Raw genomic sequence first — 57,671 nt, 5'->3', positions numbered from 1 at the left:
TTATGAGAAAGTAAGATTGATAAGAGTTTCTGTAAGAAAATTCTTATCGTTACTATCACAACTTTAAAAAGTAGGTCCCAATCACATTGGAATATTGGGACCTACGTTAATCAATTGCTGTTCTGGTTATTTCGATGGATTGCCCAACATTTTACGCGCTTGCTCGCCGCCAACACCACGGTTAACGGAGACTCTTCTACCTTTCTTTAAGCCCACTTCGTAGTCTTCGGTTAGGTTTTTCATCGCTTCTTTCAGTTGCTTCTTGAAGGTTTCGCGGTCAATGTTTTGGAATTCTTTATCAATATAATCATTGATTTTGTTGGCCGACTCTTCGTCTGGGGAAATGACTGGAAGTTTCTCTATCGCGCCCTCTACCCAACCAGATACAAATGAGTTCACGCGGCGAGTCACCTCTTGAGAAGAGGTGCCCGTACCTGCGAAGCTGTTTCGGAATTGTCCGGTACTTTCGTTCATCTCGCGATAAATAATATCGAAAGCAAATGCAGCAAAAATCGCGCGATCTGCTTCACCGATAAACTCGACACGTTTGAGCCCTTTGTGATTCAACAACACCGCTTCAACACCGAATTTAGTGTTAATGCCGCGAATCACTCGCAATATGGTAGAACTGATATTCGCTGGTAGTAGGTGGGAAGATTGTGTTTTCCCCATTCTGATAAACTCAATATCGTCTTTATCCAGACCATATTTGAGCATGAGGCGATGTGCCATTTTGATAGCATTGGCAGCCTCATTAACATTAGCGGAATTGCCCAGTTCTAAGCACTTGGCGATTTTTTTCAGAGCTTTTTGTTTATCCATCGACAACCAGTAACGAAAGCAGAAAATTTATGAAGTCAGACATATTACCTTTTTTGACATAAAAACGAAATACAAGGTGGGAGTGAAGGTGGTTTATGGACATAAAAAGAAGCCCCGCGGAAGGCGAGGCTAGGCGTTTTAGTTCGTCATAATCAGTATGAAGTCGTACTTGTGTCTAAGAAGCCATTCTTCATTAAGATTAGTTGGAATTACAACCCGAGCTGGTTGAGTAAATCATCGGCGTCATCGTTCGAACTCGACGATTTAGATTCTTTCTCAGCCATATTTTTACGTGTTGCTTCTAAAATATCGTCTGGATTTTCGTCTTCTGCGATTTCAAACTCTTCTAGTTGGATGAACTCAGTTTTGTCCATTGCCAACTCTAGGTAGAAAATGTTGTTATTTTCGGTGGAGAACGTCACTCGGCGAGCTTGAGGGCGGTCAAGGTTGGTGTCAACTTGTAAGATGACTTGCTTATTCAGCGCCATCATTTTTGGCTGGTTTTGTGTGATGTTCGTTTGCAGCTCTTTACGAATTTTATTGGTGAAATCTCCAACCAGTTGGTTCATTAGCTCACCCAGAACATCTCCCACCTCGTCAGAAGTATGAGATATTGCCAGTTCTTCTTCTGGCATACCCATATTACGCATGTAGTTGGTGTAGATCTCTAATGCGGCTTTTGCCGTAAAATTAATTACGACCAGCCCGGTAAACCCGCCATCAAACAGAACAAAACAGCCAAAATCTGGCTTGAGGCTAGTCTTGTGGATTTTTTGCACCATTGCAGAGTAATTTACTTGAGAAGATGTCGCCGAAGTTAGGACGCCAGAAACAGACTGGCAAAGTTTGAGAAGGATATCTTCAGTGGTCACAATTTTATTTTTTTTCATTCTGAAAACTCATCTAGAAACGCGATTCGTTCCCCAATGTAAGGCATCAAGCGTGAAAAAATAAAGCATAAGTTTAATTATTGTATCGAGATTCTGATTTGCTCGTCTTTTTAAATGTTGTAAAGTGACGAAATTCAAAGAATATTACTTCACTTACTCTTTTGTGGTGTTTTGTTTCGTTGAACGCCAACTTGTATGAGAAGTGAGCAAATAATTACATAACCCGCAGCTGATCGGATTCAGCGTCGTAGGGGCAGGAAGCAAATGTTACCAAGATTACACTCGCAAACTGATGTCGATCCTCTTGTTCTTAGTTTTCTGAAAGAGCTTGAGCACGCCGGATTCACTGGTGATATCGAAAGCCAATATTCAAGCCGACTAGCGGTTGCCACTGACAACAGTGTTTACCAGCAACTTCCTCAGTCTGTCGTTCATCCCAAAACGACAGAAGATGTTTCTCTCCTCGGGAAACTGAGCAATAAAGAAAAGTACGAACGAATTACCTTTTCACCTCGTGGTGGCGGCACAGGGACCAATGGTCAGTCGCTAACCAAAGGTATTGTGGTGGATATGTCTCGCCACATGAACAAAGTACTTGAGGTTAATGAGAAAGAAGGCTGGGTTCGTGTACAAACCGGGGTAGTGAAAGATCAGTTAAATGATGCGGTTCGCCCTTACGGTTACTTCTTCTCTCCGGATTTATCAACCAGTAACCGTGCCACGATTGGCGGTATGGTCAACACTGATGCTTCTGGTCAAGGCTCTCTGAAATACGGAAAAACATCCGATCATGTTTTGTCGCTACAAGCGGTGTTTGCTGATGGCTCAGTTTTAGAATCAGATCTGTCCAAAGGCTACCCAAAAGAAGGCGAGTTTGCTGCCAAGGCGCTACGAGTTACGGAATCCGTATGTCGTGAAAAACGCCAGCAGATCGTGGATAAATTTCCTCCTCTCAACCGCTTCCTAACGGGCTATGACTTAAAGAACGCGCTAGATGAAGACGATGATCGTTTCGATATCACACGAGTACTGTGTGGCGCGGAAGGTTCATTGGCATTTATTACCGAAGCGAAGCTAAACCTGACGCCAATTCCGAAAGCACGTACTTTGGTTAACGTTAAATACAACAGTTTTGACTCTGCGCTGCGTAATGCACCGTTTATGGTCGAAGCGAAAGCGCTATCTGTAGAAACCGTTGACTCGAAAGTGCTTAATCTCGCGAAGCAAGATATCGTCTGGCACACCGTGAGTGATTTGCTTACCGATGTTCCAAATAAAGAGATGCTTGGCATCAATATGGTGGAATACGCAGGTCAGGACGAAGAAGAGGTTGCTGCGCAGGTTACAGCGTTGACCGCCAAGCTCGATACCATGTTGGAAACAGAAGAAGCGGGCATCATCGGCTACCAGGTTTGTAACGATGTAGCGAGCATTGGGCGTATTTACAACATGCGTAAAAAAGCGGTGGGTTTGTTAGGCGCAGCAAAAGGTCGTGCTAAACCGGTCGCATTCGCTGAGGATACCTGTGTGCCACCAGAAAACCTGGCAGACTTCATTGTAGAGTTTCGAGAGCTGTTAGACAGCAAGTCTCTGAATTACGGCATGTTTGGCCACGTCGATGCCGGGGTGCTTCACGTACGTCCTGCGTTGGATTTGTGTGACCCGCACCAAGAAGCATTGATGCACGAAGTTTCTGATGAAGTGGTTAAGCTGGTGGCGAAATACGGCGGTTTGATGTGGGGTGAGCATGGCAAAGGTTTCCGCTCAGAATATGGCCCTGAGTTTTTCGGCGACGAGTTGTTTACTGAGCTGAGACGTGTGAAAGCGGCATTCGATCCACACAACAAAATGAACCCGGGCAAAATCTGTACGCCGCTTGATAGCGATGCAGAGTTGGTAAAAGTAACCGACACCAAACGTGGTTACTATGACCGCCAAATTGACGTACAAGTGCGTGACAGCTTTAAGCAAGCGATGGAATGTAACGGTAACGGTTTGTGTTTTAACTACGATACCAGCTCACCGATGTGTCCATCGATGAAAGTGACGGCCGATCGTCGTCACTCGCCAAAAGGGCGTGCTGGCTTGGTTCGCGAGTGGTTGCGTCAGCTTACTGAGCAAGGCATTGATATTCTTGACTTAGAAAAGCAAACACTAGAAAACAAAACATCAATCAAAACCATGATTGACCGCGTACGTCATTCTATCAATCGTCGTCACGAGTATGACTTCTCCCACGAAGTGTATGAAGCGATGAATGGTTGTTTAGCGTGTAAAGCGTGTGCGAGCCAGTGTCCGATTAAAGTCGATGTTCCGAGCTTCCGCTCACGGTTTTTAAACATTTATCACTCTCGTTACCAACGTCCAGCAAAAGATTATCTGGTTGCGAACATAGAGACTATGCTGCCGATGATGGCGAAAGCGCCAGGTGTCGTAAACGGTGTTTTGAAGCAGTCGTGGGTCAAGAGCTTAACGGCTTCAACAGTTGGGTATGTCGATGCGCCGTTGTTATCAGTACCTACATTGAAACAGCGAGTAGAGTCGCTGACAACGCCTTATGATCTGCAAGCGCTCAGCGGTTTGTCTTCGTCTGAAAAGAGCAAGCATGTTTTAATTGTTCAAGACCCATTCACTAGCTACTACGACGCCGATGTTGTAGAAGACTTCGTTAAATTATTGAAAAAGCTGGGTATGCATCCGGTGCTTCTGCCATTTAAGCCGAATGGTAAAGCACAACACATTAAAGGCTTTCTACGTCAGTTTAAGGATACAGCAGCTGATACCGCGAAGTTCTTGGCGATGGTAGCGGATTTGGATATTCCATTAGTTGGTGTCGACCCTGCATTGGTGCTGTGTTATCGAGATGAATACGCTGAAGTACTTGGCAGTAAGCGAGGTGATTTCGATGTACTAACGGCCCACGAATGGCTTTACCCAAGACTAGAAGCGTTTGAAAGCGGAGAGCATAAGGCGCAGGAACCTTGGTATCTGTTTGCGCACTGTACTGAAAAAACCAAAATGCCGAATGCGGAAAAAGAGTGGGGCGCTATTTTTGCTCACTTTGGTGCGGTTTTAAATTCGGTACCGGTTGGTTGTTGTGGTATGGCGGGTACGTTTGGTCACGAGGTCGATAAGTTGTCGATGTCGAAAGACATTTACAATTTAAGCTGGAAGCCAAGCTTAGATAAGTTAGATAACGAGAGATGTTTGATTACTGGCTACTCTTGCCGCAGCCAAGTGAAACGCTTTGAAGGAACAAAGCCCAAACATCCCGTTCAGGCGCTGTTAACTTTGATATAATCACATCAAATTAAGCCCAGTTTTACTGGGCTTTTTTAGAAGTCACATACAACAATTTCAAAGGATATGAATCTTGAGAAAACTTGAACTCAAAGTCCCACCTGTTGCGGTGTTTTTGTTGGTCATACTACTCATGTATGGACTGACAGTTCTGGTGCCGAGCCTGAATATTAGCGTGCCCTTTGTCGAGGTTGTGGTTGGCGGGTTAACTTTGCTCTCTGGTTATATGGGCATTGCTGGTGTGTATGAATTCCATAAAGTAAAAACGACGGTTAACCCTGTAAAGCCTGACACGGCCTCTTCCGTGGTGAGAACTGGCGTATTTTCTTTTTCGCGCAATCCGATGTATATGGCGCTACTGCTTCTAATCATTGCAATTGGTTTGTGGTGGCAGCACTTGAGTGTGGTGCTTTGTAGCGTTGTATTTGTCAGTTATATGAATCGATTTCAAATCAAGCCAGAGGAACGTGTTCTAGAGCGATTGTTTGGTGAAGAGTATGTGGATTATAAAAACCACGTCCGCCGCTGGATCTAAGCATTGCGTTTAGTTTTATTTGGATGAGACATAAAAAGAAAGCCCAACGATCGACGTTGGGCTTTCTTTTAGTAAACACGTTTTTTGAGCGCGTCTGATAGGGCAGTCGATTAGGCTGCCTTAACGAACTTTGCTAGGAATGCATCCTTACGTTCATTGAAACGGCGTACAAGATCGTCAACCGCTTCTTGGTCATATGGCTTCAAGCCGCTTGCAACCATGCGCTTGATGCCTTTGCCAACGACTTCACCGTCTTCTTTGAACGCAAAGTTTAAGGTGACTACCCCACGTTTACCTTCCACGTCGAATGTTGCGCCAGTGAAATCCACTTCTGGATGTGTAAGGTCTAAGCGTGAAAATTCAACTTCCATGCTTTCATAAATAACTAATGGACGTTGGCAGTTGATCATCATTTGCTTCTCTTCCATAAGAGGAACCATGATGTGAGGGAAGTTCATGCCAGAGAATTGCACGTAATTTGTTACGACATGCTCAATAAATGCGGGATCGTGATTAGTCTCACCTTCACGGGACATGTGTAAGTATTCTTTACCTGCCTCGTCAACAACGGCGCTTTCTTTTTCACACTTATTTTCAATATGAAGTGCTACACCATCGTTTACCATGCCAGAGAAGTTAAAACGCATCTTTTGGCTGACGCCTTCTTTACTAAGAAGCACAGCGAAAAGTAAGTCCCCAGGGACACAAAAGCGTTTGTTGTCTTCATCGTGGATTGGGTTGTAGTCACCTGCGACACGTTTTGCAAAGTGGCTTGCTTGTTCGCGAGTGAACTGAAACTGGTGATTAGTGTTTGAAAAATAAGGTGTTAGAAACATAATTTTTACGTAGTAACCAAAACTGTGTGGGATTATATGCGAATATCTGCGTAGCAATGGTCCATCCAGTGAAAACTTCACCGTATCCTAACAATAAGACACTATTTCGGCGGATAAATCGTTAAAAACGCATACTTTAGCAACGCTTTTATTTGTGAAAGCAATAAACAGCGACTTTATTACGTCGGCTATTTTTAAAAGTATAGCAATAACAATATGCAAGTGTTCATAAAGATCGCTGGGAATACGTTTAATGAGGAGATAAAAAAGCTCCACGCGAAACGTGGAGCCTTCAAATTATCATCCGGTTTTTAGATTAAGTGCTGGTAATGCTGGATTACTGAACACTTGGTAACAGACTCTCTGGCATGAGCGTGTTGTGAATAGCCAGCTTAAGCAGAGTATTGGCCTGTTCAATGTCCGGCGCAAAGTAGCGATCTTTATCGTAGAACGATACTTTTTCACGCAACATTTGTTTGGCAATCTCGATACGCTCAGAGGACTTGTTTGGTGCTCTAAAGTCTAGGCCTTGTGCTGCTGATAGGTATTCGACCGCTAGAATACCGCGAGTGTTTTCTCCCATTTCTTTCAATCTGCGAGCCGCGAAGGTTGCCATTGAAACGTGATCTTCTTGGTTTGCTGATGTTGGCAAGCTGTCTACTGACGCTGGGTGAGCGAGCGTTTTGTTTTCGCTTGCTAGCGCAGCAGAGGTGACTTGGGCAATCATGAAACCAGAGTTCACACCACCATTATCGACTAAGAACGGTGGTAATTTTGATAATGCGCTATCGATAAGCAATGCCATACGACGTTCAGACAGGCTGCCGATCTCAGCAATCGCCAGTGCTAGGTTGTCAGCTGCCATTGCAACAGGCTCAGCGTGGAAGTTGCCGCCAGAGATGATGTCGTCATCTTCAGCAAACACCAACGGGTTATCTGATACGGAGTTTGCTTCTACTTGCAATACTTCTGCAGCGTTGCGGATTTGCTGCAAACACGCCCCCATTACTTGAGGCTGACAGCGCAACGAATACGGGTCTTGCACTTTTTCACAGTTAGTATGCGAATCACCAATGTCACTTGATGTATCCAATAGATGACGGTAGGCCAGTGCTGCGTCCATTTGGCTGCGATGACCACGTACACGATGAATGCGCGGATCGAATGGACGTCGGCTGCCGAGAGCGGCTTCTACAGACATTGCGCCACATACTGTAGCCGAAGCGAAAAGATCTTCCGCGATAAACAGACCTTCTAATGCGAACGCTGTTGATGCCTGGGTACCATTTAGCAGCGCTAAACCTTCTTTCGGCGCCAGAGTAATGGGTTCTAGACCTGCGATTTTTAACGCTTCTTGCCCAGAAATGATGTTACCGTTGTGACGAGCTTGTCCTTCACCTAGTAATACTGTGCTCATATGGGCCAGAGGAGCTAAGTCACCTGATGCGCCAACAGAGCCCTTTTTAGGAACGCAAGGGTAAACTTGTGCGTTAACTAGATCGGTCAGCATATTAATGACTTTTAGGCGAATACCAGAAAAACCACGAGACAGACTATTGATTTTCAATACCATCATCAGACGAACCGTTTCGTCTGACATAAACTCACCGATACCTGCCGCATGAGAAAGAACGATACTGCGTTGCAGTGTTTCTAAATCTTCTGGTGCTATTCGTGTGTTTGCCAATAGACCAAAACCAGTGTTAATTCCGTAAACCGTTCGATCTTCCGCGATGACACGATCCACGACTTGCGTGCTTTCTTCAATGGCCGGAATGGCTTCAGGATCCAAAGTAAGGTTGACTGGTGAACGGCTCACTTGGCGTAGTTCGTTTAAGCTAATATGACCTGGCTTTAGCGTTAAATTTAACATCTCTTTCATCCTTACTTGAGCTTCTTCAGTTCTTCGTTGAGCATTGGCAAATCTAGCCCTTGATCTGCTGCACATTGTTTAGCAATATCGTATCCCGCATCAGCATGACGCATCACGCCTGTTGCTGGGTCGTTATGCAGCACGCGGGCAATACGTTTTGAGGCATCTTCACTGCCGTCACAGCAGATAACCATACCTGAGTGTTGCGAGAAGCCCATACCTACGCCGCCACCGTGGTGCAGTGAAACCCAAGTTGCACCGCCCGCCGTGTTGAGTAGCGCGTTTAATAGTGGCCAGTCTGATACGGCGTCAGAACCGTCCATCATGCCTTCTGTTTCTCGGTTCGGGCTTGCTACGGAGCCAGAGTCTAAGTGGTCACGACCAATGACAACGGGCGCCTTAAGTTCGCCATTTTTCACCATTTCATTGAATGCTTGACCAAGACGCTCACGATCTTTAAGACCAACCCAGCAAATACGTGCAGGTAAACCTTGGAACTGAATGCGCTCGCGCGCCATATCTAGCCAGTTATGTAAGTGCGGATTATCTGGAATTAGCTCTTTTACTTTTTGGTCGGTTTTATAGATGTCCTCAGGATCGCCAGAGAGAGCAGCCCAACGGAAAGGACCGATACCTTCGCAGAATAGAGGGCGAATGTAGGCTGGAACAAAGCCAGGGAAATCAAATGCGTTTTCTACGCCTTCTTCCAGAGCCATTTGGCGGATGTTGTTACCGTAGTCGAGTGTTGCGGCGCCGCGATTTTGCAGTTCTAACATGGCTTGAACTTGCACTGCCATGGATTTTTTCGCTGCTTTAACAACCATTGCTTCATCTTGCAAACGCATTTCTGCAGCGTGAGACATGCTCCAGCCTTGTGGTAAGTAGCCATTGAGCGGGTCGTGTGCAGATGTTTGGTCTGTTACTACATCAGGCGTGATATTACGTTCTACCAACTCAGAGAAAACGTCTGCTGCATTACCCAGTAGACCAACCGATACTGGTGTGTCCGATTCTTTGATGATAGCAAGCGCTTCATCCAAAGATGTCGCTTTCTTATCGACATAGCCTGTACGTAAGCGGTAATCGATACGCGATTCATCACACTCTACCGCAATCATGGAGAAGCCTGCCATCGTACCAGCGAGAGGTTGAGCACCACCCATACCACCAAGACCGCCCGTCAGAATCCATCGGCCTTTTGCTTCGCCGTCAAAATGCTTTTTCGCAACAGATACGAATGTTTCGTATGTGCCTTGGACGATGCCTTGTGAGCCAATGTATATCCAGCTGCCAGCGGTCATTTGGCCGTACATCATCAAGCCTTGTTTATCGAGCTCGTTGAAGTGTTCCCAGTTTGCCCAATGAGGAACGAGGTTTGAGTTTGCGATAAGCACGCGTGGGGCGTTTTTATGGGTAGGGAAAACACCAACAGGCTTGCCTGATTGAACTAAAAGCGTTTGGTCATCTTCGAGTCTTTCAAGTACTTCAACAATCTTGTCGTAACATTCCCAGTTTCGTGCCGCACGGCCAATGCCGCCATATACAACCAGCGAATGTGGATGTTCTGCAACATCAGGATCGAGGTTGTTCATCAGCATACGAAGAGGGGCTTCGGTTAGCCAAGATTTTGCGCGCAGTTTATCTCCGTGAGGTGCACGAATTGTTCTGCTTGTATCAAGTCGTGGATCTTGTCCCTGGCGCTGTGTCATTTCAGACTCCTTTAGTTTCTCGTGATGACCAAGTACTTGCTTGGTCGTAATAATAAGTGGCATCTAGGATGCGTTATGGTTTGTGTTGCTTTTCCGCCATCGCGTTGGCGATATCCCAACACAAACGGGCAGCTAAGCGTGCAGTTTGACTATCGACGTCATAATTAGGGTTGTATTCGGCGATATCAGCCAGCATGAGCTTATTTTTGTAATGAAGAATTCGATCTAAAAATGGTGCAATTGTGTCGTAACTTACTCCTCGAGCCGCAGGGGCGCTGACCCCAGGTGCGGTTGCCGCAGGAAATACATCCAGATCAATGGTCAAATAGAGGTAGTCACAGTCGTCAATAAAGTGTTGAAGCTGGGTTAAGTGATAACTGTGGTTTAGGTAGCAAAGCTGATTGTCTTCTACATACCAAACATTTAACGCATCTGCTTTTTCAAACAGCGCTTTAGTGTTGCTGCTGCGGCTTACGCCAATGCAAGCGTAATGAAAGTCCCAATCGTTACGTTGGCAAAAATGATGAATTTGGTTGAAGGGGGTGCCAGAGCTTGGTTTGATGTCGGCGATGCTGCTCTCGAATGCGCGTAAATCGAAATGCGCATCGAAATTGATAATACCGATTTTAGGCTTCTTTTCTGGATGGTGCGCTTTAAAATACTCCGCTAAGCCGGAAAACGAGGCCCACGCAATCTCATGCCCACCACCTAACACGATGACTGGCGTATGAGGTAGTGCGCTTGAAATGGTTGCCGCACATAGAGATTGACTCTCTTCCAGTAAGTCGTCTTCGCATACCACGGTACCTAAGTCATATAGTGGGACGTCTTGGTGCCATGCTAAATTAGCGAGCGCTCGTCGGATTAAGTCTGGCGCTTTTTTCGCGCCAATGCGTCCTTTGTTTCTCGCTACGCCAGCATCCGTAGCAAAACCCAGTAATGAGACGCCACTTGCAACGGCCCCCAACTCATCTGCTTTCTGGCGTTGAACCACGTGATGAATTCGCTGACCAAGTTTGCCGTCCTCGGCATCATGACGGCCTTGCCAATGAAATAGGGGAGAATGTAGGTCGAATTGAGACATATTATTGGCCTCCGTGTGAAATGTATTCACCATTTACTATACGACCTACTAGACGTTTTGCTCCGACTTGATAGCTTAAATCTGCAGGACTTTCGATATCCCAGATAGAGAAGTCCGCATCAAACCCTACTTTGATGGTGCCACGTGAGTTTTGATAACCCAGAGCTTTGGCTGCATGTTGCGTTACACCACGCAGTGCTTCTTGCGGCGTAAGGCGAAATAGTGTGCACGCCATATTCAGCATGAGTGTGAGATCAGAAAACGGTGATGTACCTGGGTTGACGTCCGTAGCAATTGCCATCGGCACGTTATGCTCTCTCAACAACTCAATCGGTGGTAACTGAGTTTCTCTTAGAAAATAAAAAGCGCCAGGCAGTAGAGTGGCGACAGTGTTTGAGCGAGCAAGTGCTTTAACACCTTGCTCATCTAAAAACTCGATGTGATCCGCTGACAAACCGTTGTATTGAGCAGTGAGGGCTGTACCACCGAGATTCGAAAGTTGCTCTGTATGCCCTTTAACCTTTAAGCCGTGGCGTTTTGCAGCTATAAACACTTTTTCTGTTTGTTCAAGATTGAAGCCAATCGATTCACAAAAAACATCGACACTCGTGGCTAACTCTTCCTTTGCGACGACAGGGATTATGTCCTGACAAATGTGCTCAATATAATCATCTGCACGGCCTTGGAACTCTGGCGGAATGGCGTGAGCGGCGAGAAGTGTAGTGGTGATTTTAACTTTACGCTCTTGTTCAAGCATTTTGGCTGCACGGAGCATTTTTACTTCATCATTCAGTGTCAATCCGTAGCCTGATTTCACTTCGACAGAAGTGACGCCGCTCGCGAGTAGCCCGTCTAAACGTGGCAACGCTAACTCAACTAATTGCGCTTCGGTTGCTGAACGCGTCGCATGCACCGTTGAAAGTATCCCACCGCCTTGTTTGGAAATTTCTTGATATGGCACGCCGTTTAAGCGCATTTCAAATTCGTTGGCACGATTGCCCGCGTAAATAAGATGAGTGTGGCAGTCGATCAAACCTGGCAGAACTAACTTGCCTTGAAGGTCGATACTCTGAGCGTAATGTTGGGCAGACAGCAGAGACTCAGTTTGCGGTTCGTCTTCACCAATTGCACAGGTGCTGATCGCAACGATTTTTCCAGATTGAATGCCAATACGAGCAGGAGACGTTGGCAGATAACCGCGCTCTCCCGGTTGCATGGTGACCAGACGTGCATTTTCAATCAGCAAATCCATGTTTGTGTCCCTGTGTTTATTTGTATCATTAAATGTATATACAAATAAATAGAGCAAAATAAGAACACTGACAAGATTGATGTTGCTAAAATGTGATCAAAACGTAGATCTATAGGACCAATCTTGTCATTAAATGAGCACTTTTGAGCTCAGCTTATATTTGTTACCAGGGTGATAAAGTAGGGCGGTACTGACTAACTTATCTTGGCTCCACGTTCTGCGATTCAAGAGAAGGCAAGGCTCATTGGCTTGCATTTTTAAGTCTTGCTTAATACGGCCGTCAGGCACAATTGCCTCTACGGTATGTTCAATAGCGCTGAGTGGGCAATTATCTGACAGGTATTGATTCGGAGTGATTTGTGTGAAGTCTTGATTTAAATAACTCGGGGCATATTGGCTGTTAACCCAGCGGAGTTCCAATTGAATAGGCGTTTGGTCTTCATAGTGAATGATTTCACTGTAAAACACCGTTGTGCCAAGCATGACGCCGAGTTTTGTCGCAATGCTGTCATCTGCTTTTATGGCAACTTGTTTGAGCACTTTACTGCTATATTGTCGCCCTCGGTCGCTGACTTCTTCGGCAATGTTTCGAATGTCTAACAGAGGAGATTCTGACTTTTCACCAGGATCACACACAAACGTACCTAAGCGTGGGCGACGTTGTAATCGGCCCTCATTAACTAAGTCCCGAATTGCTTTGTTCACTGTCATTCTACTGACACCAAATTGCTCGGTAAGCTCAATCTCTGTGGCGATACGATGACCAACTATCCACTCTCCAGCATCAATTTTATCGAGGATAAATTGTTTGATTTGAATGTAGAGTGGTGCAGACATAATGATTCCCTTTTATTTGACTATACAAATACTGCTTAATTTAGGTACAAATTGCAAACATTTCTCGACGAATGCACCACTTAGTGACAGAACAATCCTATTGTGGGGCTGAATGATTCTTGCTGTTGAGCATTATTTGGATTGATGATGGAATTCGAACATTTTCTTGTGGTCTATTGCTTGCAGAGTATAAAACAATTGTGTAAACAAACGATTATGAGAAGAAAAGTCGCTAAAAAGGAAAAACATGTTTAAAAAATTGAAAGCATCACTGGGGATCGGTTCTGCAAAAGTAGATACGATTTTAGACGAAATGAGCGTGTTTCAAGGAGCGACGCTGAAAGGGCATGTTCATATCAAAGGCGGAGACGTTGAACAACAAATTGATGTTATTACTATTAAATTGAACACAGAGATGAAAGTCGAAGTGGATGATAGCGTAAGTTACCAAACGTTCACTATTGATCAGCTGAAGGCGGTAGACCCCTTTGTGATTCAACCTAATGAAGAGAAGCAGATTCCGTTTGAGCTAAAACTGCATGATGAAACGCCAATTACTGCGGTTAGCGCACTTAAGAATCAATGCCATGTTTGGGTTGAAACGACGTTAGATATTGATTTTGCGATTGACCCGCGTGACCGTGACTATATTGAAGTGAAACCACTACCAGTAGCATCTCGAGTTATTCAAGCGATCGAGCAAGCTGGCTTCACTATGGTTAAAGCCGATGTTGAAAAAGGCTTTTTGCGCGGTGGCTCGTTTGCTTCTCGCTCTGGAATTTATCAAGAGCTAGAGTTCCGAAATAACGGCTTTATCTCATCAAAAGAAATTGAGCTTTCTTTTATTCTGGAAGGGCAGGTCATGCATTGTTTGGCGGAGGTTGACCGTTCGCTCAGCTTGGCTGGGGACCAATATCGCTCGTTTACGTTGCCGATCAATGCAACTGATGCTCAAGTCGCTGCCGCGGTTGCACCAACGCTAAATCTATAGTTCTCATCAACTTGATGAGAATATGTACCGATATCCTATTGTGAAAGCGATATCGGTACTGTTATCCATGTTTCGTGCGTTCTCTACGGCTAAAAACTCAAGCGCGGAGTTTTCCATTAGATATCGATAGCCTAATACCAGTTCATTAGAGGCATCAGCAAACTCTGCGGGTCCTTCTGTTGAGCCTTGATACCAATGGTATTCAAACATCAGGTGGTGGTGATCTTCCAATGCATAACGGTACCCAGCTGCAACGGCAATCGTATTATGCCGATAGGGTAGATCCAGCAAGGCGCGATCATCTGAGCGAAAAGTCATGCCAACCATCGAGTAAAATGCATGGGCGTCACTCAAATAACTGTAATTTATTTGGAAGCCTTGCTCGAAATTACTGCCTTGAAAAGTCCCGTGAGCAACATCATTAAAATATAAGCTGCCACCAATAGATAGGCCGTGATGTTCATTCTGAAACACTTGATATTGCAAATAAGTAGATAAGTTGTTGGCAAGCGTTTGTCCTTCGAAGTCGTCTTCTAGCACATCATATTGCGGCATTGAAATGTGAAAACGATCTCTGTCTACTTTGTCTCGGCCATTCTGTCCGATACCGAAAAGGTTATGGAAGCTTTTCGTCAGTCCATCTAAATGGTTATCAGCGGCAAAAACCCACCGATAATTGAGTTCCCATTGCCAACTGCTATTGATTTGCCACTTGCTGCCAATTTCGATTTGGTTGTGGTAATAATCCAGTGCGTATTCATCAGTATGAGCCCAAACACTGGCCACGGTTCCTGAGCCATAGATTTCGACAAAATCAGAGGGAAGGCTATGCCCTGAGCGCAGTATATTGGTATGGCTAACCACTTGCATCGGAGATTGTGCGTAAGAACGTAGCGGCCCATATAGGTCATTTGATGCCATGGCTGGTACACAGCATATCGAAGTGCTTAGAAGCTCCATAAAGCGCGATTTGAAATAGATCATGATGAACACCTACATGCAAACTACTCAATAAAACAACTATATACCTAAATTGCACTTTGAGGTGGAACTAGGTGTGCTGGGTCCTGTGTTGGTTAATATGTATTAGGAACTATTATACCAGTTGTGTATTCAAGTTCTATTGGGAGGGGATAACTCCGTTTACAAATGATGTGAGCCCTTAAGAAGAATCATCAGATTGTTGCCACGAGTTGTTGCCACGAGGGTTGAGGTTAAGTTCTTATGATAAAACAAAATCGCGCTTTGCAATCTAAATGTGAGCTAGGTACAATCCCACTTTCGATAACGGTCCGGTATTCGTGTTACCGAGAGGCCTTTATTGACTCTCAACTATTTTCAACAAATAGCTTCTAATTTGAATAACATGTGTTGCTTGGTGTGCAACACCACTGTAAAGGACATAGCATGCCTATTATTACTCTTCCTGACGGCAGTCAGCGTCAATTTGACAACCCAGTTTCTACTATGGAAGTTGCGCAATCGATCGGTCCTGGTCTTGCAAAAGCAACGATCGCTGGTCGTGTAAACGGTAACCGCGTTGATGCGTGTGACCTAATTGAAGAAGACGCAAGCCTTGAAATCATCACAGTAAAAGATGAAGTAGACGGTTTAGAAATCGTTCGTCACTCTTGTGCTCACCTTCTTGGTCACGCTCTTAAGCAGCTTTACCCACAAGCTAAAATGGCGATTGGTCCAACCATCGACAACGGCTTCTACTACGATATCGACCTAGATGAGTCTCTAACGCAAGAAGATCTTGAAATGATTGAAAAGCGTATGAAAGAGCTAGCGAAAACCAAGTACGAAGTTGTTAAGAAAAAAGTAAGCTGGCAGGAAGCGCGTGATACGTTTGAATCACGTGGCGAACCATACAAAGTGGAAATCCTAGACGAAAACGTATCTCGTGATGATCGTCCAGGTCTTTACCACCATGAAGAATACATCGACATGTGTCGTGGTCCTCACGTTCCTAACATGAGCTTCTGTCAACACTTCACTCTATTGAATGTGGCAGGTGCTTACTGGCGTGGTAACAGCGACAACAAAATGCTTCAACGTATCTACGGTACGGCTTTCCACGACAAGAAAGCACTGAAAGCACATCTAACTCGCCTAGAAGAAGCAGCGAAGCGTGACCACCGTAAGATTGGTAAGCAACTAGACCTATTCCACATGCAGCAAGAAGCACCGGGTATGGTGTTCTGGCATCACAATGGTTGGTCTATCTTCCGTGATCTAGAAGTATTTATCCGCGCTAAGCTAGATGAGTACGGTTACCAAGAAGTAAAAGGTCCGCTAATGATGGACCGTGTTCTTTGGGAACGCTCTGGCCACTGGGATAAATACGCTGATGCAATGTTCACAACTTCTTCTGAGAACCGTGAATACGCGATTAAGCCAATGAACTGTCCAGGTCACGTACAGATCTTCAACCAAGGTCTAAAATCGTACCGTGATCTACCATTACGTATGGCAGAGTTCGGCTCATGTCACCGTAACGAACCATCTGGTGCACTACACGGCATTATGCGTGTACGTGGCTTTACTCAGGATGATGCTCACATTTTCTGTACTGAGAGCCAAATCCAAGAAGAAGTAACAAACTGCATCAAGATGGTGTACGATACGTACCAAACGTTTGGTTTCGACAACATCGTAGTGAAACTGTCTACTCGTCCAGAGAAACGTGTAGGTTCAGATGAAATCTGGGATCAATCTGAAGAAGCATTGAAGCAGTCTCTTGAATCGATGGATATCCCATACGAAATTCAAGAAGGTGAGGGTGCGTTCTACGGTCCTAAGATTGAATTCACACTATACGATTGTCTAGACCGCGCTTGGCAGTGTGGTACTGTCCAGCTAGACTTCAACCTACCAGGTCGCCTAGGCGCTACTTATGTAGGTGAAAATAACGAACGTCTTGTACCGGTAATGATTCACCGTGCGATTCTAGGTTCACTAGAGCGCTTCATTGGTATCCTTATCGAAGAATATGCTGGTTTCTTCCCAACTTGGTTGGCGCCAGAACAAGCAGTTCTTATGAACATTACTGATAAACAGTCAGGTTATGTTCAAGAAATAGTACAAAAACTACAAAAAAGTGGAATTAGAGCTAAAGCGGACTTGAGAAATGAGAAGATTGGCTTTAAAATCCGCGAACATACTTTGAAGCGTGTACCGTATATGCTTGTTGTTGGTGACCAAGAAATGGAAGCTGGCGAAATTGCAGTACGTACTCGTAAAGGTAAAGATCTTGGTAAATTTAAAGTGGATGATTTTATTGCATACATCCAAGACGAGATCTCTAGCCGTAAGCTCAATCTGGAGGAATAAGCTATTAAAGGCGGAAGACGTGGCCAACAGCCGGTAAAACAAAACCCGCACCGTATCAACGGTGAAATTCGTGGTATTCGTGAAGTTCGACTAACAGGCGCTGACGGTGAATCAGTTGGTGTTGTATCGATTCAAGAAGCCATTGCAGCTGCTGAAGAAGCTGGTATGGATCTCGTTGAGATCAGTCCTAACGCCGAGCCACCTGTTTGTCGTGTGATGGACTATGGTAAGTTCCTCTTCGAGAAGAGCAAAACTGCTAAAGAGCAGAAGAAGAAGCAAAAGCAGGTCCAGATCAAGGAAGTAAAATTCCGTCCTGGAACTGATATTGGAGACTATCAGGTAAAACTACGCAACCTGACGCGTTTCCTTGAAGAAGGCAACAAAGTGAAGGTAACAATTCGCTTCCGTGGCCGAGAGATGGCACACCAAGACATCGGTGTTGACGTTCTAAATCGTCTTAAGGAAGATACTGCAGAACTTGCTGTGGTTGAATCTTTCCCTAAGAAGATTGAAGGTCGCCAGATGATCATGGTGCTAGCCCCTAAAAAGAAGTAATTAACGGCTCATCAAGTAATTAAAACCTAGCCGCTTTCCTTTCGATAAAGGCATAACGGCTGGGTTTTGTTCGCCCTAATTACGTTGTTTATTAAACCTACTCAATGCGGAGTTATTCATCATGCCTAAGATGAAAACCAACAAAGGTGCTGCTAAGCGTTTTAAGAAAACTGCTGGTGGTATTAAGTACAAGCACGCTACAAAACGTCACATCCTGACTAAGCGTACTACTAAGAACAAGCGTCAACTACGTCCGAATGCAATCCTTCCAAAATGTGAAGTGGCTGCAGTAATCCGTATGTTGCCATACGCTTAATTCTTTTTAGTTATCAATCGTTTAGTTTAGGAGAAGCATAATGCCTCGCGTAAAACGTGGTGTACAAGCTCGTGCACGTCATAAGAAAGTTCTAAAACAAGCTAAAGGTTACTACGGTGCGCGTTCACGTGTTTACCGCGTAGCTTTCCAAGCAGTTACTAAAGCTGGTCAATACGCTTACCGTGACCGTCGCGCTAAGAAACGTCAATTCCGTCAACTATGGATTGCACGTATCAATGCGGCATCTCGTCAAAATGGTCTATCTTACAGCCGTTTCATCAACGGTCTTAAGAAAGCATCTATCGAGATCGACCGTAAGATCCTTGCGGACATCGCAGTATTCGACAAAGCTGCATTTGCAGTTCTAGTTGAAAAAGCGAAAGCTGCTCTTTAATTAGCAGTTTAGGATTAAGAGAAGGAGAGCATTAGCTCTCCTTTTTTATTGCTAAAATATATACCCAAATGACTTTTAGCTTGGCTATTTAGAGTATTGTTTATCAGTCTTCTCAACTTATTGGTTAGCATCTTATGTTAGTTATAAGGTAGCTTGGGTATAAATTTTTACGTTTATAAGGGACTAAAAATGATCTACACAACGACAGAAAGCATTCCGGGCAAGCAGATCTCTGAAATAAGAGGGGTTGTAACTGGTAATGTTGTTCAATCAAAACACATCGGTCGTGACCTCATGGCGGGTATCAAAAGCATTGTTGGCGGCGAAATTCGCGGTTACACGGAAATGATGACCGACGCGCGTGATATAGCTATACAGCGCATGGTAGCAGACGCTGAATCTAAAGGTGCCGATGCAATTGTAGGGATTCGATTTACCACAAGCTCAATCGTAGATGGTTCTTCGGAAATTTTGGCATTTGGTACTGCAGTGAAACTGGCGGACTAGTCTACTTGAATAGCATTGCAAAAATGCTAACAGAGAGCGGTGAATTATTATGCATTTACCGTTCTGTTCCTTTTAGGTTAATTATTCTAGATTTTTGCAGAGCAAATAGGTTTATATTCTCAACTCTACGTTACTATTAAAATTAATTGCGATAATTTAGAGTAATTGCTTCACTTTTGTTTTGTGTATCATTTTATATTCATAATGAAATTGAATTCATATTGAATTTTCCATTTATTTTGTGAATTTTGATTTTGATATATTAATTCATATTTTTCTTATAAAAATATGAACTTATACCTTGCCAAGCGGTTCTAAATTGTTACAAATACTATACAGCTGTAACATTGCCAAAAGGAATTGTAGATGAGAGATCTGACTCCCGAATACTTGCTAGCCGCATTACGCCAAGCGATTAAAACAAAAGGGCTAACATATCGAGAGCTATCTGAGAAAATGGGCATGCCGCTGTCCACTTTTAAGAGACACTTAACAAGCACAAATCTCGCTTTGGATAAACTGCTTGAATATTGTAGAGCTGTTGATTGCACGTTAGATGAACTACAAAAGCTTGCGAATCAATTACAAGGCGAAGACGAGGATTACTTTAGCCGTACGCAAGATGAAGTTTTTTTTCAATTTCCCCATCTTTACGATTTTTATCGTGAATTGAGAATGCTGCGAGGCAAAGATGGATATTCCATTTTAAAGAAAAAGTATGATTTGTCTGAGCAGAGCATGTCTGATTACCTAAAAGCTTTGGAGTTATTGGATCTTGTTTACGTTGATGAAGATAAAAATATAACGTTGCACGGGCCGTTATATTACAGCTATGCAGAAAACTCCAAGCTCAATGATAAATATACGGAAATCATAAAAGAACAGACAACAACCCACGATAAATGCGTTCGTGTGGCTTTGGCACGCATGAAAATTACCGAAGAGCAGCTTTTGCAATTGGAAGATCAAGTCGCAAAAACGGTTATCGATTTTCATTCCAAAAATGTTGTGGCAGAGAACTTCAACGTCTCTGATTTTACAAATATTGTTCTACTTGCAGGGCCACATCAACCAGTCACATTCTCTGATGGAATTATCGAGACAGAAGGGCGATTTATTGACGATATTCGTTATGCTATTGCATCTGCAGGTGATAAACCAAGCCTCTCGATTTAGAAATTCAGTCTTTTACTTAAAGAGAATCGCTTTTCTCACCATGTTATTGAGTTTTTCAGCTCTAATATTGAAAGGAAGCAGTAAAAGAAAAGCCCAAGACAGAACACACTTTGTAAATAGAGCATCTATCAGTTGCTGTTTTGAATCCAAACTTTAAGTGTTTTGGGCTTTTTTGAATCACATCATTTCAATATCACTCGTTGTCCAATTTTTAAGGTGCTGATTTTTGGGGTTATGTCCTCGCACTCCACTCTAGATTTTCCTTACAATCAAATCATTCTCGCTGAACCAAGCATCTTGATGTTACTTGGTTATATATAATTAAATCTTATTTTTCGGTTAGCTATAAATTCATACTTGCAATGTTTGTTTTTTGATCTATTATGACGAAGTGTCATTTATGACGGTTCGTCAAATTTAGTGGCGTTCCTGTATTCAAGAATCGTGTTACAATTATCGGGAGTGTGTTGGTATACGGATCAAAGGATTATGTTTAACTTTCGCTGTAAAAAAGATAGCAAGCAAGACGGATGTCGTACGTCTTCAGGGCTAACTAAAAAACAACAGGCGATTGCTGATCGTGAAATAGAGCTTATTCAATTGGCTAAGTCTCTGGTTCAAGAGCAAGGCTTTGCCAACTTAACGATGGACAAGCTCACAGCGGCAAGCCCTTACTCGAAGGGAACGATCTACAATCATTTTTGCAGCAAAGAAGATGTGATTCTTGCGCTTTGTATTCACTCGCTGAGAAGCGAGGCAATATTTTTCGAACGTACCGCTAAGTTCAATGGCAATACCAGAGAAAAAATCATTGCTATGCATGTAGGTTATCGTATTTACGCTCGTATGGAGCCTGTACTATCAACCTGTGCGATTGTTGCAAAGACGCCTTGGGTCCTAGAGAAAGCTTCGCCTAAGCGTGTGAATGAATTGAACAACTTAGAAGAACAAGTAATAGATGGTGCTGATGCGTTGGTGAATAATGCGGTGGAATGTGGAGACCTTAAGTTCTCTCCCGCAATTGGTTCTGATGCCATCGTATTTGCTAACTGGTCTATTGCCTTCGGTTCAAACGCTCTAGCGCAAAATGCATCGAACAGTCGATGTATTCAGCGAATTCAAGATCCATTCTCAGTACTGCATAACGCGAATATGTTACTTGATGGTTTAGGGTGGTCACCTTTATCGAAAGAGTGGGATTACCGTAAAACGTGGCGTCGAGTGGAACAGGAATTGTTCAGCGAAGAGCTTGCTTATTTAGAGTCTGTGAATCGCTAATCGTTATAGAGGCCATCTAATATTTTAGTTGGCTTTTTTATTACACCATTGTGACGAATCGTCAAAAAATTAGAAATTGGTACTCAAGTTACCGATCTCGAGAAGTATAGGAAGTTACTCAAAAACTAACTTATATAACCAAATAAATTCGATCTGATTTTTATATGTTGAAGTTATCTGGTTATCACAGCATTCGCTGTTTTTTTTTAGTTTTTAAATTTGACGAAACGTCACAAAAGGAGAGTGTGATGCCACATCACAACGTTCAACAACAAGCCCGAATGAGCTGGGTCAAGCTACCAACGAATTACAGTGTGTTGGTTGTGCTTGCTACCGTTTTATTGATTGTTATAGCAACTATTGGAGGAAAAAATCTTTACTTTAGAGGGGATTACGACATCTTTTTTGATGGAACAAATGAGCAGTTACTTGCGTTTGATGAAATTCAGACTACCTTTGCAAAATCTGACAGTCTTGCTTTGGTCATAGCGCCAAAAAATGGCACTGTTTTTACTCCGAACACCTTATCTCTTATTCAGCAGATCACTGACGAGGCGTGGCAAGTCCCATACTCCACCCGTGTTGATTCCCTTGCTAACTACCAGCATACCGAAGCGTTTGAAGATGATCTTCTTGTCGAAGATTTACTGTATAGCGAATATGAATTGACGCCTCAGCGAATCGAGAAAGTCAAAAGTATTGCGTTGAGTGAGCCGGTTTTGAAAAGTTCACTGATTTCCGAAAAAGGGGATGTCACGGTCGTGAATATTACGGTCCAACTCCCTGAGGTCGATAAAACCGCTGAAGTACAAGAAGTGGTTGCCTACATAAACGGAATGATTGAGCGTTATCAGCAAGTGTACCCGGATACTGAGTTCCACAAAGCCGGTATTATTGCAATGAACTACGCGTTTATGACCGCAGCTCAAGATGACAGCGCGACGCTAGTGCCGACCATGCTACTAGTGATATTGGTTTTCCTGACTCTCATGTTGCGCTCATTGCTTAGCGTCATCGCGACACTCATCGTTATTATCGGCTCAGTTATGGTGACAATGGGATTATCAGGATGGGCTGGTATGTTCTTAAGCACGGCGACAGTTAATGTGCCTACCTTGGTGATGACGCTTGCCGTCGCCGACTGTGTACACATTATAGCGACGATGCGTCAGTCTATGCAAAACGGCTTTAGTAAAGCCCATTCTATTGAACGAAGTATTGCGCTCAATTTCATGCCCATCCTGATTACCTCCATTACCACCGCGATCGGCTTTTTAATGATGAATATGTCGGATTCTCCAATCCTGAGAGATTTCGGCAACCTATCAGCCCTTGGCGTCATGATTGCTTGTTTCCTTTCCATCACATTACTTCCGGCGTTACTTCATATCCTTCCTGTTAGGGTGAAGTCAGACACTGCTGATGAAAGAAAGCACTTTATGGATCACTTAGGGGATTTCGTGGTGTCAAAGCGACATGCGTTATTGCCGTTGTCGGTGCTTGTCATTGTCGCGAGTGCGAGTTTGATTCCGCTGAACAAAGTCAACGATGAATCCGTCGAATATTTTGGTCATAGCAATGAATTTCGTCGAGCGGCTGATTTTATGGAAGAGCGAATCAGTGGCATGGCGAACATCAGTATCGCGATAAAAACTAACGAATCGCAGGGTATTGCGGATCCTAATTTTCTCAATACCGTGGGTAAATTTACTGACTGGCTAAGGTTACAGCCAGAAACGGACCATGTTGCGACCTTGAGCGATGTTTATAAGCGCCTAAACAAGAACATGCATGGAGATGATCAGACTTATTACTCGCTTCCTCAAGACAGAGAATTAGCGGCTCAATATCTGCTGCTTTATGAAATGTCACTACCGTATGGTTTAGATTTGAACAACCAAATCAATGTTGATAAGTCGTCAATCAAGATGGTTCTCACCGTGGAGAACTTGGGCAGCGTCGAGCTTGTTGATTTGGAAAATCGTATTTACCAATGGTTTAACGAAAACGCGCCTCAGTATGATGTTGTTGCTTCTAGTCCATCACTGATGTTTGCGCATATTGGCGAAACGAATATGGCTAGCATGCTGTCAACCTTGCCTATCACTTTGGTCTTAATTTCGGCATTACTGATCTTTGCCTTACGCTCGTTCAAGCTCGGTTTAATCAGCCTGGTCCCGAATATCGCCCCTGCGCTTATTGGTTTTGGTATTTGGGCGTTGGTTTCTGGTGAAATTAATTTGGGGTTGTCTGTTGTCGTGACGTTGACGCTTGGCGTTGTGGTTGATGATGCCGTTCATTTTCTCTCTAAATACCAACACGCTCGTAAAGATGGCCATAGCGCGGAACAAGCGGTTCGTTACGCTTTTCGCACCGTGGGGCGCGCGCTTTGGATTACGACTGTCGTGCTTGTTGCTGGTTTCTCCGTTCTGGCGATGTCGAGCTTCCGCTTAAATGCCGATATGGGACAGTTGAGTGCCATTGTTATCTTCATTGCTCTTGTTGTGGATTTCATCTTTCTACCGACTCTACTGATGTTGTTTGACAAAGGCGTCTACGACGAGGTGGGCCGCCGAAACAAGCTTAAATCAACTGACTCTCAAACCAAGGCTGTTACTCAGTCATAACGAATCAAAGGATTGAACATGAATTTACTAAAAAATGCCTTAAAAGTATCTGCAATTTCTGTCTCGCTTTTTATGAGTCATGCGGTGTTAGCGGATGAAGCGAAAGGATTAGAAATTGCTCAAGAGCGCAAAGCCCGTGATGAAGGGTGGGGGGATTCTGTTGCTACCATGAAAATGATTCTGCGGAACGCACAAGGAGAAAGCAGCACACGTTTAATGCGCCTCCAATCACTCGAAGTTGAGGACGATGGTGACAAAGGACTCACAATATTTGATGAGCCAAGAGATGTGAAAGGCACCGCGTTTCTCAACCACTCTCATACAGTGGGTGCCGATGACCAGTGGCTTTACCTTCCAGCACTGAAGCGTGTGAAACGTATTTCCTCGCGTAACAAATCAGGCCCTTTCATGGGCAGTGAATTTGCGTATGAGGATCTCAGTTCCTTTGAGATTGAAAAATACCGTTTCAACTACCTAAAAGATGACAGCATAAACGGGCAAGATGTTTTCGTCGTAGAGCAAATTCCGACCGATAAGAACTCAGGTTATACCAAGCAAACGGTGTGGTTAGATAAAGCGCATTACCGCCCACTGAAAGTTGAGTTTTACGATCGCAAAGGGTCGTTGTTAAAAACGCTTTCTTTTTCCGATTACAAGCAGTACCTCAACCAATATTGGCGAGCGCACACTATGGCGATGACAAATCATCAAACAGGAAAAAGCACTGAGCTAACAACAAGTGAAATGCGCTTTAACACTGGGCTCGAAGACAATGATTTTCATAAGAATGTGTTAAAACGAGTGAGGTAGTGGAGGAGAAATGAACCGATCAAATGTTGGGTTGTTGCTTAGCGCAGCAACCTCTCTTTACTCGATACCTCTTGCCGCCGTTGAGCTTGCAGGACAAGTCAATATTGAGCATCGTCAGTTTTTTGATTCTGGCTCTCAGGGTCAGAGCAAAGCGCAAACGTCATTGGTTTTGCAGCCAGAATTTTACTGGGAGATGCAAAATGGTGATGCGAGCTTTACCCTCACACCTTTCTATCGTTTGGATAGTCTAGACGATGAGCGAAGTCACGGAGACATAAGAGAGGCGCTTTATCTGACTTATTGGGATGATTATGAGCTTCGAGTTGGGATTAGTAAGGTCTTTTGGGGAGTGACGGAATCCGCCCATTTGGTTGATGTAGTAAACCAGACAGACGCCATTGAAGCCGTCGATGGTGAAGATAAACTCGGTCAGCCAATGTTGCATTTCACCTCATTCAAAGACTGGGGCACCGTCCATGCAATGTTATTACCTTACTTTAGGGAACGAACGTTTGCGGGTACTGACGGTCGTTTACGAACCGAACCTGTTGTCTCAGATGATGCTATCTATGAATCAAGCAGAGAAGAAAAGCAGGTAGATGTGGCTTTTCGATATTCGAAAATGCTTGGCGATTGGGACGTAGGCCTGAGCTATTTATATGGAACAAACCGGGATCCTTACTTTCGTTTTGAGTACGGGGAATTAAAGCCTTACTACGCTCTGATGAGTCATGTCGGTCTCGATGTACAAGGAATCGTTGGCGATTGGTTATGGAAACTCGAAAGTGTTTATCGAGATAGTGCTGATAATCATGTTGGCCTTGTGACGGGATTTGAGTACACCTTCGTTGGCGCATTTGACACGGTTTGGGATGTGGGTGTGATTGGTGAATACCTCTATGACAGTCGTGGGAATAATGCACAAACTATCGGTCAAAATGATGTGTTTGCAGGCATTCGTTGGGCGCTCAACGACGAGGACGGAACGGAATTATTGACGGGAATCACAAAGGATTTAGATAACGCCGATGTTTACAATGCCAAGTTAGAAGCCTCGAGCCGAATATCGAATAACTTTAAGTGGCAAATTGATGCTTGGTTGTTCAAAAATGAAACGCCAAACGATTTGCTCTATTTCGCCCGAGATGACGATTTTATCGAGCTATCTATTCAATACTATTTCTAAAACAAAAGGGCACAACTTAACGTCAGATTAATGAAAGATGACATTTTTGACGTTTTTGTGCTCTTTTTATTCAATAACCTCTTCTTTTCGTAATTCAATTTGGCATTGGTGCCTGGTTTGGCTACTATGTACAGCTATCAAAAAACCAATCACTCCCTTATGGACACTACCAACAGGTAGATGAGGAAACGATGCAACATCTAGAAGAGATCATTGCTAGCGCGAGCACTGCAATTGAAGCTGCCGAATCGCTAGTCGCACTTGATGAAGTGCGTGTTCAGTATCTGGGTAAAAAAGGTGAGCTAACTGCTCAACTTCAAAGCCTAGGCAAACTACCACCAGAAGAACGCCGTGAAGCTGGTCAAGAGATCAACAAAGCGAAAGGCGTCGTTCAGCAAGCTATCGCAGCTCGTAAAGACGCGCTACAACGTGCAGAGCTTGAAGCGAAACTAGCCGCTGAAACAATTGACGTGACATTACCAGGTCGTCGTATTGAAAACGGTGGTTTACACCCAGTAACTCGTACTGTAGAGCGTATTGAGAAGTTCTTTGGCGAACTTGGTTTTAACACCGAAGCTGGCCCAGAGATCGAAGATGCATTCCACAACTTTGATGCGCTAAATATTGCCGCTGATCACCCAGCGCGTACTGACCACGATACTTTCTTCTTCAATCCAGATTTGATGCTTCGTACTCATACGTCAGGCGTACAGATCCGTACGATGGAAAATGGTAAACCACCATTCCGTTTCATCGCACCGGGCCGTGTATACCGTAACGACTACGACCAAACTCATACCCCAATGTTCCACCAAGTGGAAGGTATGCTGGTTGATGAGAACGTAAACTTTGCACAGTTGAAAGGCATCCTGCACGATTTCCTATGTAACTTCTTCGAAGAAGAAGTAGAAGTACGTTTCCGTCCATCTTACTTCCCATTCACTGAACCTTCAGCTGAAGTAGACGTGAAAGGCAAAAACGGTAAATGGTTAGAAGTTCTAGGCTGCGGTATGGTTCACCCGAACGTACTACGTAGCGTAGGCATCGATCCTGAAAAATACTCTGGTTTCGCATTCGGTATGGGTGTTGAGCGTCTAACGATGCTTCGTTACGGCGTGAACGATCTACGTGCGTTCTTCGAAAACGATCTTCGTTTCCTAAAACAGTTCAAGTAATCCAGAGGGTTCATCAACATGAAATTCAGCGAATCATGGCTTCGTGAGTGGGTAAACCCAGCGGTTACTACTGACGAACTCACTCATCAAATTACAATGGCCGGCCTAGAGGTAGACGACGTTCTTCCTGTAGCGGGTTCTTTCACTGGCGTTAAAGTGGGTCACGTTGTTGAATGTGGTCAACACCCAGACGCAGACAAACTTCGCGTTACTAAAGTTGACGTGGGTGAAGAAGAGCTTCTAGACATCGTTTGTGGCGCACCTAACTGTCGCCAAGGTCTGAAAGTAGCGGTAGCAACAGTTGGTGCTGTTCTTCCAGGCGATTTCAAAATCAAAAAAGCGAAACTACGTGGCCAGCCATCTCACGGCATGCTTTGTTCGTTCACTGAACTAGGCATTGATGTTGAGTCAGACGGCATCATGGAACTAGCAGAAGACGCAGTAATCGGTACTGATTTCCGTGAATTCCTAGGTCTAGATGACGTAACGGTAGACGTAGATCTAACAGCAAACCGCGCTGACTGTTTCAGCATCCGTGGTTTAGCTCGTGAAGTTGGCGTACTAAACCGTGCTGACGTGACTGAGCCATCAGTAGAAGCAGTTGCGCCTTCAATCGACGATAAAGTGTCTATTGAAGTGAAAGCGCCAGCAGCGTGTCCACGTTACCTAGGTCGTGTAGTTAAGAACGTAAACGTTCAAGCTGAAACACCACTATGGATGCAAGAGAAACTGCGTCGTTGTGGTATTCGCTCGATCGACCCTGTAGTAGACATCACTAACTACGTGCTTCTAGAGCAAGGTCAACCAATGCACGCATTCGATCTATCGAAGATCGAAGGTGGCATCGTAGTTCGTATGGCTGAGCAAGGTGAGAAGCTAACACTTCTTGATGGCAGCGAAGCAGAACTAAACGCAGATACACTAGTAGTTGCTGACCACAACAAAGCACTTGCAATCGCAGGTATCTTTGGTGGTGAAGAGTCTGGTGTAACAACTGAGACTAAAGACGTTCTACTAGAGTGTGCATTCTTTGCACCTGACCACATCCGTGGCCGCGCTCGTAACTACGGTCTGCACACTGATTCTTCAATGCGTTTCGAGCGTGGTGTGGATTACGCACTACAAGTGAGCGCAATGGAGCGTGCAACTCAGCTTCTAGTTGAGATCTGTGGTGGTGAAGTAGCACCTGTTATTGCAGTAGAGTCTGAAGCAGACCTACCTAAGCCAAACAAAGTTGCTCTACGTCGTACTAAGCTAGACAACCTACTAGGTCACCACATCGCTGATGCTGACGTAGTAGAAATCCTAGAGCGCCTAGGTTTGACTGTTGAAGCTTCAGAAGAAGGTTGGGTGGCAGTAGCGCCAACATGGCGTTTCGATATCGCTATCGAACAAGACCTGATTGAAGAAGTTGGCCGTATCTACGGTTACGACAACATTCCTAACCAACACCCAGCCGCAGCACTTAAGATGCACAACCACGTTGAAGCGGATCTTCCACTGAAACGCGTTCGTGATCTTCTTGTTGACCGTGGTTACCACGAAGCAATCACATACAGCTTCGTTGAGCCTGAGCAACAAAAGCTAGTTGTACCTGGTGTTGAGCCTCTAGTGCTTCCAAACCCAATTTCAGCAGACATGTCAGCAATGCGTCTTGGTCTTATCCAAGGGCTGTTGAACACGGTTGTTCACAACCAGAAACGTCAACAGCCACGCGTTCGTCTATTCGAATACGGCCTACGTTTCATCCCATGTGAATCTGCAGAAAACGGCATGCGCCAAGAGCCTATGCTTGCAGGTGTTATTGCTGGTACTCGTGGTGAAGAGCACTGGGATATCGAAACTAACACTGTTGATTTCTTCGACCTTAAAGGCGACCTAGAAGCAGTTCTAGAACTGTCTGCTAACGAAAAAGCGTACTCTTTCGCTGCACTGTCACCTGAAAGCAAAAAAGCTAACCCAGTACTTCACCCAGGTCAATCTGCGGCAATCATCGTAGATGGCAAAGAAGTGGGCGTGATCGGTACCGTTCACCCTGAGCTTGAGCGTAAGTTCGGTCTAAACGGTCGTACTATCGTATTCGAAATCGAATGGTCTGCAATCAACAGTAAAGTGATCCCAGAAGCGGTTCAGCTTTCTAAATTCCCATCAAACCGTCGTGATATCGCTGTAGTTGTGGACGAAGCGGTAGCATCTGGTGACATCGTTAATGCTTGTTTAGAGCAAGGTGGCGAGTTCCTTAAAGATGCGAAGCTGTTCGACGTTTACGTAGGTAAAGGCGTTGAAGAAGGTAAGAAGAGCCTAGCAATCGCTCTGACTCTACAGTCAGTTGAGCGTACGCTTGAAGATGCAGATATAGCTGGTGCGGTTGACGCTATCGTTGCTCACGTTTCTGAGAAGTTTGGTGCGTCTCTACGTGACTAAGCGTTAGACGAACTATCTCTCTTAAGAAACTAAAAACCCTGTCAAATCGGCAGGGTTTTTTTATGTTGAGCATTATCTTATTGTGATTCACGTACTAGGCCGTTTACGTCACCTCCAACAACCTCAAAAATCTGGACCAAACTCGAGGTAACGCTTAATCGAGACTTGGCATATATCGTTTTTCAGCCAACAGACGCTAACGCTAGCTTATTGGCGGCTAGGCGGCGAGTGAGAGGGTATAGCTAAGCAGAAGTGGGAGCGTAAGAATACTGAAAAAGTTGCCAAATAGTACCATTGACGCCACTTTCATGGGCTCTATATTCAGCCTTTCCGCAAATAGGTAATTCATGACGGCTGGTGGCAGCATTGTGAAGAGTACCATCATTTGCAATTGCATCGTTGGAAGGGGAATTAACCAATAAATAAGTGCAAATGCAACCGCCCCAGTTGCAAGCGACTGCACGGTACACAATACACCAACCTTTAAACCGTCCACTCTTAAATGACGCATTTGCGCCCCCAGGGATAAAAGCATCACGGGTACTGCCGCTTGGCCAAGTAGAGCAGTCGCTTCGTATAAAGGTGCCCATACACCCACATTTGACACGTTGAGAAACAGAGCCAACGACGCAGCTAAAAAGATTGGCATCTTGACTATTTGCTTAAAAGGGTTGCCATGACTAAGTAGCATTACACCTAAACTAATGTGCAAGCATGCTGACACGACAAATAGCAGTACTGCTGGGGATAGCGCAATTTCTCCAAACGTATAGGTAAACAAAGGAATAGCAAGGTTTCCGCTATTGCGAAACATATGTGGTGGTGCCCAAGTTTTAAACGACAGTGACGTCAATCGACATACAGGGATCATGAGTAGTGCGGGAACCAAAACCGCGACAATTGCTGCAAAAAGGAGTGGTCCCTGATTCGAGTCTAACGGCATGCTAACGAGCGAAGAAAACACCAGCGCAGGTGTGAAAACCTCAATGTTAATGCGGTTGATTGGACGAAAGTCAGGCTTGATGTAACGACCTACCAAATAGCCGACGCCGACAAGAGCAAAAACAGGGAAAAGAATATTTATGATTTGATTAATCATGGTCGCCTAGATGAAGTGTAAGGAGCTAATGTGGAGATACACGAAGAACCACATTATCAACCTTTATATATTGCGTCATCGCTGAACAGTGAGAAGCGTGGGTTTAATCAAGCTTTCTAAGCACAGTTGCAAAGCCAGGTGGTCATACCATTTAGTTCAATTGTTACGTATCGAGTTACATACAAATCACTGAATTTACGACAAGTTCTATGTCAAGTGTCTGTTAAATAACCAATCTCTGATATTTTTATTAAATAGTGATTAATGTTGATATTTAAACTACTTTTAGTTTTATCAGCTGGATGTTTTTCCTATTAAAGATAAAACAAAAACAAAAATATCAAAATGTTGGCGTTTAACAATAATTTACATAGTGCTATTCCTTTTGTTCGCCAAGAAAAAAGTTGGCGAAAATCATAAGCTTGTCATACACTTCCTGATGTAACCCCGATATGTTGTTGAATTGGTAGGGTAAAACTGCTCTGGCGCTACACTAACGTAGCATTGTTTAACATAGCTTTGAGGAAAGTTTTATGGCGCTCACAAAAGCCGAACTGGCAGAAAACCTGTTTGATAAATTAGGATTTAGTAAGCGGGACGCCAAGGAAACGGTGGAAGTGTTCTTTGAAGAGATTCGTAAGGCACTGGAAAGTGGCGAACAGGTAAAACTGTCAGGTTTTGGTAACTTTGATCTTCGTGACAAGAATGAACGACCTGGTCGTAACCCGAAAACCGGTGAAGATATTCCAATTACTGCTCGACGTGTAGTGACTTTTCGCCCGGGTCAGAAGTTAAAAGCTCGTGTAGAAAACCTGAAGAAAGTACAGTAAGCCGAATAAATGGATCACGCTAAGGCGTGGTCTTTTTTTTGCGTAAAACTTGTGTCGCATATAAACGAAAACCACCGCAATGCGGTGGTTTTTCTGTTTTTGAGTATATCTTAATGATATGGATTACGCTGCTTCTAGGTGCGTTGTTAAGTATGGTTGCCATGCTTGTTGGTACAAGTTTTTAGACTGTGCACGCATGTTGCGAATAGAAGCGAGTTCTAGTTCGCTTAGTTCGCGTTTCTCCATCATCGCTTGGCGTTCTAGTTTCTGGATTTTTTCGTATAGGTCGTGTTCAGGACCGCTTTTCACATCTGCGATGGCTTTTAAGTGCAGTTGAACTTCGGCAACTAGATTTGTCTTTGGTAAACGAACGAGTAAGTTCAAGTCTCTATAGCCTGAAGGACCAGGTTTTTTGAAGCGATTTTTTACTTTAACAATTGTTGTTTCACGCTCTAAGGTTTCATAAATGGAGACTAAGCTCGCGACGTCTTCAGCAACAATCGTGGCACGGGCTAGGTCAGTAATGCGTTCGACTTTTCCATCTAACTCCAAAGCTATTTTTTCTTCTGCTCGTTGTTTGGACTTTACGCCTGCGAAGCATGGCTGAGCATCATTAAGAAGTGCGGTACTTTTACAGATAGTTTCAAGCTCAAATTGTGCTTGGTGAGCTTTGCTGTAAAGAATGTCGAAGTCAGTGTATGGCTGAATTGGAGTTGCGTCGATTGACTGAATACCATACAAGCCGCTAAGGCTATGTTTAAAGAGTTTCGAACAAACTTCGTTTTGACTTGTTGAACGATTTTGATCGCCACTCGGCGCTGGGGTAATTGGAAGTGCGGCAAATGCCGGTGCACGGCTAAGTACCAAAAGCATCAATGCTGTAGTACGAAGAAATAAGCTCATTCACTCTCCTTAACTTGCTTGTACTTAGAAAATAGGGAACATAAAGGTCGCTAAGTTCGGCAAATCAGGTACTAACTTATTAATGGGGTCATTACGAAAGATTCCAAGGTTTCAGTTTTGTCTTGAAGTGGAATCGTGCGTTAGATCACCATTTCTCTTTTCTTTATTCTGTTTATCAGATAAAGGCGTGGTTCCTATAAGAACGTTTACATCCTATCACCGCTGTATTAACCAAAGATGAACGGCATAGACAAATTGAAAAAAATCGTTAGTCTTACTTCTCAAAATGAAAATCAGCCGACAAGTAGAAAGTAAAATGAGAGACCAAGAGTTTTGGCATAATAAATGGGCCAGTAATCAAATCGGATTTCACTTGGAAGATGTAAACCCGCTATTACCTGCATATTGGCAACACACAAACCCAAAGCGTGAAGACAAAGTGTTAGTGCCTTTGTGTGGAAAGTCAGAAGACTTGATTTGGTTGGCGATGAAGCATGATTCAGTTGAAGGTGTTGAGCTGAGCCATATCGCTGTTCGTGCCTTTTTTGCTGAACATTTTTATACGCCAACCGTGACGCCTGTTAATGGTATGCACGAGCTTTATCAATTTGATGAGCTCTCTATTTATACTGGGGACTTTTTCACTGCACCAGTATCTCAAGCCGATATCATTTATGATCGCGCCGCGTTGGTTGCTTTACCGCAAGATGTGCGAGAGGAGTATGTAGAGCGTCTCAAGCAACTTTTGAATCCAGGCGGTCGTATTTTGCTTGTTACACTCAACTATCCTCAAGAAGAGATGGCGGGGCCTCCATTTAGCGTGCCAGTCGAAGAGATTGAGCAGTTATTTTCAGGTTACAAAGTTACCTGTTTGAACGTAGATGAAGCTGATGAAAACCATCCTAAAATTGCGAAAAAAGGCTTAAGTCGCTTCTCTGAAGAAGTGTACCTAATCGAGAGTAAATAGTTTTTTTTCGGCTTGTAAAACGAAATAGCGCAGCAATTTGAGCTGCGCTGTTTTTTGTAGGAGCGGAGCTCGTTTAATATGTGATATTCACTTTTGAAGCACTTTCAACAGCATCTTGAACGGCTTCTTCGGTGGTTTTTCGTCGCGTAAGGGCAACACCTAAACGACGGCGACCATCGATTTCTGGCTTGCCGAATAGACGAACTTGCGTTTGACGTTGATCTAAGGCTTTGGTTAGGTTGTCAAAGCGAATGTTTGTGGAAGTCCCTTGCCCAAGAATAACGGCTGAAGCAGATGGACCATATTGTACGATATTATTAATCGGCATTCCGGTAAATGCACGTACGTGGAGAGCAAACTCAGACATTTCCTGCGAAATCATTGTGACCATGCCTGTATCGTGTGGGCGAGGAGAGACCTCATTGAAAATGACCTTATCGCCTTTAACAAATAACTCTACACCAAAGATGCCGTAGCCACCGAGTGCGTTGACTACTTTCTCTGCCGTGTATTCTGCTGCTTTTACTGCGTTTTCTGACATGGCTTGCGGTTGCCATGATTCGCGGTAGTCGCCATCTTCCTGACGATGGCCAATTGGAGCACAGAAGTGAACACCGTCAACGGCCCTTACGGTCAATAAAGTGATTTCGTAATCGAAGTCGATAAAACCTTCCACGATCACGCGACCTGCACCCGTACGTCCGCCTTCCTGTGCGTAATCCCATGCTTTTGCTACGTCGTCTTCGGTCTTGATGACACTTTGCCCTTTACCTGAAGAACTCATAACTGGCTTTACTACGCACGGGATGCCTACATGCTCAACCGCGGCTTTGAAGTCTTCAAAAGTATCTGCAAAATGATAAGGTGATGTCGTCAGTTCTAGCTCTTCTGCAGCCAAACGTCGGATACCTTCACGATTCATTGTTAGCTTGGTTGCCTTAGCGGTTGGAACAACATTCAGCCCTTTTTCTTCAAGTTCTACCAGTTTGTCGGTTGCGATAGCTTCGATTTCAGGTACGACGTAAGTAGGTTGTTCCTTCGTAATAACTTCTTCTAAGGCGCTTCCATCTAACATATCGATGACGTAACTACGGTGAGCAACTTGCATCGCTGGAGCATTAGCATAGCGATCACAAGCAATCACTTCTAAACCAAGTCTCTGACATTCAATTGCGACTTCTTTACCGAGTTCGCCAGAGCCTAAAAGTAATACACGGGTAGCATTTGCGCTGGTTGCAGTGCCAAACATAGTGTTCCCTTACAAAATAGAGTGGTGAGACAGAAATTGCAGGAGATCATACTGAAGTTTTATGACAAAGCAAACGTTTGCTTTTGGTTTTTAGGCAATAAAAAAGCTCTACATGCAGTAGAGCTTTTTATACTGAAATTGTCGCTTATACGTTGACAAAACTAAGTGGAATATCTGGATTCAACGCTTCTAACGTTGATTGCGTATCAGCCAAATGACTGATCTTGCCTTCTGAGTTTTCTACCAGAGCAGCGGCTTTGATATTGTCAAAAGTTTCACCCGCAAGTAGTACTTGGATCAGCGCAACTTGTAATGGCGGCAAGCTAGGGTTAAACGCCGCATTTTCCGCATAAGCACCTTGGAATACACGGCCGCTAGCCATTTCTAATGCTAAGCCACTCAAGTTGTTGGTATATGGTGAGTGGCTCATGTTCATCGCTTCAACAGCGCTTTGAATTAGAGTGTCTTCATCATCGCATGAGAACTGATGCTTTACTTCTGCCATTAAGCCGGATTCGATACCGAGATCGTTTGGTCCAAAGGCTTCAGGTAGGTATTCATGCAGCGACTTTTCTTCGCGTTCTGGGAGCTGAATTTTAAGCTCGTTTGCGGTAGATAACTCGTTCATGAACTGACGGCAGTGACCACATGGGCTGAAGTTAATAGTGATATCTTTAATACCACGTTCACCTTTCATCCAAGCGTGGCTAATTGCAGACTGCTCAGCGTGAACTGTTTGACCTAACTGAACACCAAAGAATTCCATGTTGGCACCGAAGTAAAGGCGACCTGAGAGACCACGAACGATAGCACCGACATAAAATTCAGAAAGAGGAGCATAGGAATATGCTGCGGCAAAAGGAAGTAGAGCAACACGAAGCTCTTTATCTGATAGACCGGTAGCTGAAAGCAACTGCTCAAACTGTTGAACTGAAAGCGTAGCATCAAAATCATCAGCTTGGATGATAGGAGCAAGTTGTTTGGAAAGTGCTTCTGGAGCGCCTGCTAGCGCCTGTTCAATGCGACTTTTCATGTTGAATCCTTGTTATTGCATGGACAGTTATTCTATGTGAAGGATAGAAATGTTCCGTGCGTTAGATCACGATAAATAATGCAATTGATAATTCTGTTACATAATTAGAGTGAGCTCACACATGTATTCGATTGCACTGACGTGAAGCGTTATCTCCGTCTCACAATTAACCATATCAGTATATATTCATATGACCAAGACGCTGGGATATGTTAATTACGATGCCTACATGTCCACACAACGTTATTCCTAGATATCTAAGCAACGTTGAGTCAGTAATATTGCACTGAATGTTGAAGTTATTAGTGTGTATCTCGTCAGAGTGCCTTAACGATCTTACTAGAACGGGTTGTTAGATGAGGTAATACAGAATTTTGGAAGGGATAAGGAAGAAACGGGAAGGCTACGGCCTGCCGGAAGGAGGGCAGACCGAGAGCGCTTAACTATTGATATAGCCAGACAGCCAAAGCAAAAAAGCTTGGAGCCAAAATAGAAGTGATGATGCCGCATAAAACCAATGCGAGTGATGAGAACGCGGCATCAATGGGCTGTTTCTCTGCACATGTCGCGGTGCCTAAGGCATGAGACACGGTACCCATTGTTAGGCCACGTGCAATCGGGTGTTTAATTCCAATTAAGTTGTAAATTGGGTACGCCAAAATCGCGCCCAATAAACCAACAATCAGAACCAAGATCGCCGCAACGGCAGCTTCACCACCGAGGTGACTCGAAATTTCCATTGCTATTGGCGTAGTGACGGATTTACCCACTAGACTTGCGATTAAACTGATATCTGCTTTGAAAGCGACTGCGATCAAGGTGGTTGTCATCATCGACATCACACTGCCTACTGTGCAAGCAAAAGTGATGATTCGCCAGTTTGCTTTAATCTGTGGTAGTTGTTCATATAGCGGGTAAGCCAGAGCAACTACGGCTGGTTGAAGTAAAAAACTGATCCCTTCGTTATCCGCATAATACGTTTCAAACGGTACATTTAAGTAAGTAAGCAAAGGAATGAGCACTGCAATACTGATTAGCAAAGGATTTGCTAGAGGATTATTCACTTTGATTGCGATTTGGCGCGCGACAAGAAAAACCGCAATGGTAACAACTAACCACATATCAGTGCTTCTCCTTTAGCAAGTAGTCCAGCAGCCAAGCGAGGCTGACCAGTACAATGAGTGAGCCTCCAACTGCGCTAGCAATGATAGGGAGGGCATTAGCGAGTAGCATATCGAAATGTTGCATTAATCCCACGCTAATAGGAACGAACAACAAAATCATGTAGCGGATAAATAGCGTGGCGCCCGGTTTGACCCAATCGACCTTTACAAGCCCAAGAGTCATGGAGAAAAACAGTACGAGCATACCGATGACACTTCCTGGGACGGAAACGCCAGTGAACTTTTGAATGGTAATTCCGATGCCAAGTGCCCCCATGATGAGGAAGATTGAAATGAGCAGTTGGATCAGTTGTAAGAATCGTTCTTTAATCATTTTGACAGTATATAAACAACAAGCACACCATAAGGTGCGCTTGTATTAGGAGGAGTTAAGAAGCTAAGCTCTCTACATAACGGTACACGGATTTTAATATCGCAATCTTCTTTTCGTCACTTTCATGTTCGTGAACTAAGTTTTCTAAATTCAGCATGTACTCTTCAATTTGGCTTTCAAACACTTCTCGACAGTGTAATGCCCAGCGTCTCTGTTCTTGCTCGTCTAATGTGCCTGGGAAGTTACGCGCACGATAGCGGAACAATAGAGGTTTAATGCGCTTGTCATCAAATTCAATGTCCAATGCGGCAAGATTGTTCGGGTCGGTTTCTCGAATGATATCCATGGCTGCGCGATCGGCCGGAGAGAAGAATCCGTCGTAAAGTTGCGTATCGACGTCATCACTTTTATCGAATTTACGCTCGACTGAAAAGAGGCTAATCAACTTTTCTCTAATTTCAGGATGTTGGCGCAACAAAGCGAGATTAGCGAGACATTGCTGGCGATCAATGCCAATAGACTCTGCATTTTCAGCCGTTAACGTTTTTGCAGGGGCGAGAATAGGGCATTTGTTTAAATGAACCAACTTAACTGGTACTGGTAGCAAGTCACCAAGATCTTCTCGCTTAGTGTAGAGTCTTTCGTGTAGCTCTTCTGCGGATAGCTCAAGAATAGGTTGAGGGTCTTTCGCTAAATCGATGGTGATAACAGCGTTGTTATTGGTTGGATGCCAAGCAACAGGCACAATCCAGCTAGTGTACTGGCATTCGCGCCCTAGCATGCCTGAAACGTGCATCAACGGCGTCATGTTGACGATGTCGACTAATTCATTGAGCTTACGCTTTTGGCGCATAGAAAAGAAGTAGTCAAACAATTTTGGTTGCGCTGCTTTTACTTTCTTTGCCATTTCGATAGTCGCAATCACGTCTGCCATCGCATCGTGCGCGTTACTATGTTCTATGCCGTTAGCGACAGACAAGTGCTCTAATTTAAAACTAGTGAAGCCATCTTCGTTTTCTGGCCATTCTACGCCTTCTGGGCGAAGGGCGTGGCACGCGCGTAATACATCGAGTAAATCCCAACGCGAGTTACCGTTTTGCCAACTCCATGCGTATGGGTCGATAAAGTTACGATAACAAGTATAACGGGTCACTTCGTCATCAAAGCGAATGCTGTTGTAGCCTAAACTGGTTGTATTTGGTTTCGCGAGTTCAGCGTGAATCTTAGCGATAAACTCAGGCTCAGAAAGGCCTTCTTGAACCGTTTTTTGCGGAGTAATACCAGTAATAAGCGCAGCTTCAGGAGACGGAAGATAATCAGCAGGTGGCTGGCAGTACATGACTAAAGGTTCGCCGATGATATTGAAGTTTTCATCTGTGCGGACACCAGCGAACTGGCTTGGGCGATCTTTCGCGGGGTTTGTTCCCCATGTCTCATAATCAAAGAAGAAAAAAGTGGGCTGATTATCTTGGTGCATTCTGCTTACCGTTTACAAAACCGATGACAGTATTAGACCATTCAACGCCTTGACTAGCAACGAAAGATGCAAGTTGAATTTTTGAAAATGAAAAAGCCGATGGCGAACCATCGGCTTGATATTTTACGTTTTATCGCTTTGGAAGGAATTTGAGTTCTATGCTCGTGTTTCTTCCAATGTTGCTTCACTTTCTGGTGACTTCAGCACTCGGCTAGCAATTGTACCCGCAGTCATTGATCCTGAAACATTCAGTGCGGTACGTGCCATATCGATCAATGGTTCAATAGAGATAAGCAGCGCCGCGATGGTGACAGGTAAGCCCATTGCAGGAAGAACAATCAATGCTGCAAACGTTGCACCGCCGCCTACACCTGCAATACCAAATGAGCTGATGGTGATAATCGCAATCAATGACAGGATAAAGTGAAGATCCAGAGGGTTGATACCCATTGTCGGAGCTACCATCACTGCAAGCATTGCAGGATAGATACCCGCACAGCCGTTTTGGCCGATAGTGGCACCAAACGATGCTGATAGGTTTGCAATCGCTGGTGGAACGTTAAGTTTCGTGATTTGCGCTTCTACGTTTAGTGGGATCGTTGCTGCTGAGCTACGAGATGTAAACGCGAAGGTCAGTACAGGCCAGATTTTCTTAAAGTATTCCGCAGGGCTAACGCCGACAAAAGAGACTAATACGCCGTGAACAACAAACATCAGAGCGATAGCAACATAAGACGCCACAATAAAGCCAAGTAGGTTTAGGATGTCGCCTGCGCTTGATGTCGCTACCACTTTTGCCATCAGTGCTGCGATGCCGTATGGTGTTAACGCCATGATCATCTTCACTAATCGCATAACGATTGATTGAGCTGCTTCTACGAAAGTACGAATCGGTGATTCTAACTCTGCTTTTTCCATCATCACTTTACGAGCGGCGATACCGGTTAATACACCGAAGATAACGACAGCGATAATTGAGGTCGAGCGAGCACCTGTTAGATCAGCAAATGGGTTGGTTGGAATGAAGCTAACTAGCATTTGAGGAATAGTCAGGTCACTTACTGTACCAGCACGGCTTTCTAAAACGGCGATACGAGCGGTTTCACGCGCACCTTCAGTTAACCCTTCTGCTGACAGGCCAAATGTTGTTGTCACCAAGATACCGATAAGTGCAGCAATTGCAGTCGTTACTAGAAGAACAGAGATGGTCAGGCCAGAAATTTTACCTAATGATCCACCTTTCTCTAATTTAACAACTGCAGAGATCATCGACACTAACACCAGTGGCATGATGACCATTTTCAGTAGACCAACGTAGCCACTGCCTACAATACCGACCCATTCAAGTGTTTGAGCAATTGCGCTGTTGCCTTCACCGTGAATGAGTTGCAAAGCAAGACCAAAAAGAGAACCAGTAACAAGACCGATTAAAACGAGACGAGAGAGTGTGTGTTTCTTTTGTTGTTGGTTAAATAGAAAGAACAATATGCCAACAAAGACGGCTAGAGAGGCTATCACTGCAAAATTCATAATCTGACCTTATCAACCTGCCGAAATGGCGGTTGTTTTTTATACGGGGTTTTATACGGATTTGTTTATGGGGCGTAAGATAACGCTCGCGATATAACTTTAAAAATGACAAACGGGTATTAGCTAGATCTAAAATGAATATAAAAACGAGATCTAAGTCGCGTGAGAGTGTGAATTAGCACGTTAAATGTACAAAATGGTTATTCGTAGTGATGCAGTAAGTCACGCATTTCTTGCCTTTGTAAGTAAACCACCGAGTCTTCTTGATAACTGAAAAGTTGATAAATCATCGCTTTTGCGACATCTTCTGCTCGAATAGGTAAGAAGTTGGACAGTTTGCCAAGCATGAGTGGGCGAATTACCTTAAACAGAGTTTGCACCAACTTCTCGTCCGTTCTTGGGCTTTGACGTTGACCAACAAGCGGGCCTGGGCGAACAAACACGATTTCCTCAAAACCCATAGCTTCGATTCTTTGTTCCATTTGTCCTTTACAGGCTAAGTAATGGGATGGTGATTTACTATTTGCACCAAGGCTAGAAACAACCGCAAGGCGTTTGACTCCGATCGTTTTCATCTGTTGGGCGACTTTACACACCAGATCAACATCTACTCTACGTAAATTATCCTTACTGCCTGCTTGCTTAAGGGTTGTGCCTAAACAGATAAAGCCGATGGTCGGTGTTGGTTGGTTATCATCCCATTGGTGGATAGAAAGGTCGGCATCAATGAGAGGAACAAGCTTATTGTCCGCATCTAGGACGCCATCGAGTGGGCGGCGAGAAAGATAATATAAGGTACCAACACCTGATTGATTTATGAGGTTTGTAATGACTTTTGAACCGACTAAGCCAGTCGCCCCAGCGATGATGGCGCAGGTGTTGTTATCCATATCTTTTCTCCTATATGGGAACATAGTCTAAGCTATTGTAGCGGATTTCAACGAGTTACTTATAATCTCGTGCAAGAAAGGTGAGACGCTCTGCGAACTCGGCAGACTATCCTGAGATAAACTTGATTAGCGCTGCCCCAAGCGGATGCAAGGGTATACAATAGTGGGTGCGCAAAAACTGTCGCTGAACAAGACCTCTTGAACAACAGAACACCTCTCACCCAGACAACATCAAAGGAACGTAAAAAATGGATGACTCTTTTGCTGCGGAGATACAAGCGCGCATAGATAACAAAACCAAACCCGTCGGTTCTTTAGGCTTATTGGAAAAGGTGGCACTACAGCTAGCTCTTATTCAAAGTCAGGATAAACCTCAGCCAGTTGATTCCATCGCTATCTGTAAACCGAGCATGCTGGTATTTGCTGGAGATCACGGCGTTGCAGAGGAGGGCGTAAGCATTGCGCCAAGCGAAGTCACTCAGCAAATGGTGGCTAACTTTCTCGCCGGCGGCGCAGCCATCAACTGCTTTTGCGACATCAATGGCATCCAACTCAAAGTAATAGATTGCGGCATGTTGGCACCTATTGATGTGCTGGTTCCAGAATTTAAGTTTCATCCAAACTTGGTTGAACAACGGTTGGGTAACGGTACGGCTAATTTCTCTAAACAATCAGCGATGTCCCCAGAACAAGTGGCGCTAGGTTTAGAGTATGGTGCGAAGATTGCTGAGCAAACCATTTTGTCTGGCTCAAATCTATTGATGTTCGGTGAGATGGGCATTGGTAACACCAGTTCGGCTTCCGCACTGTTATCGGCGCTGAGTTCATTAGATATTGACTATTGTGTTGGTGTCGGTACAGGAATCAATCAACAGCAGTTGAGCCGTAAATATAAACTAGTGGCACAGGGCGTGAACCGATGTCGAGGTCTTGATACTAAAGCGATTCTCGCACAGGTTGGAGGCTTTGAAATCGTACAAATGGTAGGTGCTTTTTTAGAAGCCAAGCGGCTTAAAATTCCAGTTTTAGTGGATGGGTTTATCGTATCGGTTGCTGCGTATATAGCAACGTTGCTAGACGAAGAAGCACGCGAATACATGTTGTTTGCCCACCGCTCCGAAGAAAATGGACATAAGTTTGTATTAGAGTACCTAAAAGCAGAACCTCTACTCGATCTTGGTTTACGATTAGGGGAGGGAACCGGAGCCGCTCTTGCCTTACCCTTGTTAAAAGCTGCTGCCCAGTTTTACAACAAGATGGCGAGCTTTGAGAGTGCAGGAGTTACAGTATAGTGTCAGCCCCTGATAATTCTGAGAACGTCACGTCGTCATCGTTAAGATACCAGTGGGAGTTGTTTCTATTAGCTATCAGTTTTTTTAGTCGCTTACCCGTACCCCAAGCGTTGCCATACAGTGAAGAACGCATGAATCAGGCCGGTCGTTACTTCGCGTTAGTTGGTCTCGTGCTTGGAGCGCTTTGTGCTCTGGTATTTTCGCTCACCTCAATTCTTTTCCCAGAATCGGTTGCCATAGTATTAACGATGGTGTTTAGCTTATTGTTAACAGGGGCATTTCACGAAGACGGCTTGACTGATATGGCGGATGGCATTGGCGGTGGCATGACTGTCGAGCGACGCCTCTCTATTATGAAGGACAGCCGCATTGGCACTTATGGTGCAGCCACTCTCATTATGGCGTTATTGGCTAAGTATGTTTTTTGGAGTGAACTGGCTAACTTGCCGCAGTTTTGGTTGGTCATTGTCGTCGCTTATACCGCAAGCCGAGCACTAGCCGCGACGCTTATTTATGACATGCCTTATGTCAGTGACAGTGATACGTCGAAAAGTAAACCGCTGGCAAATAGCCAGTCTTCTTTAGAAGTCTCCATTTTGTTGTTTACTGGTGGCATAACATTGCTTGTGCTTGGTATCACGCAGGCGATCTTTATATCGCTTGTTCTCGTGGTATTTCGTTTGATGTTCAAACGTTGGTTAACCAAGCGAATTGGCGGCTTTACGGGGGATTGTCTTGGCGCAGCGCAGCAGCTATCGGAACTGCTTGTTTATCTCACTATGATTGGGTTTTATCACATCTTATGAAGCAATTGATACTCGGTGGCGCGCGCTCTGGGAAGTCGCATTTGGCGGAAAAAACAGCCAAGCAATTATCGACCACTTATCAACACTCATTACATTATGTTGCAACCGCGCTGCCATTTGACCAAGAAATGCGAGAGCGAATAGCGCATCATCAAAAGCAACGAGGGGGCGAGTGGCAAGAGCATGAATGCCCCCTTCATTTATCTGAGTTACTGACAAATTTCGCTAACACCGATGTTGTACTGGTCGATTGTTTAACCTTGTGGCTCAATAATTGGATATTTGAGTTAGGTGATGAATGTTCCAATGAGAAGCTAGAAGCAGAAATTGAAAAGCTTATACAGGTGGTACGTGGTTCAGATGCGACGTTAATATTCGTCTCTAACGAGGTTGGAATGGGCATTGTGCCTTTGGGGGCGGTTAGTCGTTACTTTGTGGATAATGCAGGACGGATGAATCAAAAACTAGCCAGTGTTTGTCATCGCGTTACCTTTGTCGCTGCTGGCTTGCCGTTGGTTCTTAAAGAGTAGGATGGAAGAAATGAAAACACTCAATATCTATCTTGTGCGTCATGGAAAAGTAGATGCTCCACCAGGACTCCATGGCCAAACGGATGTGAAAGTTACGCCTGCTGACCAAGAAAGCATTGCTCGGGCTTGGGTTGAGAGTGGACGAGGTGTGGGTGGAGTGATTTGTTCTCCGCTTTCACGTTGTCAAGAACTGGCAAACATCATTGCTGAACAGCAATTATTACCAGTAATGACGGATGAATCTTTACAAGAGATGGCATTTGGTGATTTTGATGGTATGCCTTTTGATATGCTCACTGAGCAGTGGAAAAAGCTAGATGCTTTTTGGCAATCGCCAGCACAACATACGTTGCCGAACGCTGAGAGCTTAAGCACATTTTCTGAGCGCATATGTCGCGTTTGGTCTCAAATCATCAACGATATCAATGACAATCTACTTATCGTCACGCATGGTGGCGTCATTCGTATGATTCTTGCTCATGTATTGGAGTTAGATTGGCGTAACCCAAAGTGGTATTCGACGTTGTCGATAGGAAACGCTTCTGTCACGCATATAACAATTACCATAGATGAGCAAATTTACGCCTCGGTGCGTTCGATTGGCGTACCTCTTTTAACTCGTTAATTTATAAATATTAAAATGCCCAAAGCGATACTGCTTATGGGCATAGTCACGGAAGATGTCAGTGGAAGCCCATCTGCTAGGTGCAGGAAGCGAAAATTGACTCAGTTACATAAAAAGGAAATATAGAAATGACAACGCCGAGTTGGGATTTGTCCATCGTTTATAACGATCTTTCTGACCCACGAATTCAAGACGATATTGCTCTTGTGGAACAATGTATTGATCTTTTGAATAAACAATCAGCAGATTGCGGCAACGTAGAGATCATGCAAAATGCGATTTTGACCAATGAAGCCGCGAGTCGTTTAGCGGGCACAGTTGCAAATTTTGCGAGTTGTTATGCTTCTGTTGATGCAACAAACGCCGAAGCGAAATCGTTACTTGGTAAAATGACCCGCATCTTTTCGGAGCTTTCCCAAGCGTTCAGTCCCTTTGATTTGACATTAACGCATGCCGACGAAGAGTTTATCTTGCGCGTGTTAGACCATGAGAACCCCGATATCAGTGGGCAAGCTTTTTCTATCTTGAATTCTAGAAAGTTGGCGGATACTCGTCTTAGCAACGCAGAAGAACAGTTACTGGCTGCGATGAGTGTGGATGGTAAATCGGCTTGGGGTAACCTATACGATAACCTGACTGGCTCATTGAAAGTGAAGCTTGAGTACACAGGTGGTAAGAGTGAAGAGCTTGGGTTTTCTCAAGCGGCAAGCATCCTTTATGGGTCTGAATTTGAGCGTCAAGAAGCTGCGTGGCGAGGCATACAAGATGCAATGCAAACGCACCAAGAATCATTCGCTGCGATTTTAAATGCGTTAGGAGGATGGCGTTTAACTGAAAACAAAAAGCGTTCGACGAAGCGTGAAGTTCACTTCCTAGAGCCGAGTTTGCATGGGAGCCGAATCCAAGCTGAAACTTTAAATGCGATGATGACAGTAGCTAAAGACAGTCGAGCTATTGGTCAGAAAGCGGGTTTATTGATGGCGAAAGTACATGGTCTGGATGAGATGAAACCTTGGAATCATCTGGCGGCTATGCCTGCTTTGAGCGGTGAAGCGAAGGTCTACGACTTTGATGAAGCGATTGATGTTATTTGTGAAGCATTTGAAACAGTAAACCCTGAGATGTCGGAGTTTGTCCGTTTGATGGTACAAAACGGATGGATTGATGCCGCGCCAAATGCCAGCAAGCGCCTTGGTGCATACTGCACCAAACTGCCAGCAACGCGAACACCACTTGTGTTTATGACTTGGAGTGGCAGTCGCTCAGACCTGATGACTCTCGCGCATGAACTTGGCCATGCGTTCCATAACTGGGTTATTCGTGATTTGCCACTTTGCCAAACTTACTACCCAATGACGTTAGCAGAAACCGCCTCTATTTTTGCAGAAAACATCGTTCGTGATCATTTGATTTCGAAAGCGGAGAGCGTCGATGAAAAGCTAGAGATGTTGTGGGAAGAGTTGTCATCTGCGCTAGCTTTAATGATCAACATTCCGGTTCGCTACGAGTTTGAAAAATCGTTCTATGAACGCCGCCAGGATGGAGAGTTAACCGCAGATGAATTCTGTGAGTTGATGTCTGAAACTTGGAAAGAATGGTATGGCGACGTAATGAGCGAGCCGGATCCGTACTTCTGGGCAAGCAAGCTGCACTTTTCTATCGATAGTGTGAGTTTTTATAACTACCCATACCTATTTGGTTTCTTATTCAGCAAGGGTATTTATGCACAGCGAGAAACCAAAGGCGAAGCGTTTTACACCGATTACATCAATTTGCTGCGCGACACCGGCTGCATGATGGCGGAAGATGTTGTCGAAAAGCATCTATCGATGGATTTAACTCAACCAACGTTTTGGCAGCAGAGCGTTGAGCTAGTGCGTGAAAAAGTCGATGAGTTTGAGCGTTTGCTCGCACAGCGCGGCTAAGTTTTTCGCATTGTTGATGCATAATCTGCTTTATAGCTACAAAAATTTGATCAAATCATAATGATCTTAATCAGGGCTGTGGTAAAGTTCACAGCCCTAACACTTTGTAATTGTTTAAAAATTAAACGCCTCAATGCTTGATTTGAGTGCCTGGCGCGAAAAGGTATCGGATTTTCGAGGGAAATAGTGATTTCTACTCATAAGTGAGATCGCAGCAACAAAAATCCTTTGTACAATTTATTAACATACCCGCCGTGCTATTAAGGAGTAACGCATGACGAAGTCTCTCTTTCGCCAATCGTTTTTAACTGACACGTTAGATGTTCATATCGATGTTGCACCAGCGGAGCAGGTGCTTTCTAACGGTGTAAAACTTAAACTCTATCAGCGTGGTGTACTAGAAGTGATCCCTGAGAACTATACTCAGGATACGAAGAACGTCATCATCTCTTGTGGGGTTCACGGAGATGAAACGGCACCGATGGAGCTGGTGGATTCCATTATTCAAGACATAGAATCTGGGTTCCAGACGGTCGATACCCGTTGTCTATTCATTATCGCTCATCCAGAATCCACTCTGGCGCACACGCGATTCCTTGAAGAAAACCTCAACCGTCTTTTTGACGAAAAAGAACACAAGCAGACAAAAGAGCTTGTCATCGCTGATACACTAAAGTTGCTCGTTCGCGATTTCTATCAGGATACCGACCCGACAACACGCTGGCATCTTGATTTACACTGCGCGATTAGAGGTTCGAAGCACTATACGTTTGCAGTAAGTCCTAAGACTCGCCATCCTGTGCGAAGCAAGGCATTAATCGATTTCTTGGACAGTGCACACATTGAAGCTGTGCTCTTGTCAAACTCACCATCGAGTACGTTTAGCTGGTACAGTGCCGAGAACTTTGGTGCGCAAGCTCTCACAATGGAGCTTGGTCGTGTGGCTCGTATTGGTGAAAATGACCTCGATAAATTGACTGCGTTTGATTTGTCTTTACGTAATTTGATTGCGGAAACGAAGCCAGAACACCTACCAAAACCATGCATTAAATATCGCGTAAGTCGCACAATCGTTCGCCTGAACGAAGACTTTGACTTTATGTTCGACGACAATGTTGAAAACTTCACTTCATTTGTTCACGGCGAAGTGTTTGGTCATGATGGCGACAAACCATTAATGGCGAAGAACGAAAACGAAGCGATTGTCTTCCCGAACCGCCATGTCGCAATAGGTCAACGTGCAGCTCTGATGGTTTGTGAAGTGAAAACCCGTTTTGAAGAGGGCGAGTTGGTTTACGATTAATCCAACATTGCTTTGAGAAGTTAATTGCAATTTACCGAGGCTTAACTGTAAGGTTAAGCCTCGTTTGTTTTTATCGGCCGCTATGGATTTTCAACAACTTATCCTGAACAAGGAACGACGCTGGCAACGTAACCTGATGGTTATGTCGCTCGTGCTCGCTGTACTCTCTGCCATCCACTTGATGGTCGGAGAAATTTTCCTTTCTCCTTTTCAATCTTTATCTGCATTTGAACATAAGCTATTGGTGGACTTACGTTTACCGAGGTTGGTGTCTGCGGCAATTATTGGTGCTGCGTTAGCGGTATCTGGCGCGACGTTACAAGTGTTGCTTGGGAACGTGTTGGCTGAACCCGGCGTGCTTGGTATATCTGGTGGTGCAAGCTTAGCAATGGTCTTAATCATGTTCGCGTCACCTGTTCTTCCTACCCCGATTGTTTTTATGTTGGCAGCGATTGCAGGCTCGATGGTGTTCACGTTTGTTTTGGTGGCGATAGCAAGGGCAATGCACCTGACGACGGCTCGATTGCTTTTGGTTGGTGTCGCATTGGGTATTTTATCGAGCGCGATTGTGACGTGGGCATTTTACTTCAGTGATGATCTTAGCTTACGCCAACTGATGTATTGGTTAATGGGCAGCATTGGTGGCGCAAGTTGGTATCAACATACCGTTACCTTGGTGATGCTGCCGGTGCTTATCTGGTTGTGTTGTAAAGGCAAGTCGCTTGATAAATTGATGCTGGGTGAGATTCATGCGACCCAATTGGGCGTCGATGTACATCAAATGCGTTGGAAACTGATCCTCGCCATTTCTGTTTTGGTGGGGAGTTCAGTCGCTTTGGGTGGCATCATCAGCTTTGTTGGCTTGGTGGTACCGCACTTATTGCGTTTGGCTTTTGGTACAGAAAACCGTTATTTATTGCCACTTTCTGCAATATCTGGCGCTGCGTTACTTGTATTTGCGGATATCGGCGCAAGGCTGTTATTGGACTCCGCAGAGTTACCTTTAGGTGTCATGACAACATCGATTGGCGCACCTATTTTCATCTGGATGCTGGTGAAGAGTCATGATGCACGTTAAACATATGTCGGTTGGTAGTCGATTATTGCCTCTTTCTTTTGAATGCAAAGCAGGCGAAATCGTACATGTCGTTGGGCCTAATGGTTCAGGTAAGAGTACTTTATTGGCTGCGATTTCTGGTACGTTAAGCCACCGAGACGGTATGAGTGGTGAAGTGTACGTTGGCGACAAAAACTTGCTTACTTTACCGTTGTCAGAGCAAGCTCATGTTCGAGGTTATTTGTGTCAGCAATCACGCCCTGCATTTAATGTCGATGTTTTTCAGTATCTCGCCCTATCTCTACCGAGTGGCGCTGAGACTGCGGATATCAAAGTGCGTGATGCCGTCAATATGGTGGTGGAGCTGGTACAGCTGCAAGATAAGCTTCATCGCAGTATTCAAACATTATCCGGCGGTGAGTGGCAACGTGTCCGATTAGCAGGTGTATGTTTGCAGGTGTGGCGTACCATTAATCCTTTTTCGCAGTTTTTAATTTTGGATGAGCCAGCAGCACCGTTAGATATTGCGCAAGAGGGTCTGCTCTATCAATTGATTAACGCTATGGCGGCGCAGGGAATTGGAGTATTGGTTGCTAATCACGATCTCAACCGCACATTAAAGCACGCAGATAAAGTATTGCTGCTTAACAACGGTGTGCTGCACTCATCAGGAAATGCCGATACTGTGCTAACGGAAGAAGCGCTCGGGGAAGTGTTCAATACTCAAGTCAAAAAGGTCATCGTAGATGAGCAACCTTATTTAATCTTTGATTAGTATTTAAGGGACAATAAAAAACGACCTTCTTGAGGTCGTTTTTTTAATCGAGATAGCCAAACTCAACGCTTACTGAGTTAGCGGTTTTAGATCTGCTGGGCGGTAGTAAACTGATTTGAGTACTTTGCCTTTACGAATGGTTTTACCTTCCGATACGAAATCTTCGGCACATTTTGCGATGATGTATTCACCTTTCTGTACCGCCATCAACTTGATGCCTTGTTCCGCGTAGAATGCCTCTGTTTCTGAGTACTCTTGCTCGTTACGGCATACTTTGCTCATGTTGCTTGAGTGCACTTCATCCCAGCAAGGAATAAATTCAATACCACGGTTTACTGCAACGTTTAATAGAAGATCAATTAAGTAGCTGATCGCTAGGTTGTCTTCTAATTTGCTGTGGCCAAGATGAACGAGACGGCCCATTAATACATACACGCTGTCTACGATGGCATCTGCTTGCTCAGTTTTACAATCTGCTTCTGCTAGCTCTGTTAGCTCTTCGATCGCCAAAGAGGTGTGTAGTGTGTCTGCTTGCGCATCAAGGCTTGCAGCGTCTGCGACTGGTAAGTCGAACGTACTACGGAACTCGGTGATATCACGGTATAAGTGATCAAAAATCTCTTGGGTTAGCTTTGACAGTTGCATTCTAATTTCCATTGAATCGATTGAAGCGGCAATGATACCAAACCGCACTTTGAACCCCAAGGGCATTGAATCCAACTGGTGATAAATCTGCCTTTGGGTAATGGTGGTGCTTAATGAAATAGGTAAGGAAACAGCTTTTTACGTTCTTCCTCTGAAAGGGCGGAAACACGAGCGATGTTCGTATCGGGAATGGATTCAGGATCAGGATAGTGTTTTAGTACCTTTTCCATACTCTCTTCGCGAATCAAATGGAAGATTGGGTAAGGAGAACGATTGGTCAGGTTTTCGTCGTCTTCAGGCCTTGCGCCGCCAAAACAGTAATCAGGATGGAAAGTCGCCACTTGGAAAATGCCTTCCCAGTTTTGTTGCTTAATTAATCCTTCAACCCAATCGATACAAAAGTTGTAGTCCCAGAAATCTTGTAGCATGTTGGGAACCACAACCAACGTGGTCTCAAGTTGTTCGGGTTCTGTGTTACTCAGCTCAATCAGCTGCAATAAAATATCTTCAAGAAGCGCTTCTTCTTGAGTCGCTTCACTAACAAAGATTTTGATTTGTTTATTACGTTGCGGTTTGGCAGCAAACGGACAAAGGTTGAGTCCGATTACCACATCGTTGAGCCATTGATCGACCTGTTGAGTGATCGCTTCGATATCTGTGTTTTGTGTTGAACGCGTTGACATACGACTTTCTGGTTTTTATTAAAGTAGCGCAAGCATAGCAGAGTTGGTTATCCAAGTAACCAGAGAGGTATTACGCAAATGAGCTTACCCTAGCTACTCTTTAAACTCGCTGCGTCAGGTGTTTGGTCAGTGTGCTTTCTTTCGGCGATGTGTTTCAAATACGCAATCGCAGCAAACATCGCTAGGTAGACTGCGCTTCCCCCCAGAAGAACACTCGACCAACCACCATGTTGCCAACAATAAAGAAGTAAGAATCCTCCCAAACTACCGCCTACATAGTAGTGTACTAAGTAGAGCGCTGTCGCGGTGGCTTTGGCGCGAGTGGCATTCTGACCGACCCAACCGTAGGCGAGGGTATGAGTAAAGAAGGCACCAAAACTTATCAGCAACAACCCAGCTAGCATTGCGGTCAGGCTTTCAACCGCCGCAATCCACATCCCCGTCATGCTCACTATCGCGCCTAAGAACATACCGAGGATTGATGAATAACGTTTACTCCAGTGGCCTGCGCAACGAGAGGAGAAAGTCCCTCCCAAGTAACAAATAAAGATCAGTGATGCCAGCCCGACGGGCACATTGTGAGGTTCACTCACCAGACGGAAACCCATGACGGAATAAAGGTTGACGAACAAAGCAAAGTTGAGTCCTCCTATCAGCATCGCGAACCACACGCGTTGGTTTTTAAAATGACCAATAAGCGCACGATTTTGATGGTGCAAACTGCTTGATGACGGGGTGAAGTTGCGCTGTGTTGGCAATAAATAGTGAACACCAATGACACCAAGAAGAGTGAACACCATCATAACTTCAATGGCGACATCAACACTGAAATTGTCCGCCAACAAGCCGCCGCTAATACGCCCTGCAATACCACCTAATGAGTTAGCCGCAATGTACGTTCCAATTGCCATCGAGAAAGCGTGCTTGTCGAGCTCTTCTGCCATGTAAGCCACGGCGACCGCCGCAAAAGCGGCGAGCGCGACACCGATCAATGCTCGACATACCACCAAAAACAGGAATGAGTCACCAAACAGCATCAAAGCGGAAAGGGTAGGAATCGAAAACAGACCGGCCATCATGACTGGCTTTCGTCCCACTGACTCTGACAACACAGCCATTGGAACGAGGCTAAAAGAGAGAGCAAGTGTTGAGGCCGCAAATAACCAGTTCACTTGCGTTTCTGAGATCGTGAAAATTTGGGCAAAAGTGGGCAGCATTGGCTGTAGTAGGTATAAATTTGAAAAAACCAAGAAGGAACCAAGTGCTAGCGAGAGCGTAATGCGTTTGTATTCCGGTGTGCCAAAACTGACCATGAATCCTGCCTAATGTGAGCAAATGGAGAGACTGTGATCAATCTATCAGTTCGTTATAAATTAAAAAAATATATTAAAAATATGGACACCATATATTTTTGATCTAATGGAATCGAAACAACTTAAACATTTTCTGGCGGTCACTGAACACGGAAACATTACCCATGCGGCGAAAGCCCTGCATATTGCCCAGCCCGCATTAAGCATTTCTATCAAAAAGTTTGAGCAGTCTTTGGGCGTTACCCTATTTCGCCGTGATGATAAAAAAATCAGCTTAACGAAAGAGGGCGAAACGCTACTTGTACATGCTAAGCGGGTGATTCAACAGTTGCACGACGCGCAGCTCGCGATTGATGAGTTGAAAGGTTTAGCGAAAGGAGAAGTACGACTCGGGACGCCATCAATGATGGGCAGTTATTTCTTTCCACGAATTGTGATGGCGTTTAAAAGCCAGTTCCCAGAGTTAAAATTGACCTTGGTCGAAGCTGGGACTCAATCGATTCGTCGTATGCTGCTTAATGGTCAACTCGATATCGGTGTGATCAGTTGTGATAACGTGCCTGATGACCTAGAAACTGACCATTTATTTACTAGCCAAATGGTCGCCGTTGTTTCACCTGAGCATGAGTTAGCCCAGCGAGAATCTCTTACTTTTGATGAGTTCTTTGAACACGATTTGGTTATGTTTCAGCATGGCTATTTTCACCGCGAATTTTTGGATCAGGTGAGTGAGGAGCATGGGTTTACCATGAAGTCATCATTCGAGACCAACTTACTGCCTTTGATTTTGAGTATTGTGAAACAAGAGTTTGCGATTACCGCGTTACTGGAATTGGTGACTCAACATGAGTCGGGCGTTGTTGGCCTACCGTTTGAACCACCAGTGACGCTGGATCTGGCACTTGCTTGGCGCAAGCAGGGGTACTTATCAATAGCAGATCGAACGTTTATCGAGTTTATCAAGCGCTACGTTTAAACGCAGCGCAAATTCATCGTTCGAGCGCTAGTCGCCTTTGTACATCTTCTCGAAGTTCTTTGGGTTCCAGCCAATCATTACCCGATCACCAATTTTTAAAACTGGCACTGAACGAGCACCAAGCGCATCAAGTTCTTTGCGACCGCGTTGCATCTTAGCATTGCACAAACGATAGTTAATATTTTTCGAATCCAGATAACGTTGAGCATCTTTGCAGTGAGGGCATTTGTCTTTGACGTAAAGGACGACACGTTTCATTGAGTTTCTCTCCATTATCATTGGGAGGCGAAGTTTAACGGCCTTTCACCATAAATGAAAGGCGAAAGCTAAGGTGAAACTGTCCTTTATCTCAGGTATATTGAGCGCCTTTATTTTGTCATAACAGACGTTAATTCTATGCATCCGTCACTTCGATACATTCAAGGCTACCCACAAAACATCGTAGAGCAGGTGAGCTCATTGATAGCGAGTGGCAAGTTTGTTCCTTGGTTCGAAAAGCGTTATCCCGATAGGCACCAAATCAAAAGCGAAAAGGCGCTCTATGAGTACGCCATGGCAATCAAAAACCGCTACATGAAGAAAGCCGCGCCAATCAGTAAAGTTGTCTACGATAAGAAAATTCACGCGGTAAACAACGCGCTTGGTTTGCACAGTGTTATCAGTAGAAACCATGGCGGTAAGCTGAAGTCGAAAAACGAGATTCGCATTGCCAATGTATTTAAGGATGCGCCCGAGCCACTATTAAGAATGCTGGTGGTACATGAGTTGGCGCATACTCGTGAGAAAAACCACGACAAGGCGTTCTATCAGCTATGTTGCTACATGGAGCCTGAGTATCACCAACTCGAATTTGATGCTCGTTTGTTTATGATTTACCTCGATTTAAAAGCGAATTTGAATGAAGAACAATAATCACAACGCGAAGCAAGCAAAGCCAAAGACTTTAAAGGCGGCTCAGAATAAAGACGCGAATAAAGCCAAGCCGAAGCGTGTTAAAGACAAAGTTGCGCGCAAATCTCCGCAGCCTGCAGGAAAGAGCGAAGTCGAGTTCATAAAAATAGCGAAGAATGGTTTGCATGAGCGTAATGTTCATCGAGGTCGTTACGATTTTAAAAAACTCGTGGAAAGTGAACCACAGTTAAAGCCATTCGTTATCAAAAATCCGAAAGGGGAAGATTCCATAAACTTCTCTGATCCTAACGCTGTCAAAATGCTCAATAAAGCATTGCTTGCTGCGTATTATGGTATCGAGTTCTGGGACATTCCCGACACCTATCTTTGCCCACCGATTCCGGGCCGAGCTGATTACATTCACCGAGTGGCAGAACTACTTGATGGTGAAGTAAAAGGTCAGTACGCGCACCAAAAAGTGAAAGCGTTGGACATTGGCGTGGGAGCAAACTGTATTTATCCGATTGTTGGTGTAACAAAATACGGTTGGCACTATACGGGCAGCGATGTCGATCCAAAATCCATCCAATCGGCTCAAACGATCGTAGAGCACAATCGTGTTTTGACGGGAAAAATTGCACTGGTACAGCAACACAGTGATGCCAATATTTATCGCGGTATCATTCAACCGAATGACCGTTATGATGTGACGACATGTAATCCGCCATTCCACCGTTCGGCGGAAGATGCCGCTATGGGCAGCCAGCGTAAAATCGATAATCTAAAAGCAAACCAGCGTAAGAAGGGGCTAAAACCTCAAACCGCACAAGTAAAGACAAGTAAACCTGCGTTGAATTTTGGCGGTCAAAACGCTGAATTGTGGTGTGAAGGCGGAGAAGCGGCGTTTATCCGAAAAATGGCGAATGAAAGCCAAGCTTTTGCTGCGCAGGTCTTGTGGTTTACAACACTTATATCCAAAAAAGACAACGTTCGCCCGATGCGCAAGCAGCTTGAAAAATTGGGTGTGAAAGCCATTCGTGTGGTTGAAATGAGTCAAGGACAGAAAGTGAGCCGCTTTGTAGCTTGGTCATACATGGATAAACAACAGCGTAAAGCATGGATTGAATTAAAGTAACATTGACCGTTTCACACTGAACAATAAAGTAGGAAGCCCGCTGATATCAGCGGGCTTCTATTTTGGGAGATCTAAAACTTAATGATGGGCTCACAATCTAGTGAACTGAGAGAGACAAAAGTATCTGTTTTGGCATAGTACAAGCCACAGGTTTCACCTCTTATCTGCAACGTATATTGGTCTGGAAGATCCGTATAGCTGCCATCCAACAGTTGATTGTTGTTCCCTTTTACTCGTCCTTTTTCAATCAACAAATGCGGTGAGGATTCAAATACGTTATTTGCGATTCTAGGTGCTGGTGTCCCTTGGATTTCTGCGATCGCGTTTTGAATCTCTATGACTGTTTCCGGAGAGTTCTTTTTACTCAATGCTTCAACGGGTTCTTGTGACATAGCTTGGCATCCTATCAAAGAAATCGAAGTGCCTAAGAAAAGCGCAACCCGAATCAGCATTTGTAAAAAGTTAGTTGATCTCAACATGAATTGCCTCTGTTCGTAGCGGAGAGCGAAGATCGCTTAACTCCGGAGATGAAATGTTACGCGGCATGGCGTTGAAACTTGAAGAGGAGACTGGCGGACAGGTTCCAGTTTCCATGTAGTTTAGTGCCGCAGAAAGCATACCTTCAGACGGATCGCCTAATGGTTTTGTTAGGTCATCATTGACCCAGCAACCTTCCACTCTATTGTTTAAGCCTAGCTCGGTATTGATTTGGCTCTTTGGAGTAGGAATAAAACCATCAGAGAAGTCGCCAAATTTTTTCTCGTTCGCTGACTTGAACTGAATAGTGTAGTACATAGTGCCGCAGTTTTGTTCTGCTGAGAACCCATACGGTTTACCTGTGGTTGTTGAGCCTATTTGGATAACCTCAACATCAATGCCGCGCAAAGCGTTGATCAACAGCTCACTTGAGGAAGCCGTGCCTCCTGAAGTCAGCACATATACCCGCTTTTTGTTCAGTGTCGGCAGCATTTGGTCCGAATACTTTTGTGCTGCCCAGTCTATTGCTAGATTCGTAAAGCGATAGATGTTATCCCCATCTTTAATGGTACGCATCACTTTGTCGTTGTGAATCAACTCACTGAAGACTCGGTTCTGACCAGCACCGCTTAGCATGTAGCCTACTTGCGAGGACTGAAGTACTAAGCCACCGCCGTTGTAACGTAAATCAACGACGATCTCGTCAACATTCTCTGCCGAGAGCGTACTGAACGCCTCAATAAGTGGGGCTTGAGCGCTTGGTTCAAAGGAGTTGTATTGTAGATAGCCGATCTGCATACCATTGTGTGCGATCACTTTGGCATTTTTAACTGGAGAAGTCATGACATCAGAGGCGGTAAGCGTCACGGTTTTCTCTAGGCCGTCAACACTCTCAAATGTGAAGGTGTAATCTTGATTGATGTTAGGGTTAAATAGAGTTTTATTAATAAAATCAATGTCGGACTGACTACCGGTGTTAACAACATCAATATTATTGATTTTTAGAAGCTTATCACCACGAGCAATGCCGCTTCTATCAGCTGGAGAGGCTTCTTCAGTGTAGGAAATACGAACGTCTCTAGGTTGTACGCCACGTAGGAATGCCCAGTTAAAACCAAACCCAGCGACTAAACCAGATTGCGATGACTTCATATCATTTTCATAAGGGACGGTAAAGTGGAAGCGATCTTTCGGTTTACCAGTCGTGGTAGTAGCAGAGGTGACCAATGTGTTGAAGTAATCAGTCACGGTTTTGTAGTTTGCTGGATTATTATCAGGAACTTCGTCATACCAAAGGTAAGTTTCGTTAGTAAAAGCTCTTAAAAAGAGTTTTTCGTGTAAAGCAGAACCTAATTCATCTGGATAGGCGGCATAATTGTTATATGGGTCTCGACCCACTCGTGGGGTTTCACATTGGTTGACAAACGAGCTTGATGGTTGGCTAAAATCACCGGCTTTCCATGTTGGTCCGGTTGCGCTGCTAGTTGACGGAGTAGATGAACCATCACCGCCGCCACCGCCACAACCTTGTAATAATGCGAGAGTGACTGCCGTTGCTAAAGAATACTTAAATTTCACTTTTCTATGTCCTTATAAATAATAGAATTATAATTATCTGTTTTGCTTTTGTTTTTATTAGCTAAGTGAATGTATTAATTTAATTCGTTCGTCTGCAAATTTATATTTAAAGAGTGTGAGGTAAATAACGTAAAAATGTTTATCTTTGTAATAATGCGAGAGTGACTGCCGTTGCTAAAGAATACTTAAATTTCACTTTTCTATGTCCTTATAAATAATAGAATTATAATTATCTGTTTTGCTTTTGTTTTTATTAGCTAAGTGAATGTATT

52 protein-coding genes are annotated in these 57,671 nt (G+C 44.4%); 28 read left to right on the top strand and 24 right to left on the bottom strand.

Going from position 1 to position 57,671, the window contains the following annotated elements; all coding sequences use genetic code 11:
• Positions 1-126: 126 nt before the first annotated feature.
• Positions 127-822, bottom strand: a complete 696-nt coding sequence (locus tag L3V27_RS10305; RefSeq protein WP_005395879.1) for a DUF2786 domain-containing protein — start codon at positions 820-822, stop codon at positions 127-129.
• Between the two features lie 209 nt (positions 823-1,031).
• A complete protein-coding gene (locus L3V27_RS10300) occupies positions 1,032-1,712 on the bottom strand; it encodes a DUF3334 family protein (RefSeq protein ID WP_006742601.1) in 681 nt (226 codons plus the stop codon).
• Positions 1,713-1,976: 264 nt separating this feature from the next.
• On the opposite strand from L3V27_RS10300, the gene L3V27_RS10295 reads away from it, so the two are divergent.
• Entirely contained in the window at positions 1,977-5,012 is a 3,036-nt protein-coding gene (locus L3V27_RS10295) for an FAD-binding and (Fe-S)-binding domain-containing protein (RefSeq protein ID WP_237311797.1), read from the top strand.
• 73 nt (positions 5,013-5,085) lie between these two features.
• The gene (locus L3V27_RS10290) at positions 5,086-5,547 is read left to right on the top strand and encodes an isoprenylcysteine carboxylmethyltransferase family protein (RefSeq protein ID WP_053807257.1); all 462 of its coding nucleotides are present in this window, start codon (positions 5,086-5,088) and stop codon (positions 5,545-5,547) included.
• 110 nt (positions 5,548-5,657) lie between these two features.
• On the opposite strand, the gene L3V27_RS10285 is transcribed toward L3V27_RS10290, so the two are convergent.
• The 6 genes from L3V27_RS10285 to hutC form a co-directional block, all read right to left on the bottom strand.
• A complete protein-coding gene (locus tag L3V27_RS10285; protein WP_005395883.1) occupies positions 5,658-6,383 on the bottom strand; it encodes a DUF3581 domain-containing protein in 726 nt (241 codons plus the stop codon).
• A 337-nt stretch (positions 6,384-6,720) separates the two neighbouring features.
• Positions 6,721-8,256: a histidine ammonia-lyase gene (gene hutH, locus L3V27_RS10280; protein WP_012841910.1), complete on the bottom strand. Its 1,536-nt coding sequence runs from the start codon at positions 8,254-8,256 to the stop codon at positions 6,721-6,723.
• Between the two features lie 11 nt (positions 8,257-8,267).
• Positions 8,268-9,965 (bottom strand): urocanate hydratase, encoded by a 1,698-nt coding sequence (gene hutU / locus L3V27_RS10275; protein ID WP_104971554.1) that lies wholly within the window; start codon positions 9,963-9,965, stop codon positions 8,268-8,270.
• A gap of 73 nt (positions 9,966-10,038) precedes the next feature.
• Positions 10,039-11,049: a formimidoylglutamase gene (hutG, locus tag L3V27_RS10270; RefSeq protein ID WP_237311795.1), complete on the bottom strand. Its 1,011-nt coding sequence runs from the start codon at positions 11,047-11,049 to the stop codon at positions 10,039-10,041.
• A 1-nt stretch (position 11,050) separates the two neighbouring features.
• Positions 11,051-12,301, bottom strand: coding sequence for an imidazolonepropionase (gene hutI, locus L3V27_RS10265; protein WP_237311794.1), 1,251 nt, complete (start codon positions 12,299-12,301; stop codon positions 11,051-11,053).
• A 129-nt stretch (positions 12,302-12,430) separates the two neighbouring features.
• Positions 12,431-13,138 carry a histidine utilization repressor gene (gene hutC / locus L3V27_RS10260; protein WP_006743323.1) on the bottom strand — a complete coding sequence of 236 codons (708 nt, stop codon included), beginning with the start codon at positions 13,136-13,138 and terminating at the stop codon, positions 12,431-12,433.
• Positions 13,139-13,385: 247 nt separating this feature from the next.
• Between hutC and L3V27_RS10255 the strand changes: the two genes are divergently transcribed.
• Complete coding sequence (locus L3V27_RS10255) at positions 13,386-14,129, top strand: sporulation protein (protein ID WP_237311793.1); 744 nt, start codon at positions 13,386-13,388, stop codon at positions 14,127-14,129.
• 6 nt (positions 14,130-14,135) lie between these two features.
• On the opposite strand, the gene L3V27_RS10250 is transcribed toward L3V27_RS10255, so the two are convergent.
• The gene (locus tag L3V27_RS10250; RefSeq protein WP_237311792.1) at positions 14,136-15,113 is read right to left on the bottom strand and encodes a DUF3187 family protein; all 978 of its coding nucleotides are present in this window, start codon (positions 15,111-15,113) and stop codon (positions 14,136-14,138) included.
• A gap of 423 nt (positions 15,114-15,536) precedes the next feature.
• Between L3V27_RS10250 and thrS the strand changes: the two genes are divergently transcribed.
• The 12 genes from thrS (at position 15,537) to pheT (ending at position 29,913) form a co-directional block, all read left to right on the top strand.
• The gene (gene thrS / locus L3V27_RS10245) at positions 15,537-17,465 is read left to right on the top strand and encodes a threonine--tRNA ligase (RefSeq protein ID WP_237311791.1); all 1,929 of its coding nucleotides are present in this window, start codon (positions 15,537-15,539) and stop codon (positions 17,463-17,465) included.
• A 3-nt stretch (positions 17,466-17,468) separates the two neighbouring features.
• Positions 17,469-18,020, top strand: coding sequence for a translation initiation factor IF-3 (gene infC / locus L3V27_RS10240; RefSeq protein WP_074191168.1), 552 nt, complete (start codon positions 17,469-17,471; stop codon positions 18,018-18,020).
• 121 nt (positions 18,021-18,141) lie between these two features.
• Positions 18,142-18,336 (top strand): 50S ribosomal protein L35, encoded by a 195-nt coding sequence (rpmI, locus tag L3V27_RS10235; RefSeq protein ID WP_005377932.1) that lies wholly within the window; start codon positions 18,142-18,144, stop codon positions 18,334-18,336.
• A 40-nt stretch (positions 18,337-18,376) separates the two neighbouring features.
• On the top strand, positions 18,377-18,730 hold the full coding sequence (rplT, locus tag L3V27_RS10230) for a 50S ribosomal protein L20 (protein WP_004727974.1): 354 nt from the start codon (positions 18,377-18,379) through the stop codon (positions 18,728-18,730).
• A gap of 189 nt (positions 18,731-18,919) precedes the next feature.
• Positions 18,920-19,237, top strand: a complete 318-nt coding sequence (locus L3V27_RS10225; RefSeq protein ID WP_005377919.1) for a heavy metal-binding domain-containing protein — start codon at positions 18,920-18,922, stop codon at positions 19,235-19,237.
• 366 nt (positions 19,238-19,603) lie between these two features.
• Positions 19,604-20,413 (top strand): helix-turn-helix domain-containing protein, encoded by an 810-nt coding sequence (locus tag L3V27_RS10220; protein WP_006741660.1) that lies wholly within the window; start codon positions 19,604-19,606, stop codon positions 20,411-20,413.
• A gap of 489 nt (positions 20,414-20,902) precedes the next feature.
• The gene (locus L3V27_RS10215; protein ID WP_237311790.1) at positions 20,903-21,691 is read left to right on the top strand and encodes a TetR/AcrR family transcriptional regulator; all 789 of its coding nucleotides are present in this window, start codon (positions 20,903-20,905) and stop codon (positions 21,689-21,691) included.
• Between the two features lie 248 nt (positions 21,692-21,939).
• On the top strand, positions 21,940-24,318 hold the full coding sequence (locus L3V27_RS10210; RefSeq protein WP_237311789.1) for an MMPL family transporter: 2,379 nt from the start codon (positions 21,940-21,942) through the stop codon (positions 24,316-24,318).
• Positions 24,319-24,336: 18 nt separating this feature from the next.
• Positions 24,337-25,128 (top strand): outer membrane lipoprotein-sorting protein, encoded by a 792-nt coding sequence (locus tag L3V27_RS10205; RefSeq protein ID WP_237311788.1) that lies wholly within the window; start codon positions 24,337-24,339, stop codon positions 25,126-25,128.
• Between the two features lie 10 nt (positions 25,129-25,138).
• The gene (locus L3V27_RS10200; RefSeq protein ID WP_237311787.1) at positions 25,139-26,314 is read left to right on the top strand and encodes a hypothetical protein; all 1,176 of its coding nucleotides are present in this window, start codon (positions 25,139-25,141) and stop codon (positions 26,312-26,314) included.
• A 191-nt stretch (positions 26,315-26,505) separates the two neighbouring features.
• Positions 26,506-27,489: a phenylalanine--tRNA ligase subunit alpha gene (gene pheS, locus L3V27_RS10195; RefSeq protein WP_005385470.1), complete on the top strand. Its 984-nt coding sequence runs from the start codon at positions 26,506-26,508 to the stop codon at positions 27,487-27,489.
• 18 nt (positions 27,490-27,507) lie between these two features.
• Positions 27,508-29,913, top strand: a complete 2,406-nt coding sequence (gene pheT, locus L3V27_RS10190) for a phenylalanine--tRNA ligase subunit beta (protein WP_237311785.1) — start codon at positions 27,508-27,510, stop codon at positions 29,911-29,913.
• A 217-nt stretch (positions 29,914-30,130) separates the two neighbouring features.
• On the opposite strand, the gene L3V27_RS10185 is transcribed toward pheT, so the two are convergent.
• Entirely contained in the window at positions 30,131-31,012 is an 882-nt protein-coding gene (locus L3V27_RS10185; RefSeq protein ID WP_237311784.1) for an AEC family transporter, read from the bottom strand.
• A 533-nt stretch (positions 31,013-31,545) separates the two neighbouring features.
• Between L3V27_RS10185 and ihfA the strand changes: the two genes are divergently transcribed.
• Positions 31,546-31,842 carry an integration host factor subunit alpha gene (gene ihfA / locus L3V27_RS10180; protein WP_005377899.1) on the top strand — a complete coding sequence of 99 codons (297 nt, stop codon included), beginning with the start codon at positions 31,546-31,548 and terminating at the stop codon, positions 31,840-31,842.
• 123 nt (positions 31,843-31,965) lie between these two features.
• Here ihfA and L3V27_RS10175 read toward each other — a convergent pair whose 3' ends face one another.
• Positions 31,966-32,745: a RelA/SpoT domain-containing protein gene (locus L3V27_RS10175; protein WP_237311782.1), complete on the bottom strand. Its 780-nt coding sequence runs from the start codon at positions 32,743-32,745 to the stop codon at positions 31,966-31,968.
• 316 nt (positions 32,746-33,061) lie between these two features.
• On the opposite strand from L3V27_RS10175, the gene L3V27_RS10170 reads away from it, so the two are divergent.
• Positions 33,062-33,712, top strand: coding sequence for a thiopurine S-methyltransferase (locus L3V27_RS10170; RefSeq protein WP_237311780.1), 651 nt, complete (start codon positions 33,062-33,064; stop codon positions 33,710-33,712).
• 73 nt (positions 33,713-33,785) lie between these two features.
• Here the strand turns inward: L3V27_RS10170 and purT are convergent, their stop codons facing one another.
• The 7 genes from purT to L3V27_RS10135 form a co-directional block, all read right to left on the bottom strand.
• Positions 33,786-34,961 (bottom strand): formate-dependent phosphoribosylglycinamide formyltransferase, encoded by a 1,176-nt coding sequence (gene purT / locus L3V27_RS10165; protein ID WP_237311778.1) that lies wholly within the window; start codon positions 34,959-34,961, stop codon positions 33,786-33,788.
• 145 nt (positions 34,962-35,106) lie between these two features.
• A complete protein-coding gene (cdd, locus tag L3V27_RS10160; RefSeq protein ID WP_005397788.1) occupies positions 35,107-35,994 on the bottom strand; it encodes a cytidine deaminase in 888 nt (295 codons plus the stop codon).
• A 443-nt stretch (positions 35,995-36,437) separates the two neighbouring features.
• On the bottom strand, positions 36,438-37,115 hold the full coding sequence (locus L3V27_RS10155) for an LrgB family protein (RefSeq protein WP_005377888.1): 678 nt from the start codon (positions 37,113-37,115) through the stop codon (positions 36,438-36,440).
• A 1-nt stretch (position 37,116) separates the two neighbouring features.
• The gene (locus L3V27_RS10150) at positions 37,117-37,491 is read right to left on the bottom strand and encodes a CidA/LrgA family protein (RefSeq protein WP_005397786.1); all 375 of its coding nucleotides are present in this window, start codon (positions 37,489-37,491) and stop codon (positions 37,117-37,119) included.
• A gap of 55 nt (positions 37,492-37,546) precedes the next feature.
• Positions 37,547-38,968 (bottom strand): exodeoxyribonuclease I, encoded by a 1,422-nt coding sequence (gene sbcB / locus L3V27_RS10145; RefSeq protein ID WP_046874843.1) that lies wholly within the window; start codon positions 38,966-38,968, stop codon positions 37,547-37,549.
• A gap of 156 nt (positions 38,969-39,124) precedes the next feature.
• On the bottom strand, positions 39,125-40,498 hold the full coding sequence (locus tag L3V27_RS10140; protein ID WP_005377885.1) for an L-cystine transporter: 1,374 nt from the start codon (positions 40,496-40,498) through the stop codon (positions 39,125-39,127).
• A 200-nt stretch (positions 40,499-40,698) separates the two neighbouring features.
• Positions 40,699-41,388 (bottom strand): NAD(P)H-binding protein, encoded by a 690-nt coding sequence (locus L3V27_RS10135; protein WP_047008662.1) that lies wholly within the window; start codon positions 41,386-41,388, stop codon positions 40,699-40,701.
• Between the two features lie 248 nt (positions 41,389-41,636).
• Here L3V27_RS10135 and cobT point away from each other — a divergent pair, with 248 nt between their 5' ends.
• The 8 genes from cobT to btuD all read left to right on the top strand — a co-directional run bounded on the left by cobT (position 41,637) and on the right by btuD (position 49,701).
• Positions 41,637-42,680, top strand: coding sequence for a nicotinate-nucleotide--dimethylbenzimidazole phosphoribosyltransferase (cobT, locus tag L3V27_RS10130; protein WP_237311777.1), 1,044 nt, complete (start codon positions 41,637-41,639; stop codon positions 42,678-42,680).
• Entirely contained in the window at positions 42,680-43,486 is an 807-nt protein-coding gene (locus tag L3V27_RS10125) for an adenosylcobinamide-GDP ribazoletransferase (protein WP_104969339.1), read from the top strand. Before cobT ends, L3V27_RS10125 begins: the two co-directional genes overlap by 1 nt.
• Entirely contained in the window at positions 43,483-44,016 is a 534-nt protein-coding gene (gene cobU / locus L3V27_RS10120) for a bifunctional adenosylcobinamide kinase/adenosylcobinamide-phosphate guanylyltransferase (RefSeq protein WP_237311775.1), read from the top strand. The genes L3V27_RS10125 and cobU overlap by 4 nt, the downstream gene beginning before the upstream one ends.
• 10 nt (positions 44,017-44,026) lie before the next feature.
• On the top strand, positions 44,027-44,641 hold the full coding sequence (gene cobC / locus L3V27_RS10115) for an alpha-ribazole phosphatase (protein ID WP_237311773.1): 615 nt from the start codon (positions 44,027-44,029) through the stop codon (positions 44,639-44,641).
• 128 nt (positions 44,642-44,769) lie between these two features.
• Positions 44,770-46,566, top strand: coding sequence for a M3 family oligoendopeptidase (locus tag L3V27_RS10110; protein ID WP_237311771.1), 1,797 nt, complete (start codon positions 44,770-44,772; stop codon positions 46,564-46,566).
• Positions 46,567-46,840: 274 nt separating this feature from the next.
• Positions 46,841-47,869 carry a succinylglutamate desuccinylase gene (locus L3V27_RS10105; RefSeq protein ID WP_006741645.1) on the top strand — a complete coding sequence of 343 codons (1,029 nt, stop codon included), beginning with the start codon at positions 46,841-46,843 and terminating at the stop codon, positions 47,867-47,869.
• An 82-nt stretch (positions 47,870-47,951) separates the two neighbouring features.
• On the top strand, positions 47,952-48,947 hold the full coding sequence (btuC, locus tag L3V27_RS10100) for a vitamin B12 ABC transporter permease BtuC (RefSeq protein ID WP_237311770.1): 996 nt from the start codon (positions 47,952-47,954) through the stop codon (positions 48,945-48,947).
• On the top strand, positions 48,934-49,701 hold the full coding sequence (gene btuD, locus L3V27_RS10095; protein WP_237311768.1) for a vitamin B12 ABC transporter ATP-binding protein BtuD: 768 nt from the start codon (positions 48,934-48,936) through the stop codon (positions 49,699-49,701). The genes btuC and btuD overlap by 14 nt, the downstream gene beginning before the upstream one ends.
• Positions 49,702-49,770: 69 nt before the next feature.
• Here btuD and L3V27_RS10090 read toward each other — a convergent pair whose 3' ends face one another.
• The 3 genes from L3V27_RS10090 to L3V27_RS10080 all read right to left on the bottom strand — a co-directional run bounded on the left by L3V27_RS10090 (position 49,771) and on the right by L3V27_RS10080 (position 52,342).
• Positions 49,771-50,346 (bottom strand): nucleoside triphosphate pyrophosphohydrolase family protein, encoded by a 576-nt coding sequence (locus L3V27_RS10090; RefSeq protein ID WP_164666161.1) that lies wholly within the window; start codon positions 50,344-50,346, stop codon positions 49,771-49,773.
• A 110-nt stretch (positions 50,347-50,456) separates the two neighbouring features.
• Positions 50,457-51,029 (bottom strand): DUF1415 domain-containing protein, encoded by a 573-nt coding sequence (locus L3V27_RS10085; RefSeq protein WP_164666160.1) that lies wholly within the window; start codon positions 51,027-51,029, stop codon positions 50,457-50,459.
• Between the two features lie 89 nt (positions 51,030-51,118).
• Complete coding sequence (locus L3V27_RS10080; RefSeq protein WP_237311766.1) at positions 51,119-52,342, bottom strand: MFS transporter; 1,224 nt, start codon at positions 52,340-52,342, stop codon at positions 51,119-51,121.
• A 106-nt stretch (positions 52,343-52,448) separates the two neighbouring features.
• Here L3V27_RS10080 and L3V27_RS10075 point away from each other — a divergent pair, with 106 nt between their 5' ends.
• The gene (locus tag L3V27_RS10075) at positions 52,449-53,318 is read left to right on the top strand and encodes a LysR family transcriptional regulator (protein WP_237311764.1); all 870 of its coding nucleotides are present in this window, start codon (positions 52,449-52,451) and stop codon (positions 53,316-53,318) included.
• Between the two features lie 27 nt (positions 53,319-53,345).
• Here L3V27_RS10075 and L3V27_RS10070 read toward each other — a convergent pair whose 3' ends face one another.
• The gene (locus tag L3V27_RS10070; RefSeq protein ID WP_005377871.1) at positions 53,346-53,576 is read right to left on the bottom strand and encodes a glutaredoxin family protein; all 231 of its coding nucleotides are present in this window, start codon (positions 53,574-53,576) and stop codon (positions 53,346-53,348) included.
• A 138-nt stretch (positions 53,577-53,714) separates the two neighbouring features.
• Here L3V27_RS10070 and L3V27_RS10065 point away from each other — a divergent pair, with 138 nt between their 5' ends.
• Both L3V27_RS10065 and rlmF read left to right on the top strand, forming a co-directional pair.
• Positions 53,715-54,230 (top strand): M48 family metallopeptidase, encoded by a 516-nt coding sequence (locus L3V27_RS10065; protein WP_054867354.1) that lies wholly within the window; start codon positions 53,715-53,717, stop codon positions 54,228-54,230.
• Entirely contained in the window at positions 54,217-55,344 is a 1,128-nt protein-coding gene (gene rlmF / locus L3V27_RS10060; protein ID WP_237311762.1) for a 23S rRNA (adenine(1618)-N(6))-methyltransferase RlmF, read from the top strand. The genes L3V27_RS10065 and rlmF overlap by 14 nt, the downstream gene beginning before the upstream one ends.
• A gap of 71 nt (positions 55,345-55,415) precedes the next feature.
• Here rlmF and L3V27_RS10055 read toward each other — a convergent pair whose 3' ends face one another.
• Both L3V27_RS10055 and L3V27_RS10050 read right to left on the bottom strand, forming a co-directional pair.
• The gene (locus tag L3V27_RS10055) at positions 55,416-55,736 is read right to left on the bottom strand and encodes a hypothetical protein (protein ID WP_005397755.1); all 321 of its coding nucleotides are present in this window, start codon (positions 55,734-55,736) and stop codon (positions 55,416-55,418) included.
• A gap of 70 nt (positions 55,737-55,806) precedes the next feature.
• Positions 55,807-57,399 (bottom strand): S41 family peptidase, encoded by a 1,593-nt coding sequence (locus L3V27_RS10050; protein WP_237311761.1) that lies wholly within the window; start codon positions 57,397-57,399, stop codon positions 55,807-55,809.
• Positions 57,400-57,671: the final 272 nt, after the last annotated feature.

This window comes from Vibrio sp. J2-3(2022), assembly GCF_021725735.1.
GTDB classification, from domain to species: Bacteria; Pseudomonadota; Gammaproteobacteria; order Enterobacterales; family Vibrionaceae; genus Vibrio; species Vibrio diabolicus.
The sequence above is the reverse complement of the archived record's forward strand: the minus strand, read 5'-3'. Positions and strand labels throughout refer to the sequence as shown.

Excerpts from the sequence above, each read along its gene's own strand:
- L3V27_RS10305 (WP_005395879.1), bottom strand. The coding sequence starts at position 822 with ATGGATAAACAAAAAGCTCTGAAAAAAATCGCCAAGTGCTTAGAACTG.
- L3V27_RS10300 (WP_006742601.1), bottom strand. The coding sequence starts at position 1,712 with ATGAAAAAAAATAAAATTGTGACCACTGAAGATATCCTTCTCAAACTT.
- L3V27_RS10295 (WP_237311797.1), top strand. The coding sequence starts at position 1,977 with ATGTTACCAAGATTACACTCGCAAACTGATGTCGATCCTCTTGTTCTT.
- L3V27_RS10285 (WP_005395883.1), bottom strand. The coding sequence starts at position 6,383 with ATGTTTCTAACACCTTATTTTTCAAACACTAATCACCAGTTTCAGTTC.
- hutH (WP_012841910.1), bottom strand. The coding sequence starts at position 8,256 with ATGTTAAATTTAACGCTAAAGCCAGGTCATATTAGCTTAAACGAACTA.
- hutU (WP_104971554.1), bottom strand. The coding sequence starts at position 9,965 with ATGACACAGCGCCAGGGACAAGATCCACGACTTGATACAAGCAGAACA.
- hutG (WP_237311795.1), bottom strand. The coding sequence starts at position 11,049 with ATGTCTCAATTCGACCTACATTCTCCCCTATTTCATTGGCAAGGCCGT.
- hutI (WP_237311794.1), bottom strand. The coding sequence starts at position 12,301 with ATGGATTTGCTGATTGAAAATGCACGTCTGGTCACCATGCAACCGGGA.
- hutC (WP_006743323.1), bottom strand. The coding sequence starts at position 13,138 with ATGTCTGCACCACTCTACATTCAAATCAAACAATTTATCCTCGATAAA.
- L3V27_RS10255 (WP_237311793.1), top strand. The coding sequence starts at position 13,386 with ATGTTTAAAAAATTGAAAGCATCACTGGGGATCGGTTCTGCAAAAGTA.
- L3V27_RS10250 (WP_237311792.1), bottom strand. The coding sequence starts at position 15,113 with ATGATCTATTTCAAATCGCGCTTTATGGAGCTTCTAAGCACTTCGATA.
- thrS (WP_237311791.1), top strand. The coding sequence starts at position 15,537 with ATGCCTATTATTACTCTTCCTGACGGCAGTCAGCGTCAATTTGACAAC.
- rpmI (WP_005377932.1), top strand. The coding sequence starts at position 18,142 with ATGCCTAAGATGAAAACCAACAAAGGTGCTGCTAAGCGTTTTAAGAAA.
- rplT (WP_004727974.1), top strand. The coding sequence starts at position 18,377 with ATGCCTCGCGTAAAACGTGGTGTACAAGCTCGTGCACGTCATAAGAAA.
- L3V27_RS10225 (WP_005377919.1), top strand. The coding sequence starts at position 18,920 with ATGATCTACACAACGACAGAAAGCATTCCGGGCAAGCAGATCTCTGAA.
- L3V27_RS10220 (WP_006741660.1), top strand. The coding sequence starts at position 19,604 with ATGAGAGATCTGACTCCCGAATACTTGCTAGCCGCATTACGCCAAGCG.
- L3V27_RS10215 (WP_237311790.1), top strand. The coding sequence starts at position 20,903 with ATGTTTAACTTTCGCTGTAAAAAAGATAGCAAGCAAGACGGATGTCGT.
- L3V27_RS10210 (WP_237311789.1), top strand. The coding sequence starts at position 21,940 with ATGCCACATCACAACGTTCAACAACAAGCCCGAATGAGCTGGGTCAAG.
- L3V27_RS10205 (WP_237311788.1), top strand. The coding sequence starts at position 24,337 with ATGAATTTACTAAAAAATGCCTTAAAAGTATCTGCAATTTCTGTCTCG.
- L3V27_RS10200 (WP_237311787.1), top strand. The coding sequence starts at position 25,139 with ATGAACCGATCAAATGTTGGGTTGTTGCTTAGCGCAGCAACCTCTCTT.
- pheS (WP_005385470.1), top strand. The coding sequence starts at position 26,506 with ATGCAACATCTAGAAGAGATCATTGCTAGCGCGAGCACTGCAATTGAA.
- pheT (WP_237311785.1), top strand. The coding sequence starts at position 27,508 with ATGAAATTCAGCGAATCATGGCTTCGTGAGTGGGTAAACCCAGCGGTT.
- L3V27_RS10185 (WP_237311784.1), bottom strand. The coding sequence starts at position 31,012 with ATGATTAATCAAATCATAAATATTCTTTTCCCTGTTTTTGCTCTTGTC.
- ihfA (WP_005377899.1), top strand. The coding sequence starts at position 31,546 with ATGGCGCTCACAAAAGCCGAACTGGCAGAAAACCTGTTTGATAAATTA.
- L3V27_RS10175 (WP_237311782.1), bottom strand. The coding sequence starts at position 32,745 with ATGAGCTTATTTCTTCGTACTACAGCATTGATGCTTTTGGTACTTAGC.
- L3V27_RS10170 (WP_237311780.1), top strand. The coding sequence starts at position 33,062 with ATGAGAGACCAAGAGTTTTGGCATAATAAATGGGCCAGTAATCAAATC.
- purT (WP_237311778.1), bottom strand. The coding sequence starts at position 34,961 with ATGTTTGGCACTGCAACCAGCGCAAATGCTACCCGTGTATTACTTTTA.
- cdd (WP_005397788.1), bottom strand. The coding sequence starts at position 35,994 with ATGAAAAGTCGCATTGAACAGGCGCTAGCAGGCGCTCCAGAAGCACTT.
- L3V27_RS10155 (WP_005377888.1), bottom strand. The coding sequence starts at position 37,115 with ATGTGGTTAGTTGTTACCATTGCGGTTTTTCTTGTCGCGCGCCAAATC.
- L3V27_RS10150 (WP_005397786.1), bottom strand. The coding sequence starts at position 37,491 with ATGATTAAAGAACGATTCTTACAACTGATCCAACTGCTCATTTCAATC.
- sbcB (WP_046874843.1), bottom strand. The coding sequence starts at position 38,968 with ATGCACCAAGATAATCAGCCCACTTTTTTCTTCTTTGATTATGAGACA.
- L3V27_RS10140 (WP_005377885.1), bottom strand. The coding sequence starts at position 40,498 with ATGAATTTTGCAGTGATAGCCTCTCTAGCCGTCTTTGTTGGCATATTG.
- L3V27_RS10135 (WP_047008662.1), bottom strand. The coding sequence starts at position 41,388 with ATGGATAACAACACCTGCGCCATCATCGCTGGGGCGACTGGCTTAGTC.
- cobT (WP_237311777.1), top strand. The coding sequence starts at position 41,637 with ATGGATGACTCTTTTGCTGCGGAGATACAAGCGCGCATAGATAACAAA.
- cobU (WP_237311775.1), top strand. The coding sequence starts at position 43,483 with ATGAAGCAATTGATACTCGGTGGCGCGCGCTCTGGGAAGTCGCATTTG.
- cobC (WP_237311773.1), top strand. The coding sequence starts at position 44,027 with ATGAAAACACTCAATATCTATCTTGTGCGTCATGGAAAAGTAGATGCT.
- L3V27_RS10110 (WP_237311771.1), top strand. The coding sequence starts at position 44,770 with ATGACAACGCCGAGTTGGGATTTGTCCATCGTTTATAACGATCTTTCT.
- L3V27_RS10105 (WP_006741645.1), top strand. The coding sequence starts at position 46,841 with ATGACGAAGTCTCTCTTTCGCCAATCGTTTTTAACTGACACGTTAGAT.
- btuC (WP_237311770.1), top strand. The coding sequence starts at position 47,952 with ATGGATTTTCAACAACTTATCCTGAACAAGGAACGACGCTGGCAACGT.
- btuD (WP_237311768.1), top strand. The coding sequence starts at position 48,934 with ATGATGCACGTTAAACATATGTCGGTTGGTAGTCGATTATTGCCTCTT.
- L3V27_RS10090 (WP_164666161.1), bottom strand. The coding sequence starts at position 50,346 with ATGCAACTGTCAAAGCTAACCCAAGAGATTTTTGATCACTTATACCGT.
- L3V27_RS10085 (WP_164666160.1), bottom strand. The coding sequence starts at position 51,029 with ATGTCAACGCGTTCAACACAAAACACAGATATCGAAGCGATCACTCAA.
- L3V27_RS10080 (WP_237311766.1), bottom strand. The coding sequence starts at position 52,342 with ATGGTCAGTTTTGGCACACCGGAATACAAACGCATTACGCTCTCGCTA.
- L3V27_RS10075 (WP_237311764.1), top strand. The coding sequence starts at position 52,449 with ATGGAATCGAAACAACTTAAACATTTTCTGGCGGTCACTGAACACGGA.
- L3V27_RS10070 (WP_005377871.1), bottom strand. The coding sequence starts at position 53,576 with ATGAAACGTGTCGTCCTTTACGTCAAAGACAAATGCCCTCACTGCAAA.
- L3V27_RS10065 (WP_054867354.1), top strand. The coding sequence starts at position 53,715 with ATGCATCCGTCACTTCGATACATTCAAGGCTACCCACAAAACATCGTA.
- rlmF (WP_237311762.1), top strand. The coding sequence starts at position 54,217 with ATGAAGAACAATAATCACAACGCGAAGCAAGCAAAGCCAAAGACTTTA.
- L3V27_RS10055 (WP_005397755.1), bottom strand. The coding sequence starts at position 55,736 with ATGTCACAAGAACCCGTTGAAGCATTGAGTAAAAAGAACTCTCCGGAA.